Raw genomic sequence first — 54,637 nt, 5'->3', positions numbered from 1 at the left:
GCCGGTGCGGTCTCGTCCGTCCTGCGGACGAGTTTCTCACCTTCGATGTCCACGTTCGGCAGAATCTTGTCCAGCCACTTCGGCAGGTACCAGGCCTTGTCGCCGAGCAGCGCCATGACCGCGGGGATCAGGATCATGCGGACGATGAAGGCGTCGAAGAACACGGCGGCCGCGAGAGCGAAACCGATGGACTTGATGAACGAGTCCGGTTCCAGCATGAACGCCGCGAACACCGAGATCATGATGACCGCCGCGGCAGCGACGACGCGGGCGCCGTACTTGAAGCCCGTGACGATGGCATCGCTCGCGGTCGCGCCGTGGACGTACGCCTCCCTCATGCGGGACACCAGGAACACCTGGTAGTCCATCGCCAGACCGAACACCACACCGATCAGGAAGATCGGCATGAAGCTGACGATCGGCTGCGGATTGGAGATCAGGCCCAGTCCGCCTTCCTGGAAGATGAACACCGTCGCACCGAACGTGGCGAGCACGCTGAGCAGGAAGCCGAGCGTCGCCGTCAGCGGCACCAGGATCGATCGGAACACCACCATGAGCAGCAGGAATGCCAATCCGACGACGACTGCGAGGTACGGGATCAGGGCCTTCTGGAGCCGATCCGACACATCGATCTCGAGCGCCGTCTGGCCGGTGACGCCGTAGGTGACGCCGTACTCGGATTCCAGACCACCCCGGGCGTCGCGCAGCGCGGTCACCAGGTTCTGCGTGTCCTCGCTGATCGGTGAGCTCTTGGGAGTCACCGACACCAGGGCGGTGTCGCCCGCCGGGTTGAGCCCGGCCTGCTGTGCGTTGGTCACGTCGGGTTCCGCCGCCGCCCTGTCGACGACGGCCTGGAAGGCCGCCGTCCGATCGGCCTCGGGGACGTTGCTCGCGTCCACGACCATCAGCAGCTGACCGTTGCGTCCCGGGCCGAAGCCCTGGTCGACCAGGTCGTACGCCTCACGAGCGGGGGTACCCGGTTCGGCGGTGGCCACCGACGGAAGCGCCAGACGCAGCGACGTCATGGGACCGGCGATGACACCGAGGATCACGACACCGACGATGAGCACCAGTGCGGGACGCTTGATCACCATGCGCACCCATCGCAAGCCGTTGGTCGGCTTGTCGTCGTGCTCGGGGTCCGGCACGGTGCGGATCTTGCCGGCGAACGCCTTCGCGCCGAAGAGTCCGAGGACGGCGGGCAGCATGGTCAGCGCGACGAGGACGGCGACGAAGACACCGAAGCCGGCGGCCAGACCCATCTGGGACAGGAACGGGATGCCGACGACGCGCAGTGCCACGAGCGCGATGAGCACCGTGGTGCCGGCGAAGACGACGGCGCTGCCGGCGGTTCCCACGGCGCGTGCCGCGGCTTCCTCACGGTCGTCCGTCTCGCTCAGCTCGTTACGGAACCGGGCGACGATGAACAGCGAGTAGTCGATGGCGACGGCCAGGCCGATCATGATGGCGAGAATCGGCGTGAACTGGGTGAGCTCGGCGAAGCCCGACGCGGTGGTGATGGTCAGACTGGTGACGCCGATGCCGACGATGGCCGTGATGAGCGGCAGTCCGGCGGCGACGAGCGATCCGAACATGACGACGAGGACGACGGCGGCGACGGCCAGGCCGATCAGTTCGGCGGTGCCGCCGGGCGGCTCGGCGGCCTGCATGGCGCTGCCACCGATCTCGACGGTGAGCCCTGCGTCACGGGCGGGCTGGGCGGCGTCGGTCAGCTCGGTGCGGATCTCGGCCGTGACATCGGTGACGGTGCCGGTGATGGGCACGTCGAGGATGCCGATGGTCTTGTCCGGTGAGAGCGGCGACACGGCCGCGGCGTTCGCGGCCGCGACGTCCGGCGCGAGACCGGCCTCCGCGTACTGATCGACGATCGCCTGGTTGCCGGCGATCGGATCGAGGAGCGGCATGGCACCCTCGGGCACCGGTCCGGCCGCGGGATCGGCCTTGGCCGTGTCCTTCACGGCGGCGATGCCGCGAATGTTCGCGATGACGCCGTCGATGGCCGCCGTGTTCTCGGGCGAGTCGAGCGTGGTGCCCGCGGGTGCCTGGAACACGTACTGCGCGGACGCCGACGTGAGCGGATCCTCGCCGCCTCCGAAGCGCTCCTTCTGCAGATCCAGCGCAGCCTGGGCGGGGGTTCCCGGGATGGAGAACGACGTGCTCGTCGGGCCGGACAACGTGGCCGCGCCGATACCGGCCAACACCAGGATGGCGAGCCATATCGGCAGCACGATGCCTTTCCGACGGTACGAGAACCGTCCTATGCGATACAGGAAGGTGGCCATGAGAGTTCTCCTCGTTCGGGGGGGTGTCGTGCTGCGGGTGACGGACGGACGCGCGATCAGTCGGGCGGGAGCGGGGTGGAACCGGTGAGCGGCGCTCGGAAGCCCCGTTCGAGTTGTTGCATGGCGAGGCGGACCACTTCGCCGGCGGATTCTGCTGTGGTGGAGCCTTTCTCGGATGCCTCGGCGAAGAATCCGAGTGCGGCGCTGACGGTGGCGCCCACCGCGGCCTGGACCAACGAGGGGTACAGGTCCCGATCGGGATCGAGCCCCGTGCGCCGGGCCACGGCCTTCTTGAACGCCGCGGAGAGCGAGCGGTCGAACTCGAGCTTCTTCGCCAGCAGAGCCGGCGACTCCTCGACGAACCGCGCGACCGCGACAGTCTCGGTCAACTCGCGCTCGGGATCGTCGACGATCTCGAAGACGATGGCGCGCACCGTGTCCCAGAAGTCCTCGTCCTGCGGACGGTGTTCGATCAGGTCCACCCACTCGAACGCTGCCTGCTCGAGGTAGTACAGCGCCGCTTCTTCCTTGCTGGAGAAGTAGTTGTGGAACGTGCGCGTCGACACCCCCGCGTCGCGGGCGATCGCCTCGGCGGTCACGGTGTCGAAACCCTGTTGCCGCCCGAGACGGATCGCGGCAGCACTGAGCGCTGCACGGGTCTCCGCCTTCTTGCGGTCGCGTAGTCCGGAACTCACGAATCCCACAGTACGGAACTTGCACGGCTCGGCAAGTTTGCAGTGGTGTGCACTTTTGTGACGCTCACCACGCTCGCGCGGTGTTTCGAACCGTCAGGGAGTGAGCCAGCGCTTCACACGGGCGGTGATGAACGGCAGCAGGACGTACACCATGAGGGGTGTGCTCACGAGGGTGACGAGCAGGGTCCGGAGTACAAGACCCAGCGAGAGGTACTCGGAGACAAGGGTGTTGAGCAGAAGAGACAGGGGGAAGAACGCCGACCAGATGACGATGGCCTGCTTCCACCGAGGCGGCGGAGCGCCCACGACGCGGACCGCGTCGGTGAGCGTCGACTGTGGCTCGAACCACCCTTCGACCCCGGTGAGGCGATGCGTCACATGGTCGTCCGCCACACCCACACCACGCGCGACCCACGCACGCCGGAAGGGCGACGAGAGCCACTCCTGCAGATGAGCGTCCGAATCGAATCGGTAGAGCACGTAGTACTCGTACGGATCGGTCGAGGAGCGCAGCCACCCGCCGCCCAGGAACCCGTCGAACGTGCGCAGCACACTGATTCCGGCATCGGTCCAGGCCACGAAGTCCTGTTCACGGCCGGGCGTGATGCGCCGCGCCACCGAGGTCGTGACCGCGGTACTCGTGGACGTGGACCGGTCGTCCCGGGGTTCAGTCATGTCAGGCGATCGAGAGGAGTCAGTTCTTCTCGGAGAACAGCTGGGTGTAGACGGGCGGCGCCGCGTTGACGACGTCCCTGGCAGCGGACGTAGCGGGAGCCTCGACGGGCTCCGCGTCGGCGGTGACGGGTGCGAGAAAGATCAGTTCGGGTTCCATGGAAACCCCTTCATCAGTAGTTCGGTGGTGAGGAGAACGAGTCGTCCGTCACGAGGGGGAGAACGAGGCGCCGGTGAGAACCGCGGCGTGCTCGTGATCCGAACACTACGCCACGGCGCCGACCTGGCGCGGTACGACCACGCCCGGCCACGTCGACCGTCGTCTGTGGATGCACTGAGAGAAGACGACCGACACTCTCGGACTGTCGACGCCGTGCCCTGCCTGTGTCACACTTGTGACAGAGGCGTGACCTGAGCACTTCCCGCCCTCTCCGCGGTTCTCACCACTGCATCGACTGCCAGAACGACCGACAGCCACCGTGGCCAGACCGTCCACAGAACAGAGGCACCAGTGTCCGTCACCGCCGAACGCCCCAGAGATCGATTCGTCAGTTCGTACACCGAGCTGTCCGTCGCCGTGCGCGCCTCGGGGCTGATGTCCCGCCGCCGCGGTTTCTACTGGTCCCGCATCATCGGCACCGTGGCGGCCTTCGTCGCCGTCTGGGTCGGTGCGTTCCTCCTGGGCGATTCGTGGTGGCAGCTCGCGCTCGCCGTCGCCCTCGCCGTCGTGAGCACGCAGTTCGGCTTCCTCGGTCACGACGGCGCCCACCGCCAGATGTTCGACTCGGCGAAGTGGAACGAGTGGACGGCCCGCATCCTGTCCGGCACCTTCGCAGGACTCTCGCTGCACTGGTGGCAGGGCAAGCACAGCAAGCACCACAACGCGCCGAACCAGATCGGCAAGGATCCCGACATCGGGAACGGGCCCATCGCCTTCGTCCCCGAGTACGTCGCGCAGCGCACCGGCTTCTACGGCGCGTTCACCCGCCGCCAGGGCTGGCTCTTCTTCCCGCTGCTCACCCTCGAAGGCGCCGCACTCCACGTCGCCAGCGTGCGCACGCTGATCGGCTCCAAGGAGATCAAGCACCGCAAGCTGGAGCTGTCGCTCATCGCGCTGCGGCTCACCATCGGGTTCGCACTGCCGTTCCTCGCGATGCCGGCGGGGCTCGCGGTCGGCTTCATCCTCGTGCACTTCGCCGTCTTCGGCGTTCTGCTGGGCGGCTCGTTCGCGCCCAACCACAAGGGGATGCCGCTGGTTCCGGCCAATGAGAAGATCGACTTTCTCCGCCGCCAGGTCCTCATGTCGCGCAACGTCGACGGCGGCCCCGTCACCGACTTCATGATGGGCGGCCTCAACTATCAGATCGAGCATCACCTGTTCCCCAGCATGCCGCGGCCGAACCTCAAGAAGGTGCGGCCCATGGTGCGCGAGCACTGCGCCAAGCACGGGGTGACCTACACCGAGACGTCGCTCGTGAAGTCCTACGGCATCGTCGTCCGCTACCTCAACCAGGTGGGACTGTCGAAGCGCAACCCCTTCGACTGCCCGCTGGTACGCGAGTACCGCGCCTGAACTCGGTGTGACCGCGGTCACGTAGACTGCGGCGGGTGATCGCCGATCTCTGGAACAGTCTGCCGACCGCGCTCCGCGACCCGGTCGCCCTCGCGGTGCCGGCATTCCTCGTTCTGCTCGCGCTCGAGTGGACCGCAGCGATCGTCCTCGAGAGCCACGGCGACGAGACCGAGGACGAACCCGGCCGACCGGCCTGTGGAAGCTACCTCCGCGCCGACGCCCGGGCCAGCATCGCGATGGGGCTGGTGTCCATCGCCACCACCACCGCATGGAAAACCCTGGCGCTGCTGGGCTATTCGCTGATCTTCGCGTATGTCGCACCGTGGCAGCTGCCCTCGGACCAGTGGTACACGTGGGTGATCCTCCTGCTCGGCGTCGACGTCCTCTTCTACTGGTATCACCGCATCGCGCACCGCACGCGCATCGTGTGGGCCACGCATCAGGCGCACCACTCGAGCGAGTACTTCAATTTCAGCACCGCACTACGGCAGAAGTGGAACAACAGCGGCGAGATCCTGATGTGGTTGCCGCTGCCCCTGCTCGGCGTCCCGCCCTGGATGGTGTTCACCGGGTTCGCGATCAACCTGGTCTACCAGTTCTGGGTGCACACCGAGCGCATCGACCGGATGCCGCGCTGGTTCGAGTTCGTCTTCAACACGCCGTCGCACCACCGCGTGCATCACGGCCGCGACAAGGAGTACCTGGACAAGAACTACGCCGGCATCCTCATCGTGTGGGACCGCGTGTTCGGGACCTACGCCGACGAGACGTTCCGACCGCACTACGGGCTGACGACTCCGGTGCAGACGTTCGACATCCTGAAGCTCCAGACACACGAGTACGCCGCCATCGCACGGGACGTGCGGACGGCGGCGACTCTGCGTCAAAAACTCGGTTACATCGTCGGACCACCCGGCTGGACGCCCGAGGGTCAGGCCTTCCCGAGCGTCACCAGGAAATCGACGGACCCGGTCGGATCCACGGTCACGAAGCCCAGCGACGGCGGCTCGATGCCGTAGTCGGTCCACGTCGCGGGAATGTTGCCCGAGGCGACGATGGTCTCGCCCGACCGGAGCACCTGCGTCTCGACGCTCACGTCGCGCGTCTGGCCCTTGAGGGTCAGCGTGCCGTCGAGGGTGACGGTCGCCGTGGTGCCGTCGGTGGGCACGGTGGACAGGTCCACCGGCGACGTCACCGTGAACGTGGCGGTGGGGTTGTTCGCGACATCGAAGATGTTGCCGCGGAACTGGTTGTCGCGCCGATCGCTGTCGGTGGTGATGGTCTCGGTGCGCACCACGATCTCACCGGCGGTGAGCTGCTGGTTCGCGATCGTGGCGCTTCCCGACACGTCCGGCGTGGTGCCGACGACCGTGACGTCGGTGCCGTTGAGCACCTCGGCGACGGTGTACCCGGCCGACGTCGGGTTCGCTGCGTCACCGGGCGTGACGGTCCACTCACCGTCCAGATCGCCCGTCGCCGCCTCGGCACCGGAGGTGGACACCGACGCCGCCGGATCGCTGCTCTCGATCGACGAGTAGATGCGCGGTCCGACGACGAGCGCCACGATCGCCAGGACGACGACCACGGCTCCGGTGATCCACCATTTCTTCTTCATGGGACGAACTTTAGTTGTCGCTTCAACGTGCGGCCACCGCTGCGGCCTGGGAATCCCCTGTGAAAAGCGTCCGTCACCACGTCGAGTGAACGACGTCCCGGAGGTAGCGGTCGTAGATGCTCTGCACGCCGGCATCGAACTCGGCGCCGAGAAGCGCGACGCGCCCCGCCTCGGCGTTGGCACGAGCCTGGTCCACGTTGCGGGCTCCCGGGATGACCGTCGAGATCTGCGGGTGCTGCCACAACCACGCGATGGCGGCGGCGGCGGGCGTCGTACCCTCCGGAGCCGCGTCCGCGACCAGGGCGGAGAAGTCACGAGCCGCCGCAAGGCCCGTCTCGAACGGAACGCCCGAGAACGTCTCGCCGACGTCGAAGGCCTCACCGTTGCGGTTGAAGTTGCGGTGATCGTTCTCGGGGAACGTCGTCGACTCGTCGTACTTCCCCGAGAGCAGGCCCGAGGCCAGCGGCACCCGCGCGATGATGCCGACTCCGGCATCGGCGGCGACGGACAGCACCTCGTCGACAGGCTTGAGCCGGAAGGCGTTGACGATGATCTGCACGGTGGCCACGTTCGGTCGGCGGATCGCCTCGAGCGCCTCCGCGACCGTCTCCACGCTGACGCCGTAGTGCGCGATCGCCTGCTCCTCGACGAGGGTGTCGAGGGCATCGAACACCTGGTCGTCGCCGTACACGGCGGAGGGCGGGCAGTGCAGTTGCACCAGTTCCAGGGTGTCGACACCGAGGTTGCCACGCGACCGGTCCACCCACGTGCGGAAGTTCGCGAGCGTGTAGTTCTCCGGCACCTGGTCGACGCGTCGACCCATCTTGGTCGCCACGGTGACGGTGTCCCGCAGGCCACGATCGGCCAGGAATCCGCCGATCACCCGCTCACTGCGCCCGTCCCCGTACACGTCGGCCGTGTCGAAGAAGGTGATGCCGCTGTCCACGGCGGCGTCGAGCACCGCCACGGCGTCCTCCTCGGACACGTCGCCCCAGTCGGCTCCCAACTGCCAGGTGCCGAGTCCGACGCACGACACCTGCCGGCCGGTGCGTCCCAGGGTGCGGTTCTCCATCGCGTTCATGTTTCTCATCTCGTCGGTGTACCCGAAGTTGGTGAACGACAAAGCCCCCCAGCTGCCGAGGCAGGTGGGGGGCTCATGGCGGTGGCGGAGGGATTTGAACCCTCGGACGGGGGTTACCCGTCACACGCTTTCGAGGCGTGCTCCTTAGGCCGCTCGGACACGCCACCGGCGGATACGTTACCGGATGGGTGGCGCGGATCCGAAATCGCGACGTCAGGAGTCACGCTCGGGGTAGCTCAGTGGCCGGTGAGCTTGTCCTTGATGTTGGACGCGGCGTCCTTGACCTTCTCCACGCCGTCCTTGACGGCGGCGGAGGTCTGATCGCCCTGGCCCTCGGCCTTCAGGTCCTGGTCGCCGGTGGCGTCGCCCGCGGCTTCCTTGCCCTTGCCCTTGAGGTCTTCTGCCTTGTTGCCGATCTTGTCGTCGAGTCCCATGTGGTGCTCCTTCGAAGCGGAAGAACATGACATCCACCCCTCCGTTTCGGCGAGGCGGGCGACGCAACGCTGCGTCTGGTGTCCTACCGGGCAGTAATACCCCGTCGACGGATCGCGTCAAACGTCGTTCGCGGTTCGAAAGAAGTCCCGAACCAGACCGGCCGCGTCGCTCTCGAGGACTCCGCCGACCACCTCCGGTCGATGCGTCAGACGTCGATCCCGCACCACGTCCCACAGCGAGCCGACGGCGCCCGTCTTCGGTTCCCAGGCCCCGAACAGCAGTCCGTCGACTCGCGAGAGCACCGCCGCGCCCGCACACATCGTGCAGGGTTCGAGCGTGACGACGAGAGTGCAGCCGGTGAGTCGCCAGCCGTCCCCGTGCCGCTCGGCGGCGGCGCGGAGCGCGAGCACCTCCGCGTGGGCGGTCGGGTCCCCGCGGCGTTCGCGTTCGTTGACCGCGGACGCGATCTCGTCACCGTCGGCGTTCACGACGACGGCACCCACGGGAACGTCGCCCGCCGGCGTGGTGCGGGCGACCTCCAGGGCGCGACGCATCCAGACGTCACGCAGGTGGAGAGGCACCACGGTCAGCGGGGCAGCTTGTCGAGCACCGCGGCGAACTCCGCGGCGAATCCCAGTCGCGCGGCGATCATGCCGAGCTGCTCGTCGGGATAGAGGTCGGACTCGGCCAGGATGACGCCGAGGACCGGCTCGGGAAGACCCATGTCGCTCAGCAGATCCAGATCGCCCTCGTCCCAGGGCTCGACGTCGTCGAGCTCGTCCGGATCCAGATCGGGCACATCGACGTTCAGTCGGTCCAGGACGTCGGCCGCGATGTCGTAGTCGATCGCCGCGGTGGCGTCCGACAGCAGGACCCGCGTGCCCGACGGCGCCGGACGCAGCACGACGAAGAACTCGTCGTCGACATCGAGGAGCCCGAACACCGCACCGGCACTGCGGAGTTCACGAAGTTCGGTCTCGGCGGCACTGAGACTCGTCAGGGCGTCCGCGGACAACGGCCGGCACGTCCACGTGCCCTCCTCGCGGACGACCGCGATGGCGAACCCCTCGAGCTCGTCGTAGTCGTCGGAGCGGTTGTCACCTCGACCCTGGGACGAGGTACTGCCTCCGCGCTGTGCAGCCATGCGCGCAACCGTAGTCCCACACCGTCGCCCCGGCGTGCAGACCTCCCTGTTCAGGGGAAACAGCGGGAGATTTCGGTGTCGTGCACCCGGCGGACGGTGCCGATGTGGAAATCTTCCCCCGGTGAACACACCCGACCGTCCCGTCTGCGTCCTGGGCCTCGGCCTCATCGGGGGCTCGTTACTGCGCGCCGTGGTCGACTCGGGTCGCCCGGCATGGGGTTGGAACCGATCGACCGGTGCCGTGGACGCCGCTCGCGCCGACGGGTACGACGTCACGGCGGACATCGCCTCAGCCCTCCAGCGCGCCGCCGAGGAGGACGCTCTCGTCGTCGTCGCGGTACCCATGCCGGCGGTCGACACCGTCCTGGAATCGGTGGCCGCGTACGCGCCGCACTGCGTGCTCACCGACGTCGTCAGCGTGAAGGCGGAGATGGCGGCCGCGGTCGCGCGCGCCGGACTCGGCGCTCGGTACGTCGGCGGACATCCCATGGCCGGCACATCCGCCTCGGGGTGGCTCGCGGCCGACGTCGATCTCTTCCGCAACGCGGTCTGGGTCGTCACCGTGAACGACGACACCGACCCCGATGCCTGGATCGCGGTCGCCGATCTCGCGCTGTCCTCCGGGTCCGTCGTGGTCCCGGCCCGAGCCGACGACCACGATCGCGCCGTGGCCCGCGTGTCCCATCTCCCGCATCTGCTGGCGGAGGCACTCGCCTCGGTGGGCGCGCGGGGAGGGGAGCTCACGCTGCGGTTGGCAGCCGGCTCGTTCCGCGACGGCACCCGCGTGGCGGGTACGGCTCCGGCCCTGGTCAGCGCGATGTGCGATGCCAATGCGCCCGCCCTCGTCGACGCACTCGACGAAGCGCTCGCGGCGCTGCACAGCGCCAGGGACGCGCTGGCCGCCGACGCGTCGACCGAAGCACTGGTCGCCGCCGGCCATGCGGCGCGACTGAGCTACGACGAGCAGTTGCAGTGGTGGGAGATCACCGACGTCGTCGTCGGTTCGTCGTCCTGGCAGTCGGACCTCGTCGATGCCGGTCGCCGCGGCGGTGTCGTCCAGCGGCTGCCCCGGCGGGCGTGACGGTCGGACCCGTCAGATGCGCTCGGCGAGTCCGCGGTAGTCGGCGACGAAACCGTCCGAGTCGACACTGACGGCCGACGTCCCGACGGGCGAGACCACCTCGAACTCGTGCGGACCGCGGCTGTAGGACAGTGTCTCCGCGCGGGCGGTGAGGACCGGCAGACCCACGTACACGACGGGCACCTGATGATCGGACGGGTTCGTCTGCAGGCCGAGACGACGGATGGCGAGCGTGTTGAAGAAGGGGCTCCACACCAGCTCGACGTCGAGCGCACCGCCGAAGGAGCTGCGGGTCGGTGACCCGTCGTCGACGAGCCAGTAGCCCTCGGAGTCGCGACTGATGGAGACCTGCTTCTCCCCCGAGGCGACGGCCGCGCGCACGGACAACCGCTTGGTCACTCCCGATTCGTCCGTGACCAGGTCGTACGACGCGGAGAACGCCGGGTGTTCGTCGCACTCGCCGCCGATGATCCGGCCGGCGGCCTTGATCCGCTTGCCGTTGAGCTGGACGCGCACCGACTCCATACGCGGGGCGCTGTGCGCGCGCCACGTCAGGATGGCCGGCCACGACGAGCCCGTCACGTCGGCGGACGACAGGGAATCGGCGGTGGGTGTGGTCACGCGTTCACGGTAGATCACACGAGCACGACAAGTACCGGAGCCGGGCGAATTGCCTGTGAATCCGCGTCCCCGTCAACGTCCGAGTGCCCCGTTCTCGCGAGATGAAACGGTCACGAGCAGGGTTTTCGTCGACAGTGGGCGTGAGTCGGCGCACCACGCCCCCGTCTACGGGCGCTGCTCACAGCGGTGTCGCCCTCTCGGTCGGACGCCGTGTCGGTGTTCTCGAGTAGCCTCACTCGAGATCGACGTCGGTGTCCGGAGCCGCCGTCGCACACGACGGTGAGCGGGGGTACGCGTGTCCAGCCAGGGTGCCATGGTCGGCCTGTTCGCCGGCATCGGCGGTCTGGAGCTGGGCCTGGCGCGCAGCGGATGGTCCACCACTCAGCTCTGCGAGATCGACGCCGGCGCGGGGGCGGTGCTGCGCTCGCGCTTCCCCGACGTGCCGCTGCACACCGACGTCGCGACGCTGCGGGCGCTCCCCGCCGGAACAGAGCTGGTCGCAGCCGGTTTCCCGTGCCAGGACCTCTCGCAGGCCGGTCGCACGGCGGGCATCACGGGCGCGCGGTCGGGTCTGGTCGACGAGGTCTTCCGACTCGTCGCCCGCAAACGTGGTCCCCGGTGGCTGCTGATCGAGAACGTGCCCTTCATGTTGCAGCTCGGCCGCGGCGCGGCGATGCGGCACATCACGCATGCGCTCGAGGATCTCGGTTACATGTGGGCGTATCGCGTCGTCGACGCTCGCTCGTTCGGCCTGCCCCAGCGGCGTCAGCGCGTCGTCATGCTCGCCTCACGTACGGACGACCCGCGTGAGGTGCTCTTCGGACCCGACGCGGGCATCCCCGAGGCCGGCGACGCCGACGTCCTCCCGTGCGGCTTCTACTGGACCGAGGGGGTGCGCGGCCTGGGCTGGGCGATCAACGCGGTGCCCACGCTCAAGGGCGGATCGACTCTCGGCATCGCCAGTCCCCCGGCCGTCCGGCTCCCGTCCGGCGAGCTGGTCACCCCGGGCATCTCGGACGCCGAACGGCTGCAAGGTTTCGACGCCGGGTGGACCGCTCCCGCCGTCGAGTCCCCGGGTGTCCGGGCCGGGCACCGGTGGAAGCTCGTCGGCAACGCCGTGAGCGTGCGCATGGCGACGTGGGTCGGTGAGCAGCTGGCCACCCGCACTCCCTACGACGAGGGGTCCGACACCGAGCTCGTACCCGGCCAGAGCTGGCCGTCGGCCGCGTGGGGCCGTGACCGTCGCGCGTTCCGGGTACCCGCGAGCACCTGGCCGGTCCAGCACCCCTACGAGGATCTGAGCGGATTCCTGGAGGAGTCGAAGCTGTTGTCCGCCAGGGCCACTGCCGGGTTCCTCAAGCGCGCACGCTCGGGTCGGCTGCGCTTCGCCCCCGGCTTCCTCGACACGGTCGAGTCGCACCTGCACCGGATGACCGACGATCCCGTCGTCCCCGAACCCGTTCGCGTGGCCTGATGTTCCCGTTGACGTTCGCACTCGACTTCGCCGGCGACCGTCCCGCGCCCGATGCCGACCGCGGGGAGAAGAAGAACTACGCGCAGCGCCTGTCCAACAACCTCGCGCAGGTGGTCGCCGATGCGTTGAGGCCTCGGTATCCGTCCATCACGCCCGACGCGCACGGCATTGGCCAGGAAGCGCAGGTGGACGTCGCGAAGGGACGCAAGCGGCTCGACGTCAAGGCACTCGATCCGACGCTCGGCCTCATCCTCTGCGTGTCCGTGAAGACCTACAGCTTCCAGGACTACAGCCCCACGTCCGGTCGGCTCGGCCGCTGGACGAAGAACATCGTGCGCAACGACCACGAACTGCGGGGTGAGGCGATGGTGCTGCACCAGCGCCAGCCGTACAGTGTGCTCGTCGCCGTGATGTTCGAGCCCTGGTCGACGTGCGAGGACGGCGATCCCGCGAAGAGCAGCGACATCGGCAAGAGTTCGTTCGCGCACCACGTCACGACGCTGTCCAAGCGGTCGGGCCGCGGCAAGCGCCCCGTCGTCGGCATGCCGGGCCGGGCGTGGGTCGACCTCGGGGCCGAGGACACGCGCTACGACCTGTTCGAGAAGGTGTTCATCGGTCTCTACGAGCCGGACGGCCCGTACCGGGGTGAGGTGCGCTTCTTCGACGTCGACGACGCGCCGCCGCGCAACGGCCGTCCGTCGGACCGCACCACACTCTCGTTCGAGGAGTTCGTCGAGGTGGTGCACTCGGAAGTGGAGCGGCGCAACAGGTTCGCCCCCAGCTGGTCCGAGATCGACGACGACGAATGACGCCCGACGCTCGGGCGACGCCGCCGACGGACGCCGCGACCAGTGCCCGGTTCAAGAAACAGAAGCGGCGTGACACCAAGCCCGAGGTGGCCCTGCGGAAGGAACTGCACCGAGCGGGACTGCGGTACTTCGTCGACAAGGCCCCACTGAAGGGCATGCGACGACGGGCCGACGTGGTGTTCCCGCGTCGCCGAGTCGCGGTGTACGTCGACGGATGCTTCTGGCACAGCTGCCCGGAGCACGCCACCCACCCGCGCAACAACGCCCAGTGGTGGGCGGACAAGTTGGCTGCCAACGTCGCTCGGGACCGCGACACGGATCGTCGACTGGACGAGGCCGGCTGGACCGTCGTGCGCATCTGGGAGCACGAGGATCCAGCCGTGGCAGCGGAGCGGGTCACCGAGGCAGTGCGCCCCGGCGACTGACGTCAGCGCTCGTGGCGTCCCGGAGTGTCGTGCGGGCCGACGACAGGCGCATCGGCGTGTCCGAGACCGGTGGTGCGGTCCGTGACGTTCCGGTCCGTGACGTTCCGGTCCGTGACGTTCCGGTCTGCGGGATTCTGGTTCTGCTGTGCCGCGTTCGCGTCCTGTCGACGCGGGGTGCCGTCGTCGTGGACGGTCGGGTCCAGCTTGTTCGCCCGCTCCCACTCACGGTCCAGTTCGTCACGCCCGGTGGCGGCAGTGCCCTGGTGCTCCTGCGCGCGCTGCTGCGCGATGCGGGCCTCCGCTGCCGCGGCGTCTGCCTCGGCCTGCGCACGACGAGCGTCGGCCTCGGACTTCTGCGCCAGCGCCTCCGACCGCTCCACCTCCGCGCTGCGTTCGGCGGCCCGCTCCCGGATCTCACCGGCCTGCTCGACGCGCTTCTGCTTCGCCTTCTTCGACAGTGCGACGCCGACGGCGACGAGCAGCAACACCACCACGACCGCGATGACGATCCAGACAGCTGTGTTCATGACGGCTCCCGATGTTCGAGTGCGCGCACGGTTGCGCGCGGGACGGGGTACCCCTGGCGCCCGATTTCCACACGGGCCGCCTACCCTCGACCGCCATGACCACCGATGCCGCCTCTCGAGCCCTCGACGTACTGGTGATCGGCGGCGGAATCGCGGGTGCCTCGCTCGCCTGGGAACTCTCGTCCGATCGGACCGTGTGTCTCCTCGAAGGGGAGTCGACCCTGGCGATGCACTCGACCGGACGGTCGGCCGCCATGTTCCTCGAGACCTACGGCAACCACGTCATCCGTGGCCTGACGACGGCGAGCAGAGCCTTCCTCGTGGACCCGCCGGACATGGTGCGCGGAACGGTCATGACTCCACGCCCCTTCGTGCAGTTCGCACGTCCGGGCCGGGGCGACGCTCTCGCGGAGATGTTCGCGACTCTGCGGACGCTGTCTCCCGATGCCCGCCTGCTCGAGACCGCCGAGGCGGTGGACCGGGCGCCCCTCCTGCGGCCTGCGGCAGTCGAGGCGGCCGTCGTCGAACCGGGCGCACTCGACATGGACGTCGACGCGCTGCACCAGGGCTTCCTGCGCGGAGCACGCCGACGCGGATGCACCGTTCGTACCGGGGCGCGGGTCGTCGCGATCGACCGCGTCGGCGAGCAGTGGCGGGTCGATCTCTCGACCGGCGACACTCTCGTCGCCACGGTGGTGGTGAACGCGGCGGGTGCCTGGGCGGACGACCTGGCCGACCTCGCAGGCGTACCGAGGATCGGCCTGCAGCCGCGACGACGCACCATCGCCGTGATGGACGCGCCGCCCGAGATCGCCGACACCCACCACCCGCTGATCAGCGACATGGACGAATCGTTCTACATCAAGCCGGAGGGTGTCCGTCTGCTCTGTTCCCCTGCCGACGAGACACCGTGCCCGCCCGGTGACGCTAAGCCCGACGATCTCGAGATCGCCCGCGCCCTGGACGAGATCACGGAAGCGACCGTGGTGACGAGCCGCCGTGTCCGGTCGTCGTGGGCCGGTCTGCGCTCCTTCGTCGCCGATCGCACACCGGTGGTGGGGTTCGACCCGAGCGTGGAGGGCTTCTTCTGGTGCGCGGGTCAGGGTGGGTACGGCATCCAGACGTGCGCGGCACTGGCGCGCGTCGGTGCGGCGCTGGTCCGCGGCGAGCCGTTACCGGCCGACGTGACCGACCGGGGCGTCACCGCGGAGGACCTGGCGCCGGGCCGGCTGCGCTGAGCCGCACGGGGCTAGAGCCACTTCTGTCTCCGGAACACGATGTACAGCGCGCACGACGCGAGCAGCATCGCGGCGACGGCTCCGGGATAGCCGAACGTCCAGCTCAGCTCCGGCATGTGCTCGAAGTTCATACCGTAGATGCCGGCGATGAGAGTCGGCGCGAAGAGGATGGCGCCCCAGGACGAGATCCGCTTGACCTGCTCGTTCTGTTCCAGACTCACCTGGGTCATCGCACGCATCTCGTCGTTCTGCCGCTGACCCACCAGGGTGGTGTGCACCGACAGGGCGTTCTGCAGGTTGGCGCGGAACGAGTCGACGCGCTCGGTGATGCGGATCGCGTGGTCGAGCACGTCGCGCAGGTTGCGCCGCAGCTCGATGTCCACGTTGTACTTCTCCGAGCCGCGGCCGAGGGCCTCGATCATCGACACCAGCGGGTGGGTCGCGCGCTGGAACTCGATCACCTCGCGGGAGAGCTCGTAGATGCGACGGGAGACGTCCGGGTCGCCGGTGAACAGCTGGTCGTCGATCTCGTCGATGTCGTTCTCCAGACCGGCGACGACCGGTTCGTACTCGTCGACCACCTGGTCGAGGATCGCGTACAGCACGGCCTCGGTTCCCAGTTCGAGCAGCTTCGGCGCACCTTCGAGCCGTTTACGGACCACGCCCAGGTCGGGTGACTCGGCATGGCGGATGGTGACGACGAAATCGGGACCGCAGAACACGTGGAGCTCGCCGAACTCCACCTTCTCGGTCTCGTCGATGTAGCGCGCGGGGTGCAGGACGACGAACAACTGATCGCCGTAGCGTTCGAGCTTGGGCCGCTGGTGCGCTTGGACGGCATCCTCGACCGCCAATCGGTGCAGCCCGAATTCGGTTGCCACCGAGTCGATCTCGGTCTTGTCGGGACGATACAGCCCGATCCACGCCATGCCGCCGCACGCCCGCAGGAGCTCGTACGTGCGATCCAGACTCTCCGGCTCGTCGGTACGCGCCCCGTGCACGTACACGGCGTTGTCCACGATCGGCACAGTTCACCCCTCGTCGTCGCACGTCCGCCGCCCGTCGGGCGGCTACCAGGACGCTTGCATCCAAACCTCGGACACGAATCTTCGTCCACCGCGACGACGGAAGCGAAACGGACTCGTTTCTGTCCACAATCGTCCGTTTACGGACGCGGATCCGCGCCGTGGCGATAGCGTGTGACCTGTGGCAGAACGCGGCGCACGACCCCAGGTTTCGGTACTCCGCCGAACCATGCTCAAGGCATTCAAACATCTGTCGAACCCGCTGAGGCCGGACGACTACTTCGAGATGATCAATCCGTTGTGGACCACCCAGGAGCTCCGCGGGAAGGTCGACCGGGTCGAGAGGGAAGGCACCGACGCGGTGTCGGTGTTCATCAGGCCCGGGTACGACTGGGGTGGGCACCAGCCCGGCCAGTACCTCCGACTGGGCGTGGTCATCGACGGCCGCTATCACTGGCGCGCCTACTCGATCACCTCCGACCCGCACGGCGACCACGGCCTGATCTCCGTCAGCCCCAAGCTGGTCCCCGAGGGCACGGTGTCCCCGTTCCTGGTGCAAGGGATCAAGCCGGGCGACATCGTGCGACTGAGCGAGATCGAGGGAGTCTTCACCCTCCCCGATCCCGTGCCCGCCAAACTGCTCTACATCAGCGCGGGCAGTGGCATCACACCGATCATGAGCATGTTGCGCGAACTCGACCACCTCGACGCCATGCACGACGTCGTGGTCATCCACTCCGTGCACAGTCGCGACCAGACGATGTTCTCCGAGACCCTCGAGCGCCTCGATCGCAAGCACTCGTCGCTGCGTCTCGACCTTCGGGTGACCGAGGAGCGAGGTCGAATGAAAGCCACCGATCTGGACGAGTTGTGCCCCGACTGGCGTGAGCGCGAGGCATTCTGCTCCGGTCCCGGCGACCTGTTGGACGATCTGCGCGACTACTGGAAATCCGAGGGTGACCCGGAGAAATTCCACTACGAAAGTTTCCAACCCGTCATCGGTGGCGGTGACGAAGAAGGAGAGGGCGGCACTGTCCGCTTCATCCGTAGCGACACCGACGTCGAATGCGACGGAGGCACACCCATTCTCGCGGCCGGGGAGGAAGCGGGGCTGGATCTCAAGTTCGGTTGCAGGATCGGCATCTGCCACACCTGCACCGGAACCCTGAAGAAGGGACGTTTGAGAGATCTACGTAATGGGGAAGTCTCCGAGCCTACGGGGCAGGCGGTACGCATCTGCGTGAACACCGCCGAGGGAGATATCGAAATCGATCTCTGACGAGACCGATTCACATGCAGTAACAGGGAGGGTTCGTCATGAGCATCGACACCGGGAAAAAGACCGAAGTGTCCATCGAGAGTCCGCTCGCACATCTCAGCGAAGAGACCATCGAACAGCTTGCCAAGGAATTCGACGCCATTCACGACGAGGTCTACGCCGACCTCGGTGAGCGCGATCGCAACTACATCACCACGGTCATCGCGGCGCAGCGCCAGCTCGCTGTCGCGGGGCGCGTGATCCTCTTCGGCTCCAAGAGCCGCACCGCCTGGGTGGCCGGAACGGCCTGCCTGGGTGTGGCCAAGATTCTCGAGAACATGGAGATCGGCCACAACGTCATGCACGGCCAGTGGGACTGGATGAACGATCCGGACATCCACTCGTCGGTGTGGGACTGGGACACCGCGTCCACCGCCGAGGCCTGGAAGCACTCGCACAACTACGTGCACCACACGTACACCAACATCCGCGGCAAGGACAAGGATCTCGGCTACGAGATCATGCGGATCGACCCGAACCAGCCGTGGTCGCCCGTCTACCTCGCGCAGCCGTTCTACAACCTGCTGCTGATGGCCTTCTTCGAGTGGGGCGTCGCGCTCCACGACCTCGACATCGAGGCCATCCGCAAGGGCGAGAAGCCCATGAAGGACCTGCTCACCGATCTGCGCGGTATCGGGACCAAGGCGCGCCGTCAGATCGTCAAGGACTACATCGGCTGGCCCGCGGTCAGTGCGCTCGCCTACGGCGCGGTGCAGGTCGTCTCGGGTGGACGCGTCTCGGGCGCCGGCAAGTCGAAGCTGGGTGCGCGGTTGCGCTCGCTGAGCTCGTCGAAGGCGACCAACTCCGTGGCCAAGGTTCTGGACAAGCACGGTGCCGGCATCGAACGCACCTTCGTCGCCACGGTGACGGCGGACTTCGTCGCCAACATCATCCGCAACCTGTGGTCGCACGGCATCATCTTCTGCGGTCACTTCCCGGACCAGGCGTACACGTTCAGCAAGGAAGAGACCGAGAACGAGACCCGCGGCGGCTGGTACGTCCGCCAGCTCGTCGGAGCGGCCAACATCGAGGGCTCGTCGCTGTTCCACCTGATGAGTGGCAACCTCAGCTACCAGGTCGAGCACCACCTGTACCCGGACATGCCCAGCACCCGGTACAAGGAAGTCGCGCCGAAGATCAAGGACATCTGCGAGCGCTACCAGCTTCCGTACAACTCGGGCCCCTTGATGAAGCAGTGGGGATCGGTGCAGCGCACCATCATTCGACTCGCCTTCCCCGGCGGCAAGATGGCCCCGAAGCCCGGACCGTACCGCGGCGAGCGCGTCGGGGGTTCCTCGTCGAAGCCCAGCGAGGCGGCTCGTTTCCGCAACCGCGTGCCGGCGGGTCATCCCGACTCGGGCCCCGAGCACAACGGTGGCGGCGTCGAGGCGAAGCTTCCTCCGCGCGGGGAGTGACGACGCGCTGCCGGTGACGGCAGCACTGATCTGACGAACGAGTGGTTTCGACCGGCGTTCTCTGGATACCCGAGTGAATCGGGCCGGAGACGCCGGTCGTTTCCCATTTCGGAGGTGATTCGTGGCGCTCGACGGCCTGGACCCCGCCCTTCTGACGGGTGTGTTCGAGAACGCGCCCGAGCTGGTGTCCCTGTCCGCACGGGACGGCCGCATCCTCCACTTGAACCCGGCGGGCCTCGCGCTCGTCGGCGCACCGTCACTCGACGCCGTGCTCCGCCTGACCACGGCGAACTTCTTCTCCGACGTCGGTCTGCTCGCTGCGCCCGACGTGGAACGATCGCTGCACACCACCGGCCACTGGCAGGGTGTCGGCGAACTCCGGCGGCTCGACACCGGAGAACCCGTACCGGTCTCCATCTCGACGTTCCTGGTTCCCGCGGGTGAGCGCGACGAGCCGGTGATCGCGTCGATCATGCGTGATCGACGGCTGCGAACCAGTCACGAGAGCGCCCTCACCGACGTCCTGGAATCGGCCGCCCACCGGGCTCGCGAGCAGAGTGCTGTCGGCCTGTTGGGGCGGCTCGCGGTCGACGGTGATCTGACGACCATTCTGGACGCGACGACCAGCGCCGCCTCGTCGTTGATGGGTACGGAGTGCGCGTCGATCGCACGCCTCGACGACACCCGCACCGCGTTGCGCGTCGTCGCCTACAGCGGGGTGAGCGAGCGGCCCGAGGTGTTCGGAACCGGTACCCGCTCGGCTCCGGGCCTCGCCCTCTCCTCCGGCACGGTGGTCATCTGTTCCGACGCGCGGACCGAGTCGCGATTCGACACCACGACGATGCGCTCGCGCGGACTGCTCAGCACCGTCTGCGTCCCGTTCGACTCCACGCCTCGGCCCGGGGTGCTGGCCGTGCACAGCGCGGCTCCGCGGGAGTACACGGATCGGGACGTGACGTTCCTGCGGACGGCCACGGACATCCTGGTCGCGGCGATCCGGCGTATCGAGCTCGAGAACGAACTGCGGTACCGATCACTCCACGATCCGCTCACCGGTCTGGCCAATCGAGCGCTCGCGTACCGACGTATCGACGAGGCCGTGGCTCGCGCCGCGGACAGCGAGACCACCGTCGCGGTCCTGCTGGCCGACCTGGATGACTTCAAGACCGTCAACGACAGCCTCGGACACGTGAGTGGAGACGCGGCGCTGATCACCTTGGCGCGCAAGCTCGAGCGCACGGTGGCGGTCGGCGACACGGTGGCGAGGCTGGGCGGCGACGAATTTCTCGTCGTGTTCGACCACGTGGTGGACGAGGCCGACGCGCGGAGCCGGGCGGTGCGCATCTCGACAGCGCTGGCCACCGTCGATCCGCAGAGCGATCAGCCCATCCCGTTCAGTGCGAGCATCGGAATCGCCGTGGCCGGTGACGATGTGCCCTCCGCGCAGGAGATGGTGCGCCGCGCGGATCTGGCCATGTACCGCGCCAAGGGCACGGCTCCCGGGACCACGGACGTGTACGACGTGCGCGATCGCTACGAGGCCGATCGCGTGTTCCGACTCGCCGCAGACCTCCGACGATCTCTCGTGGACGGCGAACTGCGGCTCGTCTACCAGCCGATCGTCGACCTCGTGACGGGCGCCGTCGTCGCCGCCGAGGCCTTGGCTCGCTGGGATCATCCGACACTCGGCAGCGTCTCGCCTCGTGAGTTCGTCGCGGTGGCGGAGCGCACCGGCGTGGTCGGACACCTCGGCCTGTGGGCACTGCAGACCGCGTGCACGGATGCGGTGCGCTGGCCCGAGGACGTCTCGGTACGCGTGAACGTGAGCGCCCACCAGCTCAACGATCCGGACTTCGTGCAGTCCGTCCGACGCACTCTCGACGCGACCGGCCTGCCGGCGACGCGTCTCGGGTTGGAGATCACCGAGACCGTGTGGGTGAAGGAGAACGCCCGCGTGGCCACCACTCTCGAGGCGCTGCACGCGATGGGGGTGTCGTTCGCACTCGACGATCTGGGAACCGGCCACAGCAGCATCGCGTATCTGGACCGTTATCCGATCTTCGACTGTCTCAAAATCGACGGGTCGTACGTCAACGCGCTACCCGGTGCGAGACCACACGCCATCGTGGCCGCGATCGTGTTGTTGGGCACTGCATTCGGAGTGGACGTGGTGGGTGAAGGCATCGAGACCGCCGAGCAGGCCGAGGCGTATCGCGCATGCGGCGGTCGCCTCGCACAGGGCTTCCATCTGGCGCGCCCGATGCCCGCTGCGGCGATCGAACAACTCCTACGAGAGGGTGTCCGATCGCCGCGGTGACGCGCTACTTGACGGCGCGTCGGACCCGGACCGCGCCCGAGATGGTCCAGGCGATGACGGCACCGACGACGGCGGCACCGAGGAGTGCGACACCCTGTGCCAGATCGAAGTTCCACCCGATGAAGTTGATGGTCGTGTGCACGGTGTTCTGCAGGATGAAGATCACCAGTGCGATCGTGAGGAGCAGCGCGATCAGGAGAGACAGCTTCGAGACGAAGCCTCCGGCACGGCGACGTCCGGTGTGTGCGTGGGTGGTGGTGTCGGTCATGGTGGTGCCTTTCGCGATGTCGCCGGTCCTGGCCGGCGATCGAGTGAGCGGATGCTCGAAGGAGTGATGGTCCGCGGACCCGCGGAAGAAACATGTCCGTTCGGTCGGTTCGAGCGAGGTGTGCGTCGAACCCGACAGTGTCCGGACACACCACGGGCGGCGATGGACCCGCTGAGGGTCCGGCGCCGCCCGGGTGTGGAGTGGTGCAGTCTTACTTGAAGGTGTCCTTGACGTTCTCGCCGACCTTCTTCACGCCGGCCGAACCCTGGTCCTTCTTGCCCTCGGCCTCGAGGTCCTTGTTGTTGGTGGCGTCACCGACAACTTCCTTGGCCTTGCCGATGGCGTCTTCTGCTGCGTTCTTTGCCTTGTCGACGATTCCCATGATGAAACCTTTCGTTCGGAGCGACGGCGGGTGACCATCGCGTTCTGAAAGGTGAGTCGAGGCCCGGCGCGGAAAGCGCACGTCCATGCAGAGTGATCCCGGTCACAGCTACCCGCCGAGTGCGAACGCCACGAGAAAGCCGAGCGCGGTGGACATGCCCACCCACCAGCCGCCGTCCTTGTAGGCCTCGGGCATCAGGGAGTCCGCGAGCACGGCGAGAGTGGCACCGCCCGCGAACGCTTGGACCGTCGAGATGCCGACCTCCGGGACGGCGTCGGACAACTGGTGGCCCAGTACGGTGACCACCACGAGCACGACCGCCGTGGCCGTCCACAGGGTCATCGCCCGAGCCGCGGAGAAGTCGTGTCGGTCCCGCATCAACGATGCACCACCGACAGCCTCCGGAACGTTGCCCACCGCGACCGCCACCAGCAGCACCAGCCCGCCACCGGACGTCAGGGAGACACCCAGCGCGGTGTTCTCCGGGACTCCGTCGAGGATCGTGCCGAGCATCAGTGCCCACCCGATCGCTGCGGGCCCGAGCTTGTTCTCGATCAGATGGCTGGCCACGACGTACACACCCGCGCCCAGGAACAGCGCCGCGCCCGCGACGAGGATGCCGGCCTGACGGAACGCCGGCTCGAACAGTTCCGACGACACGGCGGCGATCATCGTCCCGGCACCGAAGGCCATGAGACCGGCCAACACCCGTTTCGGCAGTGTCCACCGCAGCCCGATCGCCGCACCGATCACCAGGGGAAGCGCCGTGCCGATGCCGTACAGGGCGGCGGTCAGCATCTCGATCGTCTCGTCACCGGCGGGGAGTACCCCCGTCCGCGTCGTCGAGTCATCCGACGACCTGCTCTCATAGACCCAGCGCGGTGACCACTGCCAGCAGGACGACGACGACGGGCAGGACGACGAGCCGGCCTGCGGCACCGGGAAGCACGTCCCGGTCCATGCCGTCGACGAGTCGGGAATGGGTCCTCGTCGAGAACACGACCGACACCATCGGAAGCGCAGCGCACAGCACCGCGATCGCGACGAGCGGCGGATGATCTCGCACCACACGCGCGACGATCAGGGCCGTGACCGCCATGGTCAGTGCGGTCCGCACCCGAGCGAGCGTGGTGCGCTCGGCCTGCAGGCCCGGTGCCTCCGTCACAGGTACAGCCCCACCGCGAACGCCACCACGGCGATCACCAGACCCCCCGCGAGCAGCGCCGCCGCAGCGGGGAGAGGCAGTGACGCCCGCCGGCGCATGGCCGTCTCGATCCGGATCCAGCGCACGAACGACCCGACGGCCAGAACCGCCGCGAGAGTGAGCAGCCCCAGCACGAGGGTGGTTCTCAGCCACGGAGGCAGCAGATCCCCACCGAACGCCTCGAGTGCCGCGGCCGTGGCCACGAGGCCGAGTGACGTCCTGATCCACGCCAGGAACGTCCGCTCGTTCGCGAGCGTGAATCTCGGATCGGGGTCACTGCCGTCGCGCAGTCCGGTCGGCCACAGTCGCACGGCACCCACTCTCGTCGGCGACGGCCCGCAGGGCCACAGCGGGTGTCAGCGGTTGGGGTGCCAGCGCTCGTAGGCGCGGCGTTCCGCCTCGTCCCGCGCGACCTTCTTCGGGTTCTGCAGGTCCGGCGACAACCCGTGCGCCTTGAGACGACGGCGACGGTTGGGTTCCATGTACGCGGCGGCGTAGAACAGCGCGAGCAGTACCGCCAGCAGGATCATCGCGCCGCGCAGCCACAACTCACCGGGGAACAGCAGGAACGCCGCGAAGATGGGGAGAAACGGCACCATGCTGCGCAGCAGATGACGCGCAACCGCACGATCACCGATCAGGTCCTCACGCACCCAGGCCTGCATGGACAGGGGCAACGTGCGGCCGAACGAATAACCGATCCACTGCAGCGGCCCCGGGCGAGTCCTGCTCATCGTGTGCTCCTCCGCTCGGTCGACAGTGCACCGGCCGCGATGGCCGCGGTGTTGATCCGGGTGAGCACCGCGTGAAGTTGTTCGAGCTCGCTCACGTCGACACCCAGAGATTCGATGACGGCGCCCGGTATGGACTCCGCCGAACCTCGCAACTGTCGCCCCTCGTCGGTCAGGTCGATCACCAGCCTGCGCTCGTCGGTGTCGCTCCGGCGCCGGGTCAGCAGACCGTCGGCGTCGAGCCGCTTGAGCAGCGGCGTCAGCGAGGCGGGTTCGAGTTGCAGAGCCGACGCGATCTCCCCCGCCGACATCGGTGCCCGCTCCCAGAGGGCGAGCATGACGAGGTACTGCGGGTGCGTCAGTCCGAGCGGTTCGAGAATCGGCCGGTAGACCGAGAGCACCGCGCGGTTGGTGACGGCCAGGGCGAAACACACCTGACGGTCGAGCGCGAGGGGGTCGGTGGTGGTCACGGTTCCATCGTACGCTGATAGTGAGAGTGCGTACTGTTCGATGGCTCACGGTTGGCTGGGCGGGGTGCTGTCGGTCGGGGGGTGGGCGCTGTGGGCTATGCGGTAGGCGATGCACACCCCTTACTGCAGGTGAACACCCACTCCGGCCGACTGAACGGGGTGCACGGCGCTGGAACCCGTGCGCGTGGTGCCGGCAACGCGTGCCGACACCACGCGAGATGATCAGGGTGTGGGGGCCTCGCACTCGGCCGGTGCGGGAGCACCCTCGGGCGCCGGAGCGCCCGGCGCTGCGCCCGGACCCTTACCTGCAGGCCCGTGACCGGCCGGACCACCATGGCCGGGGCCCGCCGGGCCACTGTCAGGACCGCAACCGGGCGCAGGCGGAGCCGGCGCGCCCTCGGGGGCAGCCGGTGCACCCTCAGGCGGGGTCGGGGCGCCCTCGGGCGGAGTCGGAGCATCCTCACCCGCAGCAGGCGGAGTGGGAGCACCCTCGGGCGGAGTCGGAGCACCCTCGGGCGGGGTCGGAGCACCCTCGGGCGGGGTTGGCGCACCCTCGGGCGGAGTCGGTGCACCCTCGGGCGGGGCCGGAGGCGTCGCGCACGTCGCACCGGCGTCGGGTGCCGCAGCGTCGGGTGCGGGCGCCGAGGCGTCGGGCGCCGCGCTCTCGGAGACCGGGGGCGTCTCGCCCGGGCCGTCGGCGGACGCGGTTCCCACCGCTCCGAGGAGCAGCCCACCGGCGAGCACTGCTCCGGCGATCAGTCGGCCTGTCCTGACACGCATGACTCTTGTCGACATTGTCGTCCTCATCTCTCGTCGGCACCGGGCGGCGCCGTTCGTGAGGTCGACACTCGATCGTGGACCTGAAGCCTGCCTGAAGTCGCGGCGATCAGGGCCTCGTCTTCAGCAAGTCTTCAGCTCGGGACCCGCATAGTGGTGTCGTGACCGAACGGCGACCCGCAGCGACCCCGAGAATCCTCGTGATCGAGGACAACGAGACGTTGCGGCTGTCCGTGTCCACCGCGATCGCGGACCTGGGTGCCGACGTCCGGTCCGACGCGGACGGTTCCGCATTCGAGGCCGCGCTCGCGAACCATCGACCCCACCTCGTGGTCCTGGACATCATGCTTCCCGGCCGGGACGGACTCGAGCTCCTGCGGGTCGCGCGCCGCAGCAGCGACGCGGCGGTGCTGATGCTCACGGCGCGCGACTCGGTGTCCGACCGCGTCACCGGGCTCACCGCCGGTGCAGACGACTATCTGGTGAAACCGTTCGCGATGGCGGAGCTCCTCGCCCGCGTCACCGCGGTGCTCCGACGACACGGCGCGGTCGCCACCTCGATCGAATGCGGAGACGTGTCGGTGGACACCGAATCGGGCGACGCCAGTCGGGGCGGCAACGCCCTCAACTTGACGGCCACGGAGTGGAAGCTGTTGTCCTACCTCGCCGCTCAGCGCGGGCGAACGGTGTCCAAGACCCAGATCCTGACGCAGGTGTGGGGGTACGACGCATACGACGAGAACCTCGTCGAGGTCCACATCAGCGCGCTGCGTCGCAAGCTCGAGGAGTTCGGCCCGCGCATCCTCCACACTCGGCGCGGCATCGGCTACGTGTTGGCCGCCGACACCGTGAGTCCAACAGCATGACGACCCCACCCCGTCGCGGTCTCCGCACCGGATCTCTGCGCCTGCGATTGCTGGTGTCGGTGATGTCGGTGGTGCTCGTCCTGCTCGTCGGCATCGTCGTGGCGACGACGGTGTTGCTGCAACGCCAGCTCGAGGCCTCGGCGGGAGACAGCCTCGCCGGCCGCACCGCCACCGCGCAGCAACTGCTGGACAACGGTGCCGATCCCACCGAGATCGTCTCCGCTACACAGGGAGAGAACGTGGCGGCGCAACTGGTGACGACGGACGGCCGTATCGTCGGCGACCTCGCGCTCCGAGCGACGACACCGCCACCCGCACTACGCCCCCCGACGACGCCGGGAGACGGTCCCCCGCCGGGACCCCCACCGGGCCCGGAGGAGACGAGGCCGACGCGGGTCTCGACGACGACCCTGACCGACGGATCGGTTCTCACGGTCGCCGTCGACACGTCCTCGATCGACGCGGTGCAGCGGCAGCTGCTCGTGGTGCTGATTCCGTTGGTGCTCGTCGCGTCGGCGGTGGCGGCACTGCTCATGGCGGTGGTCGTCGGCGCATCGCTCCGACCGTTGCGCAGCATGACGGCACTGGCCCGCTCGATCACCCGGGGTAATCGCGGTGATCGACTCGCTCCCACCCGGTCGGACACCGAGCTGGGTGAGACCGCAACGGCATTCGACGAGATGCTCGACGAGCTCGAAGGAGCCGAGGCGCGCGAGCGTGCCACCGCCGATCGCACACGGCAGTTCGTCGACGATGCTGCTCACGATCTGAGAACGCCGGTCGCCGGGATCTCCGCCGCCGCCGAGACACTGCTGCGGGGCGGCGTCGACACCGAGCGCGACGTGCGGGAACGACTGCTGGCGTCGATGATTCGTGAATCACGCCGCGCATCCCGGCTGATCGACGATCTGCTGATGTCGGCGCGCACCGACGACGACGTGGAGTTGGATCGGCATGACCACGACCTTCTCGCTCTGGCCCGTGCCGACGCCGACCGGGCGCGGCTGCTCGCACCGGACTCGACCGTCGTGGTGACCGGCGAGAGCGTGGTCGCGCCGGTCGACGCCGCACGACTCGCTCGAATCCTGGCCAACCTCACCGACAACGCGTTGCGCCACGGACCGCCGGACGGCGTCGTCACCGTCGACGTGCGCGACGCCGGTACCACCGCGACGATCCGGGTGTCCGACGAAGGACCGGGCATCGGCGCTCAGGATCGCGAGCGGATCTTCGACCGGATGGTGCGGCTGGACAGCGCTCGCACCTCGGAGGGATCGGGACTCGGCCTCACCATCGCCCGAACCTACGCGCGGGCCCACGGCGGCGACGTCGTGTACGACGGCACCGCCTTCGTCCTCAGTGTGCCTCGGTGACCGACTGCTCTGTGGGGGAACGGGTTCCGAGCACCACCCCGCCTAGGCCGATGATCGCGCTGACGAGCATGGTGACGGCCATCGGCACCGCGGTGCCTTCGCCGCCGAGTCCCACCAGCGGCGAGATGACCGCGGCGAGGCCGAACTGGGCCGCGCCCATGACGGCCGATCCCGTGCCCGCGGCCCGGCGCGCCTCTCCCAGTGCGAGAGTCGTCGCGTTGGCGATCACCAGACCCAGGCTTGCGACGGCGAACCACAGCAGTACCAGGGTCGCCCACAGGTAGGGCCCGACCACCGCGTCGACGACGAGCAGTGCCGAGAACGCGACCATCGAGACGAGACCGATGCGCAACAGCGCTTCCGGACGGACGCGGTCGACGAGCTTGGCGTTGGCACCACTGGTGACGACGATGCCGAGTGCGTTGGCCGTGAAGGCGATGGAGTACCACGTCGTCGAGAGCCCGTGCACCTCCTGCAGCACGAAGGGCGATGCGGAGATGTAGGCGAACATGACGCCGAAGCCGAAGGCGAACGCGCCCGCATAGCCCAGGAATCGCTTGTTGGACATGACCTCCCGTGCGTCCGCGATCATGGTGGAGAGTCCGCCCGTGCTGCGGAGCTCGGCGGGATGACTCTCCGGCAGGAGTGCGAGCACACCCACGAACATCAGGACGGACACACCGGCGAGCACCCAGAAGACGCCGCGCCACCCTGTCAGACCGATGACCGCACCGCCGAGCAGCGGGGCGATGACGGGAGCGACTCCGTTGACGAGCACGAGGAGGCTGAACAGTTTGGCGGCCGCCGCGCCGCGTGCACGGTCACTGATGACGGCGCGGGAGAGAACGACGCCGGCGGCGCCGGTGAAGCCCTGGAAGAACCGGAACACGGTGAGCCACTCGACGGTCGGAGACCACGCGCACAGGATGGTCGCGATGATGGACACGAAAGTGCCCACGAGGAGCAAGGGGCGTCGACCGAAGCGGTCGGACAGCGGCCCGATCACCAGGTTGCCGATCGCGAGACCGACGAGAAACGTCGTGAGGGTCAGCTGGATCGCCGTGGCGCTGACACCGAACTCCTCGGCCATGCGGGGGAATGCCGGCAGATACATGTCGATGGACAGGGGCGCGACGGCGGCAAGGAGCGCCAGCATCGCGATCACGCCGGACGCCACCGGCCGCGCGGCGGTCGAGTCGACGGTGTCGCCGGACCGAGTGTCGACGCTCATCGGGTGGCCTCCGTATTGGATATAATTTTATACATACTCACATGAGTAGAATGTCAGTCATGGCGTCTGGAAGTCCAGTGAGCGAGTCCGATGTGATCGACATCGCCCGCGAGGTGCGGGCTCTCGTGTGGTCGCTGCGCCGATTCGGCGAACGACAGTCCGGACTGCCCGCCCTCCCCCATTCCGAACTCGAGGTTCTGCGTGTGGTGGTCAGCCACGAAGGGACCACCGTCTCGGACGTCGCCCGCATGCTGGGCCTGCACAGCAGCAACGTCAGCACGACGGTGCGACGTCTGATCGACAAGGGGCTGCTCGCGCGGGACACCGATCCCGGTGACAGACGGTCGAGTCGGCTGCATTCCACCGCCACGGCACGTCGACACGGTGAGATGATCGACGACGTGTGGATCGACGCCGTCGGACGCCGACTCGCGGCCATGTCAGCGGAGGATGCGGCTCTGCTCACCCGTGCCGCGCCGCTCCTCGCGCACCTCACGTCCATGCCGACCGAACCCTGACGACTCCGCGGGGCGACCGAACCGTCATAGTGACGCCATGCTGATGTCGCTCCGCCTGCTCCGACAGATGGCGCCGTGGCGCACGGGACGCGGGCCGGTACGGGTCGACCCGACCCGTACGTGGTTCCGCGTCGCACCGTCCGATCTGGACGTGCTGATGCACATGAACAACGGTCGATACCTGTCCGTACTCGACGCGGGTCGAGTCGACATGTTCGTGCGCGGTGGCCTGTGGCGAGCCCTGCGTGGACGCGGGTGGCATCCCGTCGTCGCGTCACAGACCATCACGTACGTCCGCTCCCTCACCCTGTGGACGAAGTTCTCGGTGTCCACCCGCTTCCTCGGTGTCGACGCGAAGAACGCCTATCTCGAACAGATCTTCGACGTCGACGGACGTGTCCACGCGACCGCGATCGTCGCCCTCAGGTTTCTCGACGACAGCGGATCCTCGGTACCGACCGACGACATCGTCGCCCTGTTCGACGGCGATGCAGCCCCACTTCGCCGCCCGGACGCAGAGATTCCGCTCGGCCGACGCACTCAGCATCTCGTGGTCGCCGCATTCGAGGACGTCTGACCCTTCCGGGCGCGCATGCTCCTATATGGTCTCCTTCGAACCGCATCTGCGGCGAAAGGAGCCGACATGGTGACGACGAGGATCGCAGTGCTGGGGTGCGCGGCGGTGGTGGCACTGTCGCTCACGGGGTGCTCCTCGCCCGGACCGGCCGAAGACGGCATCACCGTGTTCGCTGCCGCGTCGCTGAAGGCGTCGTTCACCGAGCTGGGTGAGCAGTTCGAGCAGACCCGCCCGGGTACCGCCGTGACGTTCACGTTCGCGGGGTCGTCCGATCTGGTGTCCCAGTTGTCGCAGGGTGCGCCCGGGGACGTTCTGGCCTCGGCGGACACGATCACCATGGACAAGGCACGGGACGCCGAGTTGATCGACGGTGACCCGGTCACGTTCGCGACCAACACTCTGACGATCGTCACTCCGCCGGGCAACCCCGCCGGGATCGGCTCGTTCTCGGACCTGGCGACGTCCGGGACCACGGTCGTCGTGTGCGCGCCGCAGGTTCCGTGCGGTGCCGCCACCGAGAAGATCGAGACGACCGCCGGGGTGAGCCTCACCCCTGCCAGCGAGGAATCGTCCGTGACGGACGTTCTGGGCAAGGTCACGTCCGGTCAGGCCGATGCCGGCCTGGTCTACGTCACCGACGCGGCCGGCGCCGGTGACGCCGTCGTCACCGTGCCGTTCCCGGAGGCGTCGGGCGCGGTGAACTCCTATCCCATCGCCGCACTGGCCGACTCCGGCGCACCGGACATCGCGAGCGCCTTCGTCGACTTCGTCTCCGGTCCCGACGGACGGAAGGTGCTGGCCGACGCCGGGTTCGGCGCGCCCTGAGAGACCGCCGGTGCGCCGAGGATCCGCCGCCACGGGGGAATCTTTCCCGCGCGGACGGGGTTGGCCGAACGAGACGTTCGTTGCACGACCGAAGGAGAAGCACGTGAAGATCGGCATCATCGGAGCAGGCGACATCGGCGGAACCCTGACCCGACGGCTGCGCGCCGTGGGCCACGAGGTTGCCGTCGCCAACTCTCGGGATCCGGAGACCCTCGCGGATCTGGCGTCCGAGACCGGCGCCACCGCGGTCTGGGCGAAGGACGCCGCGACCGACGCGGATCTCGTCATCGTCAGCATCCCGCAGAAGAACACGCCGGACCTCGCGTCCGGCATCCTCTCGGCCCGCAAGCCCGGTGCTCCGGTGATCGAGACGAACAACTACTACCCGCAGCAGCGGGACGGCAAGATCGACGCGATCGAGGACGGCACACCGGAGAGCGTGTGGGTCTCGGAACTGCTGGGCGAGCCGGTCGTGAAGGCATTCAACGGAATCTGGTGGAAGCACCTCCTGAACAAGGGCGTCCCGGCCGGCACCGAGGGCCGCATCGCGCTGCCGATCGCCGGCGACGATGCCGACGCCAAGAAGATCGTGTCCGCCGTCATCGACGAGATCGGCTTCGACGTCGTCGACGCCGGATCGTTGGCCGAATCCTGGCGCCAGCAGCCGGGTACACCCGTGTACGGCAAGGACTTCGGAGTCGACGCGACGGTCGATGCGCTGGCGCAGGCGACCCCGGAACGCACCGCGGAGTGGAAGGCCTGACACCCCTCAGGTGGTGAGCACCGCGTCGTAGGCCCAGTAGGCGCCGAACAGCGCACCCGCCACCGCGGCGGCACCGAGTCCCGCACGGACTCGTGTCGCCGCGGTGCGGCAACACGCCGGCACGAGGATGCCCGCCAGCGCGGCTTCCACGAACCAGTGCGGACCGCCGACCACGACGGTCCCGTACACGGCCTCACCGAGCACGATCCCCGCCACGACCACCGTCCCGCTCACACGGCGGTCACGCCCGACAGCAGCACCGGCTGCGCCGCACACCGCCCCCGCACCGAGTCCGACGAGGACGAAGACCAGCACTTCCCGCACGGTGATCACGTTCGGCGACAGCAGGATCCACACCAGGACGAGCGCGAGCATCGACGCGACTCCGACTGCCACGCCGCGTCCGTGCGGCGACCGGGCCGCCACCGCGAACGGCACCAAGCCCCACAGCGCACTCGTGTTCACGAGCGCATCCCACGGCGGCGGCACGATGGTGAACAGAACCACGAGGGCCACACCCGCAGCGGACCCGAGCGCGGCCGCCGCGACGAGACGTCGTGCGCCGATCAGCGCCCCGTCCACCGGGGTTCGCGCTTCTCCATGAACGCCATGATCCCCTCGACCGTGTCGGAGGACGTGGACAACTGCGCGAGCGCGCGGTCGGTCTCCTCCCATGCGGCCGCTTCGGACGGGATGCGCCCATCGACGATGCCCCGGGCGATGACCTTGCTGGCGCGGATCGCGAGAGGCGCTCCCGCCGCGATGGTCTCCGCCAACCGAAGCGCCGTGTCGAGAACGGCGTCCGGTTCCACCACACGATTGACGAGTCCCCACCGCGCCGCGTCGTCCGCACTCATGGGCTCACCGGTGAGGATCAGTTCCATCGCGATCGCTCGCGGGATCGCGTCGACCAGCCGGAAGAGTCCGCCCGCTCCCGCGATCAGCCCGCGATGCACCTCGGGAAGCCCGAATCGTGCAGTGGTGGAGGCGATCACGACATCACCGGACAGTGCGATCTCGGTCCCACCGCCGAGTGCGTTCCCGGTGACCGCGACGACGATCGGCGTGGAGATCGGGTGCCTGGTGACGCCGGCGAAGCCCCAGTGTGCCGTCTCCGGAGGGGTCACGCCGTCGGGACCCCGCGTGCCGAGTGCCTTCAGATCGGCTCCGCCGCAGAAGGTGCCGGAGCCCGCCGCCGTGAGGACGACGGCACGGATCGACTCGTCGCCGTCCGCCAGTTCCCACGCCTCGCCCAGCAGGGTGTGCACCTCTGCGTTCACGCTGTTGGCCGCGGCGGGGCGGTTCAACGTCACCAGCAGCACGTGTCCGCGGCGTTCCGTGAGAACCACGTCCTGATCGCTCATGCCCGTACTCCCCTGCCGTTCGCCGTGATCGAGTCGAGGGTGATGTCCAGGTTCCCGCCCTCGTCCACCACGTCGATCGTGAGGCCGACCGGTGAGACGTCGCGGTCGGTGACCACTCGATGAAACGCCGCCGCGGCGTCCGCCCCGGTACGACCGGCGATGCGGTCACCCTCGGGTGTGCGGGCGATGACGAGCGCCTGTTCCGGTTCCCCGCCGCGCCCGAACATGACAGTCGCCGTCTCGACGATCGCGCGACCGCTGTGGCCGTGCGTCACGGGTACCGCTGTCGCCGACACGGTCACCGCATCGGGGTTCCCGACGTATCCGGCCTCGTGCGGATCGGTCGACAACAGGATGGTGTGCTGGTGGGTGAGGTAGCCGCCGTTCGCATGCACCATCGCGATCGCCGGAGCGCGTCCGCCGCGGGACTGTCGCAGCAGCCGGGTCGATTCCGCGACCGCGTGCAACGAGTAGCTGCTGAGCGGCCCACCGAAGAACGAGTGGCCGCCCAGGACCGTGGGAGTGGCATCCGACGACAGTCCCAGCTCGTCCATCAACAGGAGAGGGACGACGGGAAAGCAGCTGTAGGCATCGACGAAGGTGAGATCGGCACCCGCGACACCCGCCGCGGCGAGGGTGGTGCGCACCGCCGCTCGGAGCGCCGGTGAATGATCGAAGGTGCTGCGCGCCAGGATGTCCGGGGCATCGGACGCACCGGCGCCGCCCCACAGGTACACGATGCGGTCCTCGTCCACCCCGGCCGCGCGCGCTGCCGCCAGCGAACACACCAGCACCGCGGCGGCCTGGTCGACGAACGGCATGGCGTTCATGGCGAGGGGATAGCAGTCGGACACCGCGCGGTTCGACGCGTCCACGCCGGCGATGTCGTCGGGCGACCGCTCGACCGGACTCCACGCGACCGGATGTCGCGCCGCGACAGCGGAGAACCGCGAGTACAGCTCTGCCGACGCCGTCAGTGACTCGCTGGGTCGCAGACCGAGACGGTCGGCCCGAGCGCGGTCGAACAGCGGATAGATCTGGACGGGGGCGAGGATGCCCGCTCGCTGCATCTCGGCGCTGCCGAGGTCGTCCGGTGCGAAGGTCGGCGGGCCGCCCGGTGCGACGGCCCAGCCGAGCTCGACGGGATCCGTTCCGGCTTTCGTCAGTGCTCGCACGGATGCCTGCGTCTCGCCGCCGACGACGAGTGCCACGGAGCTGCGACCGGCGGCGATGTCGTGCCCCACTCGGTCCATCAGGCGCGCGGGGTGGTGACCGCCGATGGTGCTGGCGGACCGCGTCGGCGCGGATGCCCCCAGCCGTGCTGCGATCAGAGCCGGGAGATCGTCGTAGTTCCAGCTCGTCGTGCGCACGGCGTGGATCGCGTCCACCGCGGCGCCGAGCGCCGACGTTCCGCTGTCGTCGAGCGCAGCACGGACCGCGCGCAGCACGAGCTCCATCGGCTCCACGGGGTCGGCCGCAGCGCCGGCGCTGCCGGACACGACATCGCCCACGCCCACGACGACCGGGATGCGGTCTGCTTCCTGTGACATGGGATCACCTTATTACAGACACCAGTTGTCTGTAATCTGATGGCATGGAGTCGACCGACGGCACGGCGCGACGGGGGCGGCCACGCGACCCCGCCATGGAATCGCGGGTGTACGACGCCGTCGTGGACGTGTACTGGCGCACCGGGTGGGCGGGATTCACCATCGATGCCGTCGCCAAGAGCGGTGGCGTGGGCCGCGCGGCGATCTACCGTCGGTGGCCCACCAAGGAGGCACTCCTCACCGGGGCTCTGGAGACCGTGCTCCCCCTCGTCGACCCCATCGACACCGGCACCCTGACAGGCGATCTCACGGAACTGGCTCGTCAACTCCTGCGGGGCTACCGAGACTCCTCGGGGCTCATCGCCGTGCGCGTGGCCCTCGACGCCCGCGTGTATCCCGATCTGCTCGAGGCGCTGACCGCCACCATCAGCACGAGCAGATTCGTCGCGACCCGAGACATCGTCCGCCGCGCCGTGTCCCGCGGCGAGTTACCGGAACACGTGCGGACCACACTGCTGCTCGAGATGCTCACGGGCGCCGTTCTGAGCCGAGTGTTGTTCGCACACGATGCGACCGAGGCGCCGTCCGCCGCCACCGCGGACGACGCGTACATCGACGGACTGGTCGACGCGGTGCTGGCGAGCGTGCGCCGCTAGCGCGTCGACTCGGGAGCGGACGACTGCCCGCGCGCCCTGTCCTCGTACGCGCGACGCCGTTCCGCGTCCACGTCGCCGAGGAAGATCTGCTCGGATCCGAAACGGCGACTGACGAACTCACCGAGTCGGCGCGGCATGAAGCGCTGGCTGACGACGATCGCGCCGGCCGAGGCCGGGATGCGCACCTTGGGTCGCGGCTTCTCGACGAGCCGGACCACCGCCCGCGCGATGTCCTCGGGTTCGGCCTTCTTCATGAAGGGCACGTCTCTCGTTCCCGCCGTGAGTTCGGTGTTGACGAACCACGGCAGGACCAGGGAGAACTCGACGCCCGAGGATCGGTACTCCACCCTCGCCGCCTCGGTGAACGCGATGACCGCAGACTTGCTGGCGCAGTAGGTGGCCAGGCCTGGCGCCACCGCCTCGCCCGCCATCGAGGCGATGGAGACGACGTGTCCGCGCCGTCTCGGCACCATGCGGTGCAGCGCCGACTTGGTGCCGATGATGACGCCGTGCACGTTCACGTCCATGATCCGGCGTGCCACCGCGTCCGGCTCGTCCGTCAGCGCCCCGACCGGCATGATTCCGGCGTTGTTGACCAGGACGTCGACCGGGCCCAGCTGACGCTCGACGCGGTCGAGGAAGGCGTCGAAGGACGCCGGGTCCGTGACGTCCAGTGCTCCGTGCAGGTGCACCCGCGCGGACTCGGCCGCGGCGGCGAGGGCGTCCGCGTCCACGTCCCCGATCGCCACCCTGGCGCCGGCGGCGACCAGCGCGCGCGCCGTCGCGAGGCCGATTCCCCGTGCGCCACCGGTGATGGCGATGACTCGTCCCTGCAGTGATCCCGTCATCGTCTTATTACAGACACGCAGTGTCCGCAAAGTCAAGGGTTCGGAGTGCCGTCGCGGCCGCCCCGGCGATGCGAGGATCGATCCCGTGCAGAACCGTGACGACGACATCCGCCGGGTCCACCGAGTGCTCGACGACCTCCGCCTCGAGTCACTGGTGGACGTGCACACGCATTTCATGCCGCACAGCGTTCTGGCCAAGGTGTGGAACTACTTCGACTCCGTGGACGACCGCCTCGGCACCGCGTGGCCGATCGAGTACCGCGTGGACGAGGACGAACGCACCGACCTGTTGCGCAGGTACCGGGTAGGGACGTTCACGTCCCTGCTGTACCCGCACAAGCCCGGCATGGCGGAGTGGTTGAACGGGTGGGCAGCGGAGTTCGCGGACCGAACACCCGACTGTGTACGCACCGCCACCTTTCACCCCGAACCGGACGCTGCTCGGTACGTCCGTGCCGCCGTCGAGGACGGGGTCGGAGTGATGAAATGCCATGTGCAGGTGGGGAATATCGACGTCCACGATCCGTACCTGGACGACGTGTGGGCGGTTCTCGACGACGCCGCCGTACCCGTCGTCATCCACTGCGGATCGGGACCCGAACCCGGTCGCCACACCGGACCGGACCCGATCCGCGCACTACTGCACCGCTTTCCGACACTCACCCTGCTGATCGCACACATGGGCATGCCCGAGTACGAGGACTTCCTCACCCTGGCCGAGACGTTCGACAACGTCGGGCTCGACACCACGATGGTGTTCACCGATTTCACCGAACAGCTCGCGCCCTACCCGCGATCGGCGTTGCCGCGCCTGCGCGACCTGCAGGACAAGATCGTGTTCGGCAGCGACTTCCCCAACATCCCCTACTCGTACGCGCACGCGGTCGAGAGCGTGGTCGGCCTCGGACTCGGTGACGACTGGTCCCGCGCTGTGCTGCACGACAACTGGGCACGGTTCAGCCGCCGTACGGCACCATGACGTCGATGATCCAGACGACACCGAAGCGGTCGGTGAGTTTGCCGTACAGCGGGGAGAACACCGACGGACCGAGTTCCACCTCGACGGTCGACCCCGCGGCGAGCGCCGTCCAGTAGCCGGTGATCGCGTCGGCGTCGGTGCTGCGCAACGAGAAGTAGAAGGCGTTGCGGCCCGCGTCCCGCTCGAGGTCGTGCTGCACGTCGTAGGCCATCACGTGGAAGCCGTCCGGCGAGGAGACCTGGCCCCACACCACCTGGTCGGCCTGATCTGGGCTCGTGTCGCCGTACGGGACCACGACGAGATCGCCGCCGAACACCGAGTGGTAGTACTCGAGCGCGGCGCGCGCGTGGCCGTCGAAGTTCAGATGCAGGGTGCTGGTCACGGTCATGGGGTTCTCCTCGTGGGTGGTCTCTCGCGGGCGGCGATCACCGCCTGCAGACCCACTGTGTCGGTCGAAGCGGCCAGTTTCTGTCCGCTACTTCGGGCAGTATCGGCGGCATGCCCGCACCCTCGTCACGCATGCTCACGCTGCTGTCGTTGCTGCAGCACCGACGGGACTGGCCGGGCGAAGAACTGGCTCGGCGACTCGAGGTGAGTCCGCGCACCGTCCGGAGGGACGTCGACCGGCTCCGCGAGCTGGGGTACGCGGTGTCGTCCGCGAAGGGGCCTGACGGGGGCTATCGCCTGGACGCGGGCGCCGACCTTCCGCCTCTGCTCTTCGACGACGACCAGGCGGTGGCACTCGCCGTCGCCCTCGGCGGTGCCACGTCACTCGGCGTGGACGTGGCCGAGCCTGCCGCCCGAGCTCTCGCCACCGTGCGTCAGGTGCTCCCGAGCAGGTTGCGCCACAGACTCGACCGCGTGGCGACGACGCCTCCGCCCGAGTCCGCGCCTATGGTCGACAGCCGAACACTGCTGGCGGTCGCCGGTGCGGTCGGCACCGAGGCACTGCGGTTCGCATACACGTCCCCCTCGTCCGAACCCTCGTCGCGACACGTCGAGCCCTACGGCGTCGTGACCGCGCGGGCGCGGTGGTACCTGGTGGCATGGGATCTGGCGCGCGACGACTGGCGCATCTTCCGACTCGATCGCATGGAGCTGCGCCCACCGACCGGCCGACGCTTCACACCGCGGCCCGTCCCGGGCGGCTCCGCCGGTCGCCTGCTCCAGGCGCGACTCCGTGGATCGGAGACGGGTACCTGGCCCTGCGTCGGCGAGGCGGTCGTCCGTCTGCCGGCCGAGGCGCTGCGGCCGTTCCTCACCGAGTCGGACGAGTCCGTGGAACACGTCGACGCAGAGCGGTGCCGCGTGACGGTCGGCTCGTGGTCGTGGGTCGCCGTGGCCGCGTCCCTCGCACGGTTCGACGCGGACCTCGAGGACGTCTCCCCGCCCGATCTCGTGACGGCGATGGCCACGGTCGCGGCACGTCTCGGCCCCGAACGAACCGACGCGCCCCCGGCGGGCGCTCGATCTGCTACGACTGACTCGTGACGAGACTCGGCATCGTGTTCACCCCCGCCCACGACCCTGCCCGGCTGATCACGGCCGCACGCGCCGCGGAGAAGGCGGGACTCCACGAGTTCTGGCTGTGGGAGGACTGTTTCAGCCACGGTGGGCTGACGACCGCGGCCACAGTGCTGGCGAGCACCGAGCGCATCCAGGTCGGCCTGGGACTCATGCCCGCGCCGCTGCGCAACGTCGCCCTGTGCGCCATGGAGGTCGCGTCGCTGCATCGACTGTTCCCCGGCCGGTTCCTCGCCGGTGCCGGACACGGCGTGCAGCACTGGATGGGGCAGGTCGGCGCCCGCGTCGCGTCTCCGATGACGCTGCTGGACGAGTACTCGACCGCTCTACAGGCGCTGCTGCGCGGGGAGGAGGTCACCGTCGACGGCCGGTACGTCTCCCTCGATGCCGTGCAGCTGCAGTGGCCGGCGCCCGACGAACCGTTCTTTCTCGGCGGTACCGGTCCGAAGACGCTGCGCTACGCGGCATCCCACTCGGACGGCACCTTGTTCGCGGCCGCGATGTCGGACGACGAGCTGGCCGCCTCGTGTGCCGAGGTGAGCGCAGCGCGGCGCTCCGCCGACCATCGCGTCATCGCGCCTCGACTGGTGGCGGTGGGCGCCGGCGCGGACGACCGCATTCGCGACGAGGTCGCGCGCTGGGGCAAGTCCGATACGAGCGGGCTCGCGGTCACCGGCGGCGCGGCGGAGGTGGCGGACGAGGTCGCCCGCCTGGGGCACCTCGGCATCACGACGGTCGTCGCCCACCCCACCGACGACGAGCCCGATCTCGAGGGGTTGATCGAGGTGCTCGGTCAGACGGCCGCGGGGGTGCGCTGAGCACCCGACGGAACGCGATGTGCGGCGAGGAAGTCGAGGAGCACGGGAGCGAAGGACGACGCATTCTCGAAGAACGGGAAGTGGCTGCCCCCTTCAGCTCTGGTGAAGACGCGAAGTTCGGCGCCGGGGATGCGGTCGGCAGTCCAGGCCTGAGACGCGGTCGACACGTGGCTGACCTCGCCGCCGATCACGAGGGTGGGAACGTCGATGTCGGGCAACACGTCTCGCCAGTCCTGCATGATGTGATCGAACAGGAGCCGCGCACCCCACGCGGCCGGCATCCGAAGGTTCTCCCGGTAGAGCCACTCCACGTCGTCGGCTCCGATGTCGGGGGAGAGCATCGACACCAGGAACGCGTGGCGGATGGCGTCGCTCTCGGGAGAGGTCAGCGATGCCACGAAAGCGTCGGCACCGGCGACGTCCAGGATCGCACCCGCATCCCTGCCGTCCTCGGCCGTCATCCACGGCAGGACGGCGCAGGCGCTCGGCTGGTCCACGACGACGAGGGAGTCGACGCGGGACGATCCGTGAGTGTCCAGGTAGCTCCACGCGACCGAGGCCCCCAACGAGTGTCCGACCAGGCACGCTCGATCCACCGCGCGGGCGTCGAGAACCTCGTGCAGATCGGCTGCCAGCCGCGCGACGCGCGCGCCCGTCGCCGGCTTGCCCGACAGTCCGTGACCACGGAGGTCGAAAGACACCACCCGATGAGTGGGAGTGAGCAAGGGAATGACGCGGTCGAACATCGCCCGCGACTGCGACCATCCGTGGACCAGCACGAGGGTGTCACCGGTCGATCCGGGACCGCTGTCTCTGACGTCGAGCGCACACCCGTCGCTGGTGGTGACCATCATCGTTCCGGCTCCTCGGGTCCGTGCCGGCGAAGACACCGACGGTGCGAGTGTCGCGCCGGAGTGACCTGTATCACCACCTACGTCCGTCGGGATGCGCGGTCGCAGGATCCTCGTTCTGTCGGAACTGCGAGGTCAGGTCATGCAGGTGTAGTCCCAGATGAAGCTGCAGCCGATCCCGTCCCGAGTCGAGATCGAGCGACGTGATCTCCCGTATACGGTCCAACCGGTAGTAGAGCGACGTCCGATGCATGTGGAGTTCGGCAGCCGTCCTCGCGACGGAGCCACCGTGGTCGAGGAACGACCGCAGCGTCGACGTCAACCGTCCCGACGGGTCCATCTCCATGAGGCGGCGCAGCGGTAACGGGACGGATTCCGGGACCATCACCTCGGCGGGGAGCTCGAGCAGCACCGCGTCCACTCCGAGGTCGTCCCAGAAGACGATGTCGCCGGACGGGGCTCGTGACGCGATGTCCGCGCGGTGGCGAGCACGCCACGCGCCGGTGCGCCCCTCGGTCGAGGTGCCGACACCGACGGCGCAGCGATAGGAGCCGGCCCCCAGCACCCGATCGAGGCCCTCCGCCACCCGGCGGACGTGCTCGAGGATTCCCGCACGAGTCGGAACCACCTCCGACGTGAGCAGAAGGAGCGCGCGGTCGTCGTCCACCAGGTGCTGCGCCGTGGTGCCACGTGTCCGTGCCGCCATGTCGACGGCCACCTGCAGCGCCGTCGCGACCGAGGCATCCGGTGTGCCCAGCGCGGTGACGGTGAACGACACCACGGTGACGCACGCCGCCCCCGCGCCCGCGCCCCCGTTTCTCACGAACCACGCCTCGGCGGCGCGCCGAGCGGCCTCGTGTCTGCCGAGGAGATCGCGCAACGCTGCCGTCCGCTCGACGGAGTCCTCGCCGGATGCGATGGAGCCCGCATGCATCACGGATTCGACGTCCCGGCTCACCTTCTCGATGTGCCGGATCTCCCCCGGAGTGAGGGAACCGTCGGCATCGATGACCATGAGGAAACCGAGCAACCACCCCGGTCCGTGCAGCGGCACACACAGCCGCGCGGTCAGGCCCAGGTCCGGGCTCGCCTCGAGGACGTGCGCCCCATGCCACCGCCCCGCGCCACGCGACAGAACGTAGCGGCCGACGTCGGCACCGGCGTCGCGTTGCAACACCGCGCGGACGCGCACGGCATCCTCGTCACCGAAATGCCTACTCGCACAGATCAAGCGGACTGCCGGGTCGTCGACCACGACCGACCGGCCGAGATGTTCGGCGAGAGCGTCGATCAGCTCCAGGAGGCGAGCATCGACGCTCGGGGTGCCCGTCATGGATGTCAGCCTCGCAGTTCTTCCTACAGATGGTGGAAGTTTCACGCCGACGCTCGACGCGGCGCGCTGGTTCGAGGGCCTACCACTAGACGACCATCGAGAGGTCACGTTCGTTCTCGGAATCCGGAGCCGCCATGCCACCGTCACTGTCCGGCCGTGTGGTGCTCGTGTTCGGCGCTGGGTCCAGCGGTACAGCCATGAGCAACGGCCGCGCCGCCGCACTCGCCTATGCCAGGGCCGGGGCGACGGTGGTGGCGATCGACCGGGACCGCGCCGAGGCCGAGCTGACGACGAAGGAGATCGTGAGCGACGGAGGACGAGCGATGGCGATCGCGGCGGACATCACGGACGAGGACGGCGTTCGCGACGCTGTCGACGCCGCCGCACACGCCGTCGGGCCGCCCACGATCCTGCACAACAACGTCGGGTCGGTGACCACCGGGCAGGTCACCGACCTGAGCATCGACCGGTGGAACGCCGCGCTGTCGCTGAATCTCACGGGGGTGTTCCTCACCTGCAAGTACACGATTCCGTGGATGCTCTCGGAGGGGGGCGGCGCGATTGTGAACGTCTCCTCGCTGGCGAGCATCCGGTACACCGGGTACTCCTATCCCGCCTACGCTGCCGGGAAGGCCGGAGTGAATCAGCTGACCGTGGCATTGGCGCTGGAGTACGCCGCGTTCGGTGTCCGGGTCAACGCGATCCTGCCGGGGCTGATCGACACACCCCTGGTCTCGCACACCCTGGTGGACGACGCGTCTCGCGAGACCGCACTGGCCGCCCGCCATGCCGCGAGTCCGACCGGACGGATGGGCACGCCACAGGACGTGGCCAATGCGGCTGTCTTTCTCGCCTCGGACGACGCGGCCTACATCAACGGGGTCTGCCTCCCCGTCGACGGTGGCCTGGCGGCGAGGAGCGTGTGAACCTCGACAGCCCTCCGCGATGACTTCCGCACCGCTCGGTGGTCCATCTCGTCACACGCAACCGAGGAGTGACGCCATGGGAACGATCACCATCGAGATGTTCGCGACGCTCGACCTCGTCGGGCAAGCTCCCGGCGGACCCGACGAGGACCCGGACGGGTTCCCGTTCGGCGGCTGGCAGGCGCCGCTGATCGACGACGTCACCGGCGCGCAGATCGATGCGGCCTACCGCGGCACCGATGCGCTCCTGCTCGGGCGACGGACGTACGACATCTTCGCGTCGTACTGGCCGCATCAGCAGGGCGGACCGGACGACGGCATCGCGAGTCTCTTCAACGGGATTCCCAAGTACGTCGCCTCGCGCGATCCGCGCACGCTCGACTGGGCCGGATCCTCGGTACTGGGCCCGGATCTACCGACCGCTGTGCGCGAGATCCGAGAGCGGCATCAGGACATCAAGGTCGTGGGGAGTCTCGATCTGGTGCAGACACTGGTGCGGGAGCGGTTGTTCGACCGCCTCGACCTGTGGCTGCACCCCATCGTGCTGGGTGTCGGTAAGACGGTGTTCGACACCGGCGCCCTGCCGACGAGCCTCGCCCTCGTTGCCCCACCGCAGGCAAGCCCGGGCGGCACCGTGTTCCTGCAGTACGCGCTGGCGGACGGCACACCCGGCACCGGGGACATGAGCGCCCCGGAGCGGGGCCGCCGGTGATTCTCAGCCCGCGAGTCGGACGGTCCGAGCTCGCACGGCGAGGAAGAACGGGATCGCCGAGCCGATACCCACACCGAACGTGAGGAGCACCGTGACCAGCCACCACCGGACGATGCCGAGTCGCCGCGCCTCGGGCAACGCCCAGACGTGGAAGGCGATCACCACGAGGATGAGATCCACCATCGCGAACCGTCCGGGCACGGTGGACCAGATCTTCCCGACGAAGAAGTCGGCGGCGGATCGTGTCCCGTGCTTCCGGACGTAGGGCAGGGCGATCGCGTTCTGCGCGACACCCGCCACTGCCGCGAGTGCCATGAGTCTTCGTTCGTCCGACGTCGTCACCGATGCTCCGTTCGTGGTGTGAATCTGATGAGTATCACCTGCCGGTGAAGGTGGCCTGCCGTCTCTCGACGAACGACAGCATCCCCTCGGCCGCGTCGGCCGTCGAGAACAGTGCCCGGATGCCGGGGAGCAGCTGCGCCGCCGCGGCGGCGTCCCCCTCGATCAGGCTGCGATGAGCGGACTCCAGCGTGGCCCGCACACCAAGCGGCGCAGCGGACTCCGCGATGCGGTGTGCGAGCTCGATCGCGCGCTCGATCGCCGCGGCGGGATTCGCACAGACCTCCTGCACGAGCCCGATGCGACGAGCCTCCTCGGCATCGAACTCGTCTCCGGTGAGCATCCACCGCATGGCGTTCCCCCAGCCGGTCTCGCGAGGAAACCGCAGGGTCGCCCCGCCGAACGGGTAGATACCGCGCTGAACTTCCATCTGAGAGAAACGCGTTCCGGCTGCGGCGACCCGGATGTCGGACGCCAGCAGCAGTTCGATGCCGAGCGTCATGCACCATCCGTGCACCGCCGCCACCACCGGAGTGGTCCACGTTCCGTCGAGGCGCCACGGATCCCGCCCACCCTCAGCGAACGGCAGACGATCGCCCGTCAGATGCTGGGCGACGTCCACGAGATCGAGACCGGCGGTGAAGTGCTCACCGTGAGCGAAGAGGAGTCCGGCACGGAGGTCGTCGTCCGCCTCCAACATTCCGTACGCCGTGGACAGCTCGCGGATCATGTCGGTGGTGAAGGAGTTCCGCTTCGACGGCCTGTTCAGCCCGATGTGCAGGACGTGCCCACGCGGTTCGACGGTGATCGTCTGGAACTCGGTCACGACACACTCCCCCTGTGGCGGGCCGGAACCCGGTTATATGTTCCATCACATAGTACACAGAGGTGCCGGACCCGTACATGCAGAAAGCCGGCACCAGGATGATCCTGGTACCGGCTCTCTGTGGTGCGCCCGAAGGGATTCGAACCCCTAACCTCCTGATCCGTAGTCAGGTGCTCTATCCGTTGAGCTACGGGCGCATGCTGTGGTGCTGTTCAGTTATCCTCCGACCGAAGTCGAAAGTGGCGGAGGCGAGAGGATTTGAACCTCCGGACCCGGTGAAGGGTCAAGTCATTAGCAGTGACTCCCATTCGGCCGCTCTGGCACGCCTCCTGGACCTCTTTCGAGGGCACCGGTCCTTGCGAACCGCCGAGAAGGAAGATTACACACGCCCCGGAGTAGACGCAAAACGGCTGGTGGGGCGGTCTTATCGGAGATGACTGTCGAACCAGTCGAAGATGCGACGCTGGGCGTCGACGATCGCCTCCTCGCCGGCCGACTCCTCCGACACGGCGGATTCCTCGTCCGCACGATGCTCGACGCCGGCGTAACTGACGACGAGCGTGGCGACGGACGCCTTCGACACGGCCTCCTGCAACTGCTCCACATGCTCCACGGGAGTGCGGACGTCGTCGCGTCCGTAGAGACCGAGCCAGGGCGCCTTGAGGGATGCCGCCGCGTCGACGAGAGCGAGCGCATCCGTGGTCAGCGCCTCGACGATGCCGGGAGCCGCGACACTCACCGCCGCACCGATGGCTCGATCGGTGGCCACCAGGGCGGCTGCGGTTCCGGCGTCGTCGAATCCGATGACGCCGATGCAGTCGGTCGGGACGCCTCGGCTCTGCAGCCAGTCGACGGTGGCGTCGAAGTCCTCGAACAACGGCGTGCCGAACACCTCGTCGTCGCCCGCCGCCCGGTGGAACAGGTGAGGCGCCGCGACCAACCAGCCGTCGGCGGCGAGGGACCGCATGAACTCGAGCAGGGCCTGCGGGAGCTCGCGCGCCTCGTGCAACACCACGATGCCGCCGCGAGCCCTGCTGTCCGGCTCGAACGCGGTGAGCGGCACGCGATCGAGCGTGGCGGTGTCCGCACCCTCGTCGCGGGGGCGGATGGGCGCAGTGTCCTCGATGAGACCCGACATGGCTCCACGGTAATGGCACACAATGGCGAAAGCGAGGGTCGAGCGAGAGCCGCGACCACACTGTGTCCGACCGCCGCGCATAATCGGTGATCGTGACCCCACGCACGCGCCCCGACCTCGATGCCATCCCCGGTTACCTGCCCGGCCGCTCGTTCCCGGGCGCGATCAAACTCGCCAGCAACGAGACCACGGCCGGCCCGCTGCCCAGCGTTCGCGAGGCCATCGCCGAGGCGGCGGCCGGAGTGAACCGCTATCCCGACAACCAGTCGACAGTCCTGGTCGAGGCGCTCGCGGACTTCCTCGACGTCCCGGCCACCACCGTCGCCGTCGGCTGCGGATCGGTCGCGCTGTGCCAGGAACTGGTCCAGGTCACCTGCAACGCCGGGGACGAGGTCGTCTTCGGCTGGCGCTCGTTCGAGGCCTACCCCATCGTCACGCTCGTCGCCGGCGCCACCGCCGTGCGTGTGCCGCTCACTCACGACGACGTGCACGACCTCGACGCGATGGCCGCAGCGGTGACGGACAAGACCCGTCTCATGTTCGTGTGCAACCCGAACAACCCGACGGGCACCGTGGTGGACCCCGCCGACCTCGAACGGTTCCTCGACGCGATCCCCGACCACATCGTCGTGGTGCTGGACGAGGCCTACTTCGAGTACACCGACCGCGCGATCGACGGCGTGGAGATCGGACGAACCCGACCCAACGTCGTGGTGCTGCGGACGTTCTCGAAGGCCTACGGCCTCGCCGGACTACGGGTGGGGTACGCCGTCGGAGCACCGTCGATCATCACGTCGATGAAGAAGGTGCACACCGCGTTCAGCGTGAGCAGTGTCGCGCAGAGTGGCGCCGTCGCATCTCTCGCGGCCTCGGACGAACTGCTGGCACGCACGGCCACCGTGACGGCCGAGCGGTCGCGGTTACGGGACTCGTTGCGCAGCATGGGATTCCACGTACCCGAGTCGTCGGCGAACTTCGTCTGGATCCCGCTGGGCGCGGAGTCGGGCGACTTCTCCGCAGCGTCCACCGAGGCCGGTGTCATCGTCCGCGCCTACGGAGACGACGGAGTGCGCGTGACGGTGGGCGACCCGCACGAGAACGACGCGTTCCTCGCGTTCGCCGCGTCGGCCGCCGAGACGTTCGCGGCGGCGCACTGAGGAGTGTGTGCACACCCCTGGCGGTGAGTGAACACCCTCAGCAGCCGGCAGGAAAGGGTGTGCGGTCGACGCAGAGGGTGTGCACACCCCCGGCGGCCGGGTGGGTCGACGCGCACCACTCGGGCCCGCGCCGCGAGACGTTCGCGGCGGCGCACCAGGGAGTGTGTGCACACCCCTGGCGGTGAGTGAACACCCTCTGCAGCCGGCGGGAGAGGGTGTGCGGTCGACGGAGAGGGCGTACGCCCCTGACAGCTACAGGCCGAGCGCCCTGGCCACGACGGGCCACGAGTTGTGCATCTCGTCCTGCCAGTAGCGCCAGGAGTGCGTGCCGTACGGCTTGAACACGATGGTCGCCGGGACACCCGCCGCGCGCAGCGTGTCGGCGAAGCCGGTGGTGCAGATGTTCGCGGCGGCCTCGAGGGGGCCGCCGACGGTCAGCGCGTCGATGATCTCCTCACCGAAACCGCCACCCGCCTCGTACGGTCCGGGGAATCCGTTGCCCGTCGACAGGTACACCTGCTTGCCGCGGAGCGTCTCGACGCGGGTACTCGGATCGTTCTCGGCCCACAGCGGATCCGCGTTCGTGCCCCACATGTTGGTGGCGTCGCCTCCGGTGGACCCGACGGTGGCACGCACCGCGTTCTTCGTCTCGTTGGAGCGGTTGTCGTAGCAACCGCTGAATCCGGCGATGCCCGTGTACAGATCGGGATGCTTGGTCAGCAGGTTCATCGCGCCCTGTGCGCCCATCGACAGACCCATCAGCGCGTTGACGCCGTTGCCGTCGAAGCGGGCATCGATCAACGGGGGCAGTTCCGACGTCAGGAACGTCTCCCACTTGTTGACTCCGAGCACGGGATCGGGCTGGGCCCAGTCGGCGTAGTAGGCACCGCGTCCCCCGACGGGAAGGACGATGTTGGCGGCCTTGTCCGAGAAGAACGAGACCGCGTCCGTCTTCTGCGTCCACGTGCTCTCCGTGTAGCCGGACTCCTCGCCCGCACTGACCCCGTCCAGCATGTACAGCGACGGACGCGGTACCGATCGATCGGCGGGCAGCAACACCTGCACCTGGATCTCGCGGTTCATCGACGAGGAGAACACCGACATGACGGCCCGGCGATCGGTCGCCATGGTCACCGAGACGACGCGAGTGGGTGACGACGCGTCCACGGCCGGCGTCGGAACGCCGGGCTGCGCACCCGCCACCGGCGCGGAGCCGAGAAGCGTCAGCGCGGTGAGGCACCCCGCGGCGAGCAGAGCGGGACGTCGCATCGACAGACCTTTCGTCCGATGTGGCTCGCGTGGAGCCACCGGTGAACAGAGAGACACGACGCGCGGAACGTCCCGCGCGCCCGGGGGAACGCGTACCAACTTACTTGCCGGTAGGTACGCCACCTTCAGGTCCAAAGGACTGCCCGACGTCCTGTCTGCGGTCACAAGAACCGGCGACGAGGACACCGAGACCGGGAACCGTGCCGAAAGCGTACCGCGAGACGGTGGACGACACGCGAACCAGACTTCGAGGCATCACCCACGTGTGTGACATTTCATGAAGTGGGTCACCGTCAATTGTGTGAAAGCAAGATGTAACTAGGTGAAAACGCGACTTGTTTTGCCTCAACAGGCGTCATGCAGGGGTGTCATCGCAGGTCACAGCGGTTGGCCTGACAACGGGAACAGACACCGCAGTGGGCCTGAGCGCATACCGTGGCTCTCGAATAGGTATCTCGAAACAATCTCGGGACCCGTTAATGATTGTTACGGTACCCCGAGAACATGCACGACTGACATGAACTACACAGTCATGGGGGGATCGATGACCACACCGAAGACAGCTCCGAAGCCGCTTCCGGGACACATGGAAGCGGGCCTGATCGCCGGCACCCGCACAAACTCTCTGGCGATGAGCGATCTGCGAGGGGTGGCGCGTCATCTGGTCGATCACTTCCAGGCCAACACCCCCTGCGGAACGCTCCCCGGCGAGCTCCTGCACGGCGACGTCACCGAGGTCACCGTCAAGTGCCTGGGTCTCGCCGTCCGCATGCTCGAATCGGGCAAGACGCCGTCGGACAAGGACCTCGCCAACGTCCACGACGCGGCCGCTCGCTGGGCTCGCGAGGGGGTGCCGCTGCGCTCGATCCTGCGCGCCTATCACGACGGATTCCGCTTCGGTCTCACTCTCGTCAGCCGTGACGCCAAGGCGCAGAACATCGAGAACGTCACCGACAACTCGCTCGTCCTGGTGAGCCTCCTCGAGGCCGTCACCACCGAGGTGTCCATGGCGTACGTGGAGGAGTACCGCTCCGTCGCGTCCGAGCACCACACCGCCACGCACACACTGGTGACCACGTTGCTCAGCGGCGGTCAGAACGCCCTGTCCACCGCGCAGCAGTGCGGCATCGACCTCGCCGACGAGTACCTCGTCATCGCGCTGCACTTCCCGCAGCATCCCGACGAGGCGAACCCCGTCGTCGATCGCACCGTGTCCGCACGGCGCAAGCTGCGCCGCATCCAGGCGGAACTCGCGACCATGTGCGGGAAGTCGCCGCTGGCCCTGCTCAGCACCGACGGCGGCACCGTGCTCCTGCCCGCACCGCGCGAACGCGAGTGGGTGGACACCCTCGTCGAGCGACTCTCCCGCGCCGGCGAGATCCCGATCACCGCCACGATGACGTCGGCCGAGCGCGAGGACATCCCCGGTGCTGCCGAGCACGTCTACGAACTGCTCTCGCTCACACGGCAACTCGGCCGACCGGCCGGGATGTACCGCACCGAGGACCTGGTGCTCGAGTACCAGCTCACCCGTCCGGGCCGCGGCCGGGAGCAGCTGCTCCGCGCTCTGAAGCCCCTCGACGACGCGCCCGAGCTGCTCGACACGCTGACGTCGTACATCGGTCACGAACTCAACCGCCAGCGCACCGCGCGGCACCTGTTCGTGCACGCCAACACCGTCGACTACCGCCTCAAGCGCATCGGCCAGCTCACCGGCATCGATCCCAGCGTGCCCTCGGGACTGCGCTACCTGCAGGCCGCCATCGTGGCCCGCGGACTCGCCGCCGCGAAGCAGAAGTAACGCGGCACCGACCGACACGAACGCCCCCTCCGGACGGAGGGGGCGTTCGTCGTCGATCACATCGCACTGGCGGAAGCGGAGGGATTTGAACCCCCGGACGCTTTCACACGTCTCTCGCTTTCAAGGCGAGTGCATTGGGCCGCTCTGCCACGCTTCCGCGATCGATACTAGTGGTCTCCCGCGAGCAGTCGTCGATCGACCTTCTCGAACACCTCGGCCATCGTCGCGAGTTCGTCGGCCGTGAGCAGATCGATCAGGCATCGCCGTACCGCAGCGACGTGCGACGGTGCCGCTGCCGCCAGGCGGGCGCGTCCGTCGTCCGTGATGACGGCCAGGACACCACGCCCGTCCTCGTCGCAGGTGTCTCGAACGACCAAGCCCTGCTCCTGCATTCGGCGGATCTGGTGCGTGAGCCGGCTCCTCGACGAGAGCACGCCGTCGGCGAGCAGACTCATCCGCAGCGAACCGTCGGGAGCCTCGCTCAGTCGCACCAGGATGCGGTACTCGGCCAGGGTCAGACCTTCTCGCGTGTGCAGGTCGCGGTTCAGGGTGTCCATGAGGCGGTAGTCGGCATCGATGAACGCGCGCCACGCGCGGGCCTCCGCCTCGTTCAACCAGGCCACCGGCGGGGCCGCGGTCTGTGACTCCTCGGGACGCGCACTGTGAACGACCATGACGGAAGGCTAGACCGAGGTGACCCCCGCGCGTGCCGACCTGCGCATCTTCAGGACCGGTACAGAATCGACCCGTCCACCTCGGTGACCGACGACAGCCCGGCCAGTCCCATGGTGATGTCGAGGTCGCCCAGCAGGCACCGCAGCGCATGGACGACACCCTCCCGGCCCGCGAGTCCCAGGCCGTACACCCACGGCCGCCCGTAGAACACCGCGTCGGCGCCGAGGGCCAGCGCGACCACCACGTCGGCGCCGGAGCGGACACCGGAATCGAGCAGCACGGTCGCGTGATCCCCGACGGCCGCGGCGACGGGTTCGAGCGCGTCGAGCGCGGCGATCGAGTTGTCCACCTGTCGCCCACCGTGATTGGAGACGACGACGCCGTCGGCACCCGCGTCGACGACGGCACGGGCATCGTCGGGGTGCAGTATCCCCTTGACCACGACGGGCAGATGCGTCCACTCACGCACCCGCGCAACGTCGGACGGGCGGAGCGTGTGGTTGCCGAACATGCCGACCCAGGTGAGCACCGCGATCTGCAGCGCCTCGGCACTCTCCTCGGGAGGCGACGCCAGGCGTGAGCGAAAGACCGGATCGGACAGGTAGTTCGCGATGCCCTCGGCGCGGAGGAAGGGCAGATGACCGAGCGTGAGATCGCGCGGACGCCACCCGATGCCGGGGGTGTCCGCCGTGACGACGATGACCTTCGCTCCCGCCGCGGTGGCACGACGCACCAGTGACTCCGCGACGCCGTCGTCCGACGGCCAGTACAGCTGGTACCACCAGCTCTCGCCGGACTCCGCCGCGACGTCCTCGAGCGGAGTGGACGACGCGGTGGACAGCACCGAGCCGATCCCCAGCTCGGCGGCGGCCGACCCGACGGCGGGTTCCGCCGCGGGGTGCACCATGCCGAGGACGCCGATCGGCGCGGTGAGCACCGGTGCGGCGAGGGTGGTCCCCAGCACGGTCACCGACAGGTCGCGGGCGTCCGGTGCGCTGGCCCCGCGCCACATCCGGGGAACGATCCTGCGGGAGCCGAACGCGTCGACGTTCCCACGCGCCGTGCGTTCCGTGGACGCACTCCCGGCGATGTACGCGAAGGCGGCCGCGGACAGCGTCTCGCGCGCCCGCTCCTCGAGACCGTCGGCCGTCATCGGCAGGTCGGGGGTCGTGCCGCCGAGCCCGGTCAGGTAGATCTCGTTCTGGAAGTTGCCGAAAGTGCTCACACGCAAACGCTAGCGAACGCGCACGCCCGGCAACACGATTTCACGCTGGTGAGCGTCACATGTCCGGCAGGATGGCGCCATGCCGGATCCCTATGTCGCCTCCCCCGACCGCTACGACACCGACCGCCCGACAGCGATGCCCTACCGCCGTACCGGTGAGAGCGGACTGAAGCTGCCCGCCATCTCGCTGGGGCTGTGGCACAACTTCGGTGACGACGTACCGCTCGCCACGCAGCGGGCCGTGCTCCGTCGCGCGTTCGACCTCGGCATCACCCACTTCGATCTCGCCAACAACTACGGGCCGCCGTACGGCAGCGCGGAGATCAACTTCGGCCGCATCCTGCGGGAGGACTTCGGGCCGTACCGCGACGAGCTGGTGATCTCCACCAAAGCAGGCTGGGACATGTGGCCGGGCCCCTACGGCTTCGGCGGGTCGCGCAAGTACCTGCTGAGCTCACTGGACCGCTCACTCGAGCGCATGGGGCTCGACAGCGTCGACATCTTCTACAGCCACCGCCCCGACAAGGACACACCCGTCGAGGAGACCGCGGGCGCGCTGGTCAGTGCCGTCGAGCAGGGCAAGGCGCGCTACGTGGGCATCAGCTCGTACTCGGCGGCGCGCACCCGCCAGATGGCGGCACTGCTGTCCGATGCGGGAGTGCCACTGCTGATCCACCAGCCGAGTTACTCGATGCTCAATCGCTGGATCGAGTCCGATCTGCTGCCGGCCGTCGACGAGCTGGGAGTCGGCGTGATCGCGTTCTCCCCTCTCGCGCAGGGCATGCTGACCGACAAGTACCTCGGCGGAATCCCCGACGAGTCGCGCGCGGCACAGGGGAAGTCGTTCGATCCCGAGTGGCTGACCGAGGACATGCGCGGGCATCTGAACGCGCTGAACGACATCGCCGCGGCGCGGGGGCAGTCGCTCGCCCAGATGTCTTTGGCGTGGGCGCTGCGCGACCCGCGGGTCACGACGGTGCTGATCGGCGCCTCGTCCGTCGAGCAGCTCGACGACAACGTGGGTGCACTCGCGCGACTCCGCTTCGACGACGACGAACTGAGCCGCATCGACGAACACGCCACCGAGGCCGGGATCAACCTGTGGGAGGAACCCTCCCGTATCTGAGGGCGGCATACGATCGAGACGTGCATGCCATCACGCTGACCGAGTACGGCGACCCGGAGGTCATGGTCTGGAGCGAGGTACCCGATCCCGTACCGGGGCCGGGAGAAGTCCTGATCTCCATCGCGGCGTCCGCCGTCAACCGCGCCGATCTGCAGCAACGTCAGGGCAACTATCCGCCGCCGCCCGGCGCCACCGACATCCTCGGGCTCGAGTGCTCCGGTGTGATCGCCGACGTCGGTGCGGACGTCACCTCGTGGAAGGTCGGCGACCGGGTCTGCGCGCTGCTCGCGGGCGGTGGCTACGCCGAGCAGGTGGTGGTGCCGGCCGGACAGGTGCTGCCCGTTCCCGACGGGCTCGACCTGCACGTGGCCGCATCGCTGCCCGAGGTCGCGTGCACGGTGTGGTCCAACGTCGTCATGTACGCCGGCTTGTCCGCCGGGGACACGTTGTTGATCCACGGCGGTGGCAGCGGCATCGGCACGCACGCCATCCAGGTGGCGAAGGCCCTCGGCGCGCGCGTCGCGGTGACCGCCGGCTCGGCGGAGAAGCTCGAGATCTGCCGGTCGTTCGGCGCGGACATCCTCATCGACTACAAGACCTCGGACTTCACCGAGGAGTTACGGTCCGCGACGGACGGGCACGGAGCCGACGTCATTCTCGACAACATGGGCGCGAAGTACCTCTCTCCCAACATCTCTGCGCTCGCGATGGACGGCCGCCTGGTCACGATCGGCATGCAGGGCGGCCGGGTGGCCGAGTTCGACTTCGGCGCGCTGATGGCCAAGCGCGGCAGTGTGCACTGCGCCGGGTTGCGGGCGCGCCCCCTCACCGGCCAGGGCGGCAAGGCCGACATCGTGCGCCAGGTGCGCGAGCACGTGTGGCCGATGATCGCCGACGGTGCGGTCGTGCCCGTCGTGCACGCGGAGGTGCCGGTGTCGGACGCACCGCAGGCTCATCGCATGCTGGACGACCACGCCACGGTGGGCAAGGTGATCCTGCGCGTCCGCTGACGGGCGCGGATCAGGTCAGCGTCTCGAGAACCGTGACGAGCTGGTCGATCTCGTGCCGCGTCGTGTACGGGGCCAGCCCCACTGTGATCGCGCCACCGGCATCGGCGACACCCAGCGACTCGAGCAGGCGGCTGCCGCCGTGCAGGCCACCGACCACGTCGATCCTGTTGTCCGCCAGTCGCGCCGCCACCTTGTCGGAGTCGACGCCGTCCACGCTGATGCTCAGGCACGGGATGCGGCTGGACGCCTGACCGATGGCCATGACGTGCGGCAGTGCCGCCACACGTTCCTGCAGGTACGCGAAGAGCCGATCCTGATAGTCCTGCAGCGAGCCGATGGACATCTCGAGACGCTGTCGACGTGTCCCGCTCGCGTTCTCGTCGAGGGCGGCGAGACAGTCGATGGACGCGGTCATGCCCGCGAGCAGTGAGTAGTGCAGACCGGTGACCTCGAGCCGCGCCGGACCCTTCGCATCGGTGTCGAGCGCCTGCGACGGCAACCGGTCGAGCAGCTCGGGGTCCCGGAACACCAGCGCTCCGACGCGAGGCCCACCCCAGGCCGCGGCGTTGACGGCGACGACGTCCGCCCGGAGTTCCTCGATGTCGAGCACCGCGTAAGGGGCCGCACCCACCGCGTCGACGACCAGCAGCCCGCCGGCGTCGTGCACGAGGTCGGCGGCGACACGGACGTCGGGGGCCGACCCCACCACCGTCGACGCCGCGGTCAGCGCGACGAGCCGAGTGTTCGCCGCGATGAG

At 68.5% G+C, this 54,637-nt stretch carries 61 protein-coding genes and 4 tRNA genes (2 of these 65 only partly in view); 26 read left to right on the top strand and 39 right to left on the bottom strand.

Annotated features, from left to right (window positions below; translation table 11 throughout):
• From QRN16_RS20940 to QRN16_RS20925, 4 genes are all read right to left on the bottom strand, one after another.
• On the bottom strand, nt 1-2,303 hold the 5' portion of the coding sequence (locus tag QRN16_RS20940) for an MMPL family transporter (protein WP_222633292.1). The gene continues 28 nt to the left of window position 1, outside the view; only the first 2,303 of its 2,331 coding nucleotides appear in the window; its start codon is at nt 2,301-2,303; the stop codon falls past the left edge of the window.
• A 56-nt stretch (nt 2,304-2,359) separates the two neighbouring features.
• Entirely contained in the window at nt 2,360-2,998 is a 639-nt protein-coding gene (locus QRN16_RS20935) for a TetR/AcrR family transcriptional regulator (protein WP_051613574.1), read from the bottom strand.
• A gap of 93 nt (nt 2,999-3,091) precedes the next feature.
• Nucleotides 3,092-3,673 carry an antibiotic biosynthesis monooxygenase gene (locus QRN16_RS20930; RefSeq protein WP_027506614.1) on the bottom strand — a complete coding sequence of 194 codons (582 nt, stop codon included), beginning with the start codon at nt 3,671-3,673 and terminating at the stop codon, nt 3,092-3,094.
• Nucleotides 3,674-3,692: 19 nt separating this feature from the next.
• Nucleotides 3,693-3,830, bottom strand: a complete 138-nt coding sequence (locus tag QRN16_RS20925; protein ID WP_155957101.1) for a hypothetical protein — start codon at nt 3,828-3,830, stop codon at nt 3,693-3,695.
• Between the two features lie 351 nt (nt 3,831-4,181).
• Here QRN16_RS20925 and QRN16_RS20920 point away from each other — a divergent pair, with 351 nt between their 5' ends.
• Both QRN16_RS20920 and QRN16_RS20915 read left to right on the top strand, forming a co-directional pair.
• Nucleotides 4,182-5,243 carry a fatty acid desaturase family protein gene (locus QRN16_RS20920; protein ID WP_502944032.1) on the top strand — a complete coding sequence of 354 codons (1,062 nt, stop codon included), beginning with the start codon at nt 4,182-4,184 and terminating at the stop codon, nt 5,241-5,243.
• Between the two features lie 26 nt (nt 5,244-5,269).
• The gene (locus QRN16_RS20915) at nt 5,270-6,262 is read left to right on the top strand and encodes a sterol desaturase family protein (RefSeq protein ID WP_502944033.1); all 993 of its coding nucleotides are present in this window, start codon (nt 5,270-5,272) and stop codon (nt 6,260-6,262) included.
• On the opposite strand, the gene QRN16_RS20910 is transcribed toward QRN16_RS20915, so the two are convergent.
• The 6 genes from QRN16_RS20910 to QRN16_RS20885 all read right to left on the bottom strand — a co-directional run bounded on the left by QRN16_RS20910 (nt 6,175) and on the right by QRN16_RS20885 (nt 9,518).
• The gene (locus tag QRN16_RS20910; protein WP_222641258.1) at nt 6,175-6,858 is read right to left on the bottom strand and encodes a YceI family protein; all 684 of its coding nucleotides are present in this window, start codon (nt 6,856-6,858) and stop codon (nt 6,175-6,177) included. The two genes, QRN16_RS20915 and QRN16_RS20910, sit on opposite strands and share 88 nt — an antisense overlap.
• Nucleotides 6,859-6,931: 73 nt before the next feature.
• Nucleotides 6,932-7,948 carry an aldo/keto reductase gene (locus QRN16_RS20905; protein WP_285189684.1) on the bottom strand — a complete coding sequence of 339 codons (1,017 nt, stop codon included), beginning with the start codon at nt 7,946-7,948 and terminating at the stop codon, nt 6,932-6,934.
• A gap of 67 nt (nt 7,949-8,015) precedes the next feature.
• Nucleotides 8,016-8,106 (bottom strand) — tRNA-Ser (locus QRN16_RS20900).
• A gap of 69 nt (nt 8,107-8,175) precedes the next feature.
• Nucleotides 8,176-8,373 carry a CsbD family protein gene (locus QRN16_RS20895; RefSeq protein ID WP_027506610.1) on the bottom strand — a complete coding sequence of 66 codons (198 nt, stop codon included), beginning with the start codon at nt 8,371-8,373 and terminating at the stop codon, nt 8,176-8,178.
• A 117-nt stretch (nt 8,374-8,490) separates the two neighbouring features.
• The gene (locus tag QRN16_RS20890) at nt 8,491-8,928 is read right to left on the bottom strand and encodes a nucleoside deaminase (RefSeq protein ID WP_027506609.1); all 438 of its coding nucleotides are present in this window, start codon (nt 8,926-8,928) and stop codon (nt 8,491-8,493) included.
• Between the two features lie 32 nt (nt 8,929-8,960).
• Complete coding sequence (locus tag QRN16_RS20885; protein WP_285189682.1) at nt 8,961-9,518, bottom strand: tRNA adenosine deaminase-associated protein; 558 nt, start codon at nt 9,516-9,518, stop codon at nt 8,961-8,963.
• Nucleotides 9,519-9,639: 121 nt separating this feature from the next.
• Here QRN16_RS20885 and QRN16_RS20880 point away from each other — a divergent pair, with 121 nt between their 5' ends.
• Nucleotides 9,640-10,599 (top strand): prephenate dehydrogenase, encoded by a 960-nt coding sequence (locus QRN16_RS20880; RefSeq protein ID WP_285189680.1) that lies wholly within the window; start codon nt 9,640-9,642, stop codon nt 10,597-10,599.
• Between the two features lie 12 nt (nt 10,600-10,611).
• On the opposite strand, the gene QRN16_RS20875 is transcribed toward QRN16_RS20880, so the two are convergent.
• Nucleotides 10,612-11,220 carry a putative glycolipid-binding domain-containing protein gene (locus QRN16_RS20875; RefSeq protein WP_285189678.1) on the bottom strand — a complete coding sequence of 203 codons (609 nt, stop codon included), beginning with the start codon at nt 11,218-11,220 and terminating at the stop codon, nt 10,612-10,614.
• 313 nt (nt 11,221-11,533) lie between these two features.
• Here QRN16_RS20875 and QRN16_RS20870 point away from each other — a divergent pair, with 313 nt between their 5' ends.
• From QRN16_RS20870 to QRN16_RS20860, 3 genes are read left to right on the top strand one after another with little or no spacing between them, the layout of a single operon-like run.
• Nucleotides 11,534-12,694 carry a DNA cytosine methyltransferase gene (locus QRN16_RS20870; protein WP_222633431.1) on the top strand — a complete coding sequence of 387 codons (1,161 nt, stop codon included), beginning with the start codon at nt 11,534-11,536 and terminating at the stop codon, nt 12,692-12,694.
• On the top strand, nt 12,694-13,503 hold the full coding sequence (locus QRN16_RS20865) for a hypothetical protein (RefSeq protein ID WP_285189674.1): 810 nt from the start codon (nt 12,694-12,696) through the stop codon (nt 13,501-13,503). Before QRN16_RS20870 ends, QRN16_RS20865 begins: the two co-directional genes overlap by 1 nt.
• A complete protein-coding gene (locus QRN16_RS20860) occupies nt 13,500-13,928 on the top strand; it encodes a very short patch repair endonuclease (RefSeq protein ID WP_027506605.1) in 429 nt (142 codons plus the stop codon). Before QRN16_RS20865 ends, QRN16_RS20860 begins: the two co-directional genes overlap by 4 nt.
• A gap of 2 nt (nt 13,929-13,930) precedes the next feature.
• Here QRN16_RS20860 and QRN16_RS20855 read toward each other — a convergent pair whose 3' ends face one another.
• On the bottom strand, nt 13,931-14,455 hold the full coding sequence (locus QRN16_RS20855; RefSeq protein ID WP_222641252.1) for a hypothetical protein: 525 nt from the start codon (nt 14,453-14,455) through the stop codon (nt 13,931-13,933).
• A gap of 95 nt (nt 14,456-14,550) precedes the next feature.
• Between QRN16_RS20855 and QRN16_RS20850 the strand changes: the two genes are divergently transcribed.
• Nucleotides 14,551-15,693: an NAD(P)/FAD-dependent oxidoreductase gene (locus tag QRN16_RS20850; protein WP_285189670.1), complete on the top strand. Its 1,143-nt coding sequence runs from the start codon at nt 14,551-14,553 to the stop codon at nt 15,691-15,693.
• Between the two features lie 11 nt (nt 15,694-15,704).
• Here the strand turns inward: QRN16_RS20850 and corA are convergent, their stop codons facing one another.
• A complete protein-coding gene (gene corA / locus QRN16_RS20845; protein WP_285189668.1) occupies nt 15,705-16,721 on the bottom strand; it encodes a magnesium/cobalt transporter CorA in 1,017 nt (338 codons plus the stop codon).
• A 178-nt stretch (nt 16,722-16,899) separates the two neighbouring features.
• Between corA and QRN16_RS20840 the strand changes: the two genes are divergently transcribed.
• The 3 genes from QRN16_RS20840 (at nt 16,900) to QRN16_RS20830 (ending at nt 21,768) form a co-directional block, all read left to right on the top strand.
• On the top strand, nt 16,900-17,997 hold the full coding sequence (locus QRN16_RS20840) for a ferredoxin reductase (protein ID WP_082544393.1): 1,098 nt from the start codon (nt 16,900-16,902) through the stop codon (nt 17,995-17,997).
• A gap of 38 nt (nt 17,998-18,035) precedes the next feature.
• Nucleotides 18,036-19,451 (top strand): fatty acid desaturase family protein, encoded by a 1,416-nt coding sequence (locus QRN16_RS20835; RefSeq protein WP_037186465.1) that lies wholly within the window; start codon nt 18,036-18,038, stop codon nt 19,449-19,451.
• 121 nt (nt 19,452-19,572) lie between these two features.
• Nucleotides 19,573-21,768 (top strand): putative bifunctional diguanylate cyclase/phosphodiesterase, encoded by a 2,196-nt coding sequence (locus tag QRN16_RS20830; protein WP_285189664.1) that lies wholly within the window; start codon nt 19,573-19,575, stop codon nt 21,766-21,768.
• 4 nt (nt 21,769-21,772) lie between these two features.
• On the opposite strand, the gene QRN16_RS20825 is transcribed toward QRN16_RS20830, so the two are convergent.
• The 8 genes from QRN16_RS20825 to QRN16_RS20790 form a co-directional block, all read right to left on the bottom strand.
• The gene (locus tag QRN16_RS20825) at nt 21,773-22,036 is read right to left on the bottom strand and encodes a lipopolysaccharide assembly protein LapA domain-containing protein (RefSeq protein WP_056443214.1); all 264 of its coding nucleotides are present in this window, start codon (nt 22,034-22,036) and stop codon (nt 21,773-21,775) included.
• Between the two features lie 211 nt (nt 22,037-22,247).
• Nucleotides 22,248-22,418, bottom strand: a complete 171-nt coding sequence (locus QRN16_RS20820) for a CsbD family protein (protein WP_027506598.1) — start codon at nt 22,416-22,418, stop codon at nt 22,248-22,250.
• Between the two features lie 108 nt (nt 22,419-22,526).
• Nucleotides 22,527-23,216 (bottom strand): ZIP family metal transporter, encoded by a 690-nt coding sequence (locus tag QRN16_RS20815; RefSeq protein WP_027506597.1) that lies wholly within the window; start codon nt 23,214-23,216, stop codon nt 22,527-22,529.
• Nucleotides 23,217-23,283: 67 nt separating this feature from the next.
• On the bottom strand, nt 23,284-23,583 hold the full coding sequence (locus QRN16_RS20810; protein ID WP_285189662.1) for a DUF202 domain-containing protein: 300 nt from the start codon (nt 23,581-23,583) through the stop codon (nt 23,284-23,286).
• Entirely contained in the window at nt 23,580-23,933 is a 354-nt protein-coding gene (locus tag QRN16_RS20805; protein WP_231476430.1) for a YidH family protein, read from the bottom strand. The genes QRN16_RS20810 and QRN16_RS20805 overlap by 4 nt, the downstream gene beginning before the upstream one ends.
• Nucleotides 23,934-23,978: 45 nt before the next feature.
• Complete coding sequence (locus QRN16_RS20800) at nt 23,979-24,356, bottom strand: DUF5313 family protein (protein ID WP_027506594.1); 378 nt, start codon at nt 24,354-24,356, stop codon at nt 23,979-23,981.
• Nucleotides 24,353-24,823 (bottom strand): MarR family winged helix-turn-helix transcriptional regulator, encoded by a 471-nt coding sequence (locus QRN16_RS20795; protein WP_056443208.1) that lies wholly within the window; start codon nt 24,821-24,823, stop codon nt 24,353-24,355. Before QRN16_RS20795 ends, QRN16_RS20800 begins: the two co-directional genes overlap by 4 nt.
• A gap of 222 nt (nt 24,824-25,045) precedes the next feature.
• On the bottom strand, nt 25,046-25,603 hold the full coding sequence (locus tag QRN16_RS20790; protein WP_285189657.1) for a hypothetical protein: 558 nt from the start codon (nt 25,601-25,603) through the stop codon (nt 25,046-25,048).
• 158 nt (nt 25,604-25,761) lie between these two features.
• Between QRN16_RS20790 and QRN16_RS20785 the strand changes: the two genes are divergently transcribed.
• A complete protein-coding gene (locus QRN16_RS20785) occupies nt 25,762-26,466 on the top strand; it encodes a response regulator transcription factor (protein ID WP_027506592.1) in 705 nt (234 codons plus the stop codon).
• A complete protein-coding gene (locus QRN16_RS20780) occupies nt 26,463-27,839 on the top strand; it encodes a HAMP domain-containing sensor histidine kinase (RefSeq protein WP_027506591.1) in 1,377 nt (458 codons plus the stop codon). The genes QRN16_RS20785 and QRN16_RS20780 overlap by 4 nt, the downstream gene beginning before the upstream one ends.
• Here the strand turns inward: QRN16_RS20780 and QRN16_RS20775 are convergent.
• Nucleotides 27,823-29,070: a multidrug effflux MFS transporter gene (locus QRN16_RS20775; protein ID WP_222633285.1), complete on the bottom strand. Its 1,248-nt coding sequence runs from the start codon at nt 29,068-29,070 to the stop codon at nt 27,823-27,825. The two genes, QRN16_RS20780 and QRN16_RS20775, sit on opposite strands and share 17 nt — an antisense overlap.
• 77 nt (nt 29,071-29,147) lie before the next feature.
• Here QRN16_RS20775 and QRN16_RS20770 point away from each other — a divergent pair, with 77 nt between their 5' ends.
• The 4 genes from QRN16_RS20770 to QRN16_RS20755 all read left to right on the top strand — a co-directional run bounded on the left by QRN16_RS20770 (nt 29,148) and on the right by QRN16_RS20755 (nt 31,753).
• A complete protein-coding gene (locus QRN16_RS20770; RefSeq protein WP_027506590.1) occupies nt 29,148-29,588 on the top strand; it encodes a MarR family winged helix-turn-helix transcriptional regulator in 441 nt (146 codons plus the stop codon).
• Nucleotides 29,589-29,625: 37 nt separating this feature from the next.
• Nucleotides 29,626-30,165 carry a thioesterase family protein gene (locus tag QRN16_RS20765; RefSeq protein WP_051613550.1) on the top strand — a complete coding sequence of 180 codons (540 nt, stop codon included), beginning with the start codon at nt 29,626-29,628 and terminating at the stop codon, nt 30,163-30,165.
• A gap of 66 nt (nt 30,166-30,231) precedes the next feature.
• Nucleotides 30,232-30,990, top strand: a complete 759-nt coding sequence (gene modA, locus QRN16_RS20760) for a molybdate ABC transporter substrate-binding protein (RefSeq protein ID WP_285189651.1) — start codon at nt 30,232-30,234, stop codon at nt 30,988-30,990.
• A gap of 10 nt (nt 30,991-31,000) precedes the next feature.
• Nucleotides 31,001-31,753: an NADPH-dependent F420 reductase gene (locus tag QRN16_RS20755; protein ID WP_285189649.1), complete on the top strand. Its 753-nt coding sequence runs from the start codon at nt 31,001-31,003 to the stop codon at nt 31,751-31,753.
• A gap of 6 nt (nt 31,754-31,759) precedes the next feature.
• Here QRN16_RS20755 and QRN16_RS20750 read toward each other — a convergent pair whose 3' ends face one another.
• From QRN16_RS20750 to QRN16_RS20740, 3 genes are read right to left on the bottom strand one after another with little or no spacing between them, the layout of a single operon-like run.
• A complete protein-coding gene (locus QRN16_RS20750; RefSeq protein ID WP_285189647.1) occupies nt 31,760-32,335 on the bottom strand; it encodes a DUF6518 family protein in 576 nt (191 codons plus the stop codon).
• Complete coding sequence (locus tag QRN16_RS20745; RefSeq protein WP_222650564.1) at nt 32,320-33,117, bottom strand: enoyl-CoA hydratase-related protein; 798 nt, start codon at nt 33,115-33,117, stop codon at nt 32,320-32,322. Before QRN16_RS20745 ends, QRN16_RS20750 begins: the two co-directional genes overlap by 16 nt.
• The gene (locus QRN16_RS20740; protein ID WP_285189641.1) at nt 33,114-34,667 is read right to left on the bottom strand and encodes a TLP1 C-terminal extension domain-containing protein; all 1,554 of its coding nucleotides are present in this window, start codon (nt 34,665-34,667) and stop codon (nt 33,114-33,116) included. The genes QRN16_RS20745 and QRN16_RS20740 overlap by 4 nt, the downstream gene beginning before the upstream one ends.
• 44 nt (nt 34,668-34,711) lie before the next feature.
• On the opposite strand from QRN16_RS20740, the gene QRN16_RS20735 reads away from it, so the two are divergent.
• The gene (locus QRN16_RS20735; protein WP_056443188.1) at nt 34,712-35,323 is read left to right on the top strand and encodes a TetR/AcrR family transcriptional regulator; all 612 of its coding nucleotides are present in this window, start codon (nt 34,712-34,714) and stop codon (nt 35,321-35,323) included.
• On the opposite strand, the gene QRN16_RS20730 is transcribed toward QRN16_RS20735, so the two are convergent.
• A complete protein-coding gene (locus tag QRN16_RS20730; protein ID WP_285189638.1) occupies nt 35,320-36,171 on the bottom strand; it encodes an SDR family oxidoreductase in 852 nt (283 codons plus the stop codon). The genes QRN16_RS20735 and QRN16_RS20730 overlap by 4 nt on opposite strands.
• 85 nt (nt 36,172-36,256) lie before the next feature.
• On the opposite strand from QRN16_RS20730, the gene QRN16_RS20725 reads away from it, so the two are divergent.
• Complete coding sequence (locus tag QRN16_RS20725; protein WP_285189636.1) at nt 36,257-37,150, top strand: amidohydrolase family protein; 894 nt, start codon at nt 36,257-36,259, stop codon at nt 37,148-37,150.
• Here the strand turns inward: QRN16_RS20725 and QRN16_RS20720 are convergent.
• Nucleotides 37,128-37,538, bottom strand: coding sequence for a VOC family protein (locus tag QRN16_RS20720; protein ID WP_285189634.1), 411 nt, complete (start codon nt 37,536-37,538; stop codon nt 37,128-37,130). The two genes, QRN16_RS20725 and QRN16_RS20720, sit on opposite strands and share 23 nt — an antisense overlap.
• Before the next feature lie 110 nt (nt 37,539-37,648).
• On the opposite strand from QRN16_RS20720, the gene QRN16_RS20715 reads away from it, so the two are divergent.
• Together QRN16_RS20715 and QRN16_RS20710 are read left to right on the top strand one after the other, a co-directional pair.
• On the top strand, nt 37,649-38,641 hold the full coding sequence (locus tag QRN16_RS20715; RefSeq protein WP_285189631.1) for a helix-turn-helix transcriptional regulator: 993 nt from the start codon (nt 37,649-37,651) through the stop codon (nt 38,639-38,641).
• The gene (locus QRN16_RS20710) at nt 38,638-39,492 is read left to right on the top strand and encodes an LLM class flavin-dependent oxidoreductase (RefSeq protein WP_285189629.1); all 855 of its coding nucleotides are present in this window, start codon (nt 38,638-38,640) and stop codon (nt 39,490-39,492) included. Before QRN16_RS20715 ends, QRN16_RS20710 begins: the two co-directional genes overlap by 4 nt.
• On the opposite strand, the gene QRN16_RS20705 is transcribed toward QRN16_RS20710, so the two are convergent.
• Both QRN16_RS20705 and QRN16_RS20700 read right to left on the bottom strand, forming a co-directional pair.
• Nucleotides 39,468-40,346: an alpha/beta fold hydrolase gene (locus QRN16_RS20705; protein ID WP_285189627.1), complete on the bottom strand. Its 879-nt coding sequence runs from the start codon at nt 40,344-40,346 to the stop codon at nt 39,468-39,470. The genes QRN16_RS20710 and QRN16_RS20705 overlap by 25 nt on opposite strands.
• A 70-nt stretch (nt 40,347-40,416) precedes the next feature.
• A complete protein-coding gene (locus tag QRN16_RS20700; protein ID WP_285189626.1) occupies nt 40,417-41,676 on the bottom strand; it encodes a PucR family transcriptional regulator in 1,260 nt (419 codons plus the stop codon).
• A 134-nt stretch (nt 41,677-41,810) separates the two neighbouring features.
• Between QRN16_RS20700 and QRN16_RS20695 the strand changes: the two genes are divergently transcribed.
• Nucleotides 41,811-42,602 carry an SDR family NAD(P)-dependent oxidoreductase gene (locus tag QRN16_RS20695; RefSeq protein ID WP_056443169.1) on the top strand — a complete coding sequence of 264 codons (792 nt, stop codon included), beginning with the start codon at nt 41,811-41,813 and terminating at the stop codon, nt 42,600-42,602.
• 76 nt (nt 42,603-42,678) lie between these two features.
• Entirely contained in the window at nt 42,679-43,314 is a 636-nt protein-coding gene (locus QRN16_RS20690; RefSeq protein ID WP_056443168.1) for a dihydrofolate reductase family protein, read from the top strand.
• Nucleotides 43,315-43,317: 3 nt separating this feature from the next.
• On the opposite strand, the gene QRN16_RS20685 is transcribed toward QRN16_RS20690, so the two are convergent.
• The 5 genes from QRN16_RS20685 to QRN16_RS20665 form a co-directional block, all read right to left on the bottom strand.
• Entirely contained in the window at nt 43,318-43,629 is a 312-nt protein-coding gene (locus QRN16_RS20685; protein WP_051613569.1) for a DUF2834 domain-containing protein, read from the bottom strand.
• A 61-nt stretch (nt 43,630-43,690) separates the two neighbouring features.
• Complete coding sequence (locus QRN16_RS20680) at nt 43,691-44,479, bottom strand: crotonase/enoyl-CoA hydratase family protein (protein WP_285189619.1); 789 nt, start codon at nt 44,477-44,479, stop codon at nt 43,691-43,693.
• Nucleotides 44,480-44,600: 121 nt separating this feature from the next.
• Nucleotides 44,601-44,676 (bottom strand) — tRNA-Arg (locus tag QRN16_RS20675).
• 43 nt (nt 44,677-44,719) lie between these two features.
• Nucleotides 44,720-44,809 (bottom strand) — tRNA-Ser (locus tag QRN16_RS20670).
• Nucleotides 44,810-44,903: 94 nt separating this feature from the next.
• Nucleotides 44,904-45,617, bottom strand: a complete 714-nt coding sequence (locus tag QRN16_RS20665) for a dienelactone hydrolase family protein (protein WP_027506573.1) — start codon at nt 45,615-45,617, stop codon at nt 44,904-44,906.
• Nucleotides 45,618-45,709: 92 nt separating this feature from the next.
• Between QRN16_RS20665 and hisC the strand changes: the two genes are divergently transcribed.
• Nucleotides 45,710-46,774 (top strand): histidinol-phosphate transaminase, encoded by a 1,065-nt coding sequence (hisC, locus tag QRN16_RS20660; protein ID WP_056444223.1) that lies wholly within the window; start codon nt 45,710-45,712, stop codon nt 46,772-46,774.
• 252 nt (nt 46,775-47,026) lie between these two features.
• Here the strand turns inward: hisC and QRN16_RS20655 are convergent, their stop codons facing one another.
• Entirely contained in the window at nt 47,027-48,043 is a 1,017-nt protein-coding gene (locus QRN16_RS20655; protein ID WP_056443162.1) for an alpha/beta hydrolase, read from the bottom strand.
• A gap of 544 nt (nt 48,044-48,587) precedes the next feature.
• Here QRN16_RS20655 and QRN16_RS20650 point away from each other — a divergent pair.
• Nucleotides 48,588-49,844, top strand: a complete 1,257-nt coding sequence (locus QRN16_RS20650; protein WP_261776324.1) for a PucR family transcriptional regulator — start codon at nt 48,588-48,590, stop codon at nt 49,842-49,844.
• A 67-nt stretch (nt 49,845-49,911) separates the two neighbouring features.
• On the opposite strand, the gene QRN16_RS20645 is transcribed toward QRN16_RS20650, so the two are convergent.
• The 3 genes from QRN16_RS20645 to QRN16_RS20635 all read right to left on the bottom strand — a co-directional run bounded on the left by QRN16_RS20645 (nt 49,912) and on the right by QRN16_RS20635 (nt 51,744).
• Nucleotides 49,912-50,001, bottom strand: a tRNA-Ser gene (locus tag QRN16_RS20645).
• Nucleotides 50,002-50,011: 10 nt separating this feature from the next.
• Nucleotides 50,012-50,518 carry a MarR family winged helix-turn-helix transcriptional regulator gene (locus QRN16_RS20640; protein WP_051613546.1) on the bottom strand — a complete coding sequence of 169 codons (507 nt, stop codon included), beginning with the start codon at nt 50,516-50,518 and terminating at the stop codon, nt 50,012-50,014.
• Between the two features lie 50 nt (nt 50,519-50,568).
• Entirely contained in the window at nt 50,569-51,744 is a 1,176-nt protein-coding gene (locus tag QRN16_RS20635) for an alpha-hydroxy-acid oxidizing protein (RefSeq protein ID WP_027506568.1), read from the bottom strand.
• A 79-nt stretch (nt 51,745-51,823) separates the two neighbouring features.
• Here QRN16_RS20635 and mgrA point away from each other — a divergent pair, with 79 nt between their 5' ends.
• Entirely contained in the window at nt 51,824-52,870 is a 1,047-nt protein-coding gene (gene mgrA, locus QRN16_RS20630) for an L-glyceraldehyde 3-phosphate reductase (RefSeq protein ID WP_204869541.1), read from the top strand.
• A gap of 20 nt (nt 52,871-52,890) precedes the next feature.
• Nucleotides 52,891-53,880: an NAD(P)H-quinone oxidoreductase gene (locus QRN16_RS20625; protein ID WP_285189611.1), complete on the top strand. Its 990-nt coding sequence runs from the start codon at nt 52,891-52,893 to the stop codon at nt 53,878-53,880.
• 10 nt (nt 53,881-53,890) lie between these two features.
• Here QRN16_RS20625 and QRN16_RS20620 read toward each other — a convergent pair whose 3' ends face one another.
• Nucleotides 53,891-54,637 carry the 3' portion of a cysteine desulfurase-like protein gene (locus QRN16_RS20620; RefSeq protein ID WP_285189609.1) on the bottom strand. It continues 456 nt past the right edge of the window, so only the last 747 of its 1,203 coding nucleotides appear in the window; the start codon falls outside the window, past its right edge; the stop codon is at nt 53,891-53,893.

This window comes from Rhodococcus sp. MEB041 (assembly GCF_030208955.1).
In the GTDB taxonomy this organism is placed as follows: Bacteria; Actinomycetota; Actinomycetes; order Mycobacteriales; family Mycobacteriaceae; genus Rhodococcoides.
This window is presented reverse-complemented; position numbering and strand designations above follow the sequence as displayed.

What these genes read in the sequence shown, in the direction of transcription:
- QRN16_RS20740 (WP_285189641.1), bottom strand. Translation starts at nt 34,667, where the DNA reads ATGTCACAGGAAGCAGACCGCATCCCGGTCGTCGTGGGCGTGGGCGAT.
- QRN16_RS20720 (WP_285189634.1), bottom strand. Translation starts at nt 37,538, where the DNA reads ATGACCGTGACCAGCACCCTGCATCTGAACTTCGACGGCCACGCGCGC.
- QRN16_RS20775 (WP_222633285.1), bottom strand. Translation starts at nt 29,070, where the DNA reads ATGAGCGTCGACACTCGGTCCGGCGACACCGTCGACTCGACCGCCGCG.
- mgrA (WP_204869541.1), top strand. Translation starts at nt 51,824, where the DNA reads ATGCCGGATCCCTATGTCGCCTCCCCCGACCGCTACGACACCGACCGC.
- QRN16_RS20850 (WP_285189670.1), top strand. Translation starts at nt 14,551, where the DNA reads ATGACCACCGATGCCGCCTCTCGAGCCCTCGACGTACTGGTGATCGGC.
- QRN16_RS20715 (WP_285189631.1), top strand. Translation starts at nt 37,649, where the DNA reads ATGCCCGCACCCTCGTCACGCATGCTCACGCTGCTGTCGTTGCTGCAG.
- QRN16_RS20665 (WP_027506573.1), bottom strand. Translation starts at nt 45,617, where the DNA reads ATGTCGGGTCTCATCGAGGACACTGCGCCCATCCGCCCCCGCGACGAG.
- QRN16_RS20930 (WP_027506614.1), bottom strand. Translation starts at nt 3,673, where the DNA reads ATGACTGAACCCCGGGACGACCGGTCCACGTCCACGAGTACCGCGGTC.
- QRN16_RS20925 (WP_155957101.1), bottom strand. Translation starts at nt 3,830, where the DNA reads ATGGAACCCGAACTGATCTTTCTCGCACCCGTCACCGCCGACGCGGAG.
- QRN16_RS20855 (WP_222641252.1), bottom strand. Translation starts at nt 14,455, where the DNA reads ATGAACACAGCTGTCTGGATCGTCATCGCGGTCGTGGTGGTGTTGCTG.
- QRN16_RS20735 (WP_056443188.1), top strand. Translation starts at nt 34,712, where the DNA reads ATGGAGTCGACCGACGGCACGGCGCGACGGGGGCGGCCACGCGACCCC.
- QRN16_RS20640 (WP_051613546.1), bottom strand. Translation starts at nt 50,518, where the DNA reads ATGGTCGTTCACAGTGCGCGTCCCGAGGAGTCACAGACCGCGGCCCCG.
- QRN16_RS20865 (WP_285189674.1), top strand. Translation starts at nt 12,694, where the DNA reads ATGTTCCCGTTGACGTTCGCACTCGACTTCGCCGGCGACCGTCCCGCG.
- QRN16_RS20815 (WP_027506597.1), bottom strand. Translation starts at nt 23,216, where the DNA reads ATGCTGACCGCCGCCCTGTACGGCATCGGCACGGCGCTTCCCCTGGTG.
- QRN16_RS20860 (WP_027506605.1), top strand. Translation starts at nt 13,500, where the DNA reads ATGACGCCCGACGCTCGGGCGACGCCGCCGACGGACGCCGCGACCAGT.
- QRN16_RS20800 (WP_027506594.1), bottom strand. Translation starts at nt 24,356, where the DNA reads ATGAGCAGGACTCGCCCGGGGCCGCTGCAGTGGATCGGTTATTCGTTC.
- QRN16_RS20910 (WP_222641258.1), bottom strand. Translation starts at nt 6,858, where the DNA reads ATGAAGAAGAAATGGTGGATCACCGGAGCCGTGGTCGTCGTCCTGGCG.
- QRN16_RS20690 (WP_056443168.1), top strand. Translation starts at nt 42,679, where the DNA reads ATGGGAACGATCACCATCGAGATGTTCGCGACGCTCGACCTCGTCGGG.
- QRN16_RS20650 (WP_261776324.1), top strand. Translation starts at nt 48,588, where the DNA reads ATGACCACACCGAAGACAGCTCCGAAGCCGCTTCCGGGACACATGGAA.
- QRN16_RS20905 (WP_285189684.1), bottom strand. Translation starts at nt 7,948, where the DNA reads ATGAGAAACATGAACGCGATGGAGAACCGCACCCTGGGACGCACCGGC.
- QRN16_RS20790 (WP_285189657.1), bottom strand. Translation starts at nt 25,603, where the DNA reads ATGCGTGTCAGGACAGGCCGACTGATCGCCGGAGCAGTGCTCGCCGGT.
- QRN16_RS20745 (WP_222650564.1), bottom strand. Translation starts at nt 33,117, where the DNA reads ATGAGCGATCAGGACGTGGTTCTCACGGAACGCCGCGGACACGTGCTG.
- QRN16_RS20835 (WP_037186465.1), top strand. Translation starts at nt 18,036, where the DNA reads ATGAGCATCGACACCGGGAAAAAGACCGAAGTGTCCATCGAGAGTCCG.
- QRN16_RS20820 (WP_027506598.1), bottom strand. Translation starts at nt 22,418, where the DNA reads ATGGGAATCGTCGACAAGGCAAAGAACGCAGCAGAAGACGCCATCGGC.
- QRN16_RS20765 (WP_051613550.1), top strand. Translation starts at nt 29,626, where the DNA reads ATGCTGATGTCGCTCCGCCTGCTCCGACAGATGGCGCCGTGGCGCACG.
- QRN16_RS20695 (WP_056443169.1), top strand. Translation starts at nt 41,811, where the DNA reads ATGCCACCGTCACTGTCCGGCCGTGTGGTGCTCGTGTTCGGCGCTGGG.
- QRN16_RS20780 (WP_027506591.1), top strand. Translation starts at nt 26,463, where the DNA reads ATGACGACCCCACCCCGTCGCGGTCTCCGCACCGGATCTCTGCGCCTG.
- QRN16_RS20895 (WP_027506610.1), bottom strand. Translation starts at nt 8,373, where the DNA reads ATGGGACTCGACGACAAGATCGGCAACAAGGCAGAAGACCTCAAGGGC.
- modA (WP_285189651.1), top strand. Translation starts at nt 30,232, where the DNA reads ATGGTGACGACGAGGATCGCAGTGCTGGGGTGCGCGGCGGTGGTGGCA.
- QRN16_RS20890 (WP_027506609.1), bottom strand. Translation starts at nt 8,928, where the DNA reads ATGCGTCGCGCCCTGGAGGTCGCCCGCACCACGCCGGCGGGCGACGTT.
- QRN16_RS20870 (WP_222633431.1), top strand. Translation starts at nt 11,534, where the DNA reads ATGGTCGGCCTGTTCGCCGGCATCGGCGGTCTGGAGCTGGGCCTGGCG.
- QRN16_RS20885 (WP_285189682.1), bottom strand. Translation starts at nt 9,518, where the DNA reads ATGGCTGCACAGCGCGGAGGCAGTACCTCGTCCCAGGGTCGAGGTGAC.
- QRN16_RS20655 (WP_056443162.1), bottom strand. Translation starts at nt 48,043, where the DNA reads ATGCGACGTCCCGCTCTGCTCGCCGCGGGGTGCCTCACCGCGCTGACG.
- QRN16_RS20685 (WP_051613569.1), bottom strand. Translation starts at nt 43,629, where the DNA reads ATGGCACTCGCGGCAGTGGCGGGTGTCGCGCAGAACGCGATCGCCCTG.
- QRN16_RS20730 (WP_285189638.1), bottom strand. Translation starts at nt 36,171, where the DNA reads ATGACGGGATCACTGCAGGGACGAGTCATCGCCATCACCGGTGGCGCA.
- QRN16_RS20705 (WP_285189627.1), bottom strand. Translation starts at nt 40,346, where the DNA reads ATGATGGTCACCACCAGCGACGGGTGTGCGCTCGACGTCAGAGACAGC.
- QRN16_RS20700 (WP_285189626.1), bottom strand. Translation starts at nt 41,676, where the DNA reads ATGACGGGCACCCCGAGCGTCGATGCTCGCCTCCTGGAGCTGATCGAC.
- QRN16_RS20825 (WP_056443214.1), bottom strand. Translation starts at nt 22,036, where the DNA reads ATGACCGACACCACCACCCACGCACACACCGGACGTCGCCGTGCCGGA.